This window comes from Lysinibacillus sp. GbtcB16, from assembly GCF_019091145.1.
GTDB lineage: Bacteria > Bacillota > Bacilli > Bacillales_A > Planococcaceae > Lysinibacillus > Lysinibacillus fusiformis.
Map to the genome: position 1 here is coordinate 230,687 of NZ_JAGXJV010000001.1, position 57,671 is coordinate 288,357.

The following is a 57,671-nucleotide window of genomic DNA, read 5'->3' on the forward strand; positions in this document are numbered from 1 at the left end:
ATCACTTGATTCTTTGCCACATGGTGGTTATGTTGTCACTACCATTAATTCAGTCTGTAATGAAAAGCATAAGGACGCCTATATGCCATTTGGAGCGTTGACGGTTATTATTCCAACCATCGGTACAATAATTGCCATTATATTATTTTCAATAGGGATGTAGGAGGAATGTTGTATGCAAGGAAAAACAGTGTTCATTACAGGAGCAGCCCGTGGTATTGGTCTTTCGATGGCACAAGCATTTACCGAGCAAGGAGCCAATGTCGTAATTACGGATAAAAATGAACAGCTTTTAAAAGAGGCTGTTGAAAACAATCCTTCCTTAATGGCTTATTCATGTGATGTGACAGATGAAGAAGCCATACGAGAGGCAATTGAATGGACAATCGATCGCTTTACAACGTTAGATATTTTAATTAATAATGCAGGATTTCAACATGTCTCCCTTATTGAAGACTTTAAGACGGAAATTTTCGAAGACATGCAAAAAGTAATGGTCGTTGCACCATTTATTGCGATGAAATATGTATTACCTCATATGAAGAAAAATCAATTTGGTCGTATTATCAATATGGCCTCCATTAATGGTGTGATTGGATTTGCAGGTAAGGCAGGTTACAATGCGGCAAAGCATGGAGTCATTGGTTTAACGAAGGTAGCTGCGCTGGAAGTAGCAAAGGATGGAATTACGGTAAATGCGATTTGTCCAGGATATGTTGATACCGAACTAGTGCGCCATCAATTTAAAGATTTAGCGAAAACTAGAGGAATTCAAGTAGAAGAAGTACTTGAAGAGGTGCTCTATCCACTTGTACCTCAAAAACGCTTACTGGATGTATCGGAAGTTACAGGGCTTGCATTATATTTGGCGAGTGATTTAGCAAAAGGATTAACGGGTCAAGCTATTCTTTTAGATGGTGGCTATACAGCTCAATAGTGTAGGAGGGAAAAAGATGATTCAAACAAAAACAAGCTTTACCGTTCATTCACCTGGAACGATTGTGTATGGGCGTGATTCCTTTGAAGAGGTGGGCGAGTATGCGAAAAAACTCGGCACTAAAGCACTTATTATTAGTGATCCAATTATGGACAGCTTAGGCTTTGTGAAGCAATGTAGAAGCTTGTTAAACACATATGGAATAGAAGCGGTTCCATACTTAGGGGTAGTAACTGAACCGGATGACACGTATGTAGAGGAAGGGCTACATCTTCTTCAGCAGGAAGGTTGTGATGTTATCATTTCTGTTGGAGGTGGAAGCTGTATTGACACAGCAAAGGCAATTGCAGTGGTGGCTACAAACGGTGGCTACATAGGAGATTATATGAAAATGGCAAAAATGGCAGAGCAAGTGCCAATCCCACATATTGCTATTCCAACGACAGCTGGAACAGGTTCAGAGGCAACAGATGCCACTGTTATTACCAATACAAAGAGTGAAGTCAAAATGATGATTAAGCAGCCTGCCTTTATGCCAACGGTTGCCATTGTTGATCCTATTTTAACGATTACATCACCACCTGCGATTACTGCAGCTACAGGGATTGATGCCTTAAGCCATGCCATTGAAAGTTATTTGTCCCGTTTAGCCCATCCATATTCAAATGTACTTGCTCTTTCTGCCATGGATTTAATCGTCCATAATATTTTGAGAGTTTATGAGCAAGGGGATGATGTAGATGCGAGAGAAGCTATGTCATTAGGTTCCATGCAGGCAGGTCTATCTTTTTCTAATGCCTCGGTTGCATTAGTACATGGAATGTCTCGTCCAATAGGTGCGTTATTCCACGTACCCCATGGTATTTCCAATGCGATGCTTTTACCAGCGGTTTTAGAATTTTCTAAAGAAGCTTGTATAGATCGGTTAGCAGTTTTAGGCGAGTTCTTTCATGAAAAGAATGGAACACTATCACAAGAGGACCTTGCTCAGTTGGCGATTTCCTCCATTAAGGAAATGTGTAAACGAATGAATATTGGAAATTTAAAACAGTGGGGGATAGAGGAAGGAGCGTTTTATAAGGCCATCCCTAAAATGGCTGAAGACGCAATTGCAAGTGGTAGTCCTAGCAATAATCCAAAGATACCAACAAAAGAGGAACTAATGGAGTTATATCATACAGCTTATACTTATGAATTCTAAAAAATTTCCGAGCTATTCATCCATGTGGATAGCTCTTTTATGTTTTTATAGAAAATAAAAAGAGCAATTGGCAGAATTAATATGACAGTTTCGAGAAAATATAGTAAAATTTTAATGAATAACCATTCATTTTTGACAAAGGGGGAAATGGAATGTTGCAGGGGAAGACAATTATAATTACAGGTGGATCAAGTGGGATGGGTCTTTATATGGCGAAGCAATTTGTTGCTGAAGGAGCAAATGTTGTCATCACAGGGCGCAACGAAGAACGTTTAGCAGAGGCAAAAAAGTTTATTGCAGAGGCTGGCTCAACGATTGAAACTTTCCAAATGGATGTACGAGTACCAGAACACGCCGAGGCGATGCTAGCATTTACTGTTGAAAAATTTGGACAGGTTGATGGTCTTGTTAATAATGCGGCTGGTAATTTCATAGTACATGCTGAGGATTTAACACCTAATGGCTGGAAGGCAGTAGTAGATATCGTGTTAAATGGTACGTTCTTCTGTTCTTCAGTTGTAGGTAAATATTGGATTAAAAATAATATTAAGGGCTCTATTTTGAATATGGTTGCTACTTATGCTTGGAATGCAGGAGCTGGGGTGGTCCATTCAGCTGCAGCAAAAGCGGGAGTATTATCATTGACGAGAACATTAGCAGTAGAATGGGGGAAGCAGTATGGTATTCGCGTCAATGCAATAGCACCAGGGCCAATTGAACGAACAGGTGGTGCTGATAAGCTTTGGGAATCTGAAGCAGCTGCTGCGCGTACATTGGATTCTGTTCCACTTGGACGTACGGGTACTCCTGAGGAAATAGCTGATTTAGCTACATTTATGATGTCTAATAAGGCAAGCTATATGAATGGAGAATGTGTGACACTGGATGGTGGTCAGTGGCTCAATCAATATCCATTCTAAAAATGTTTGCATAATGAAGAGCTGGATTGACGCATACTAAGGGCAAAGAAAGGAGTTTTGACAATGGGTATGTGGTTAATACCAGCTCTAATTGCCATCGTAATTATTTCTGTTATTTCGTTTGTATCCACGTTGAAAATTGCAAAGATGACTTCTGAACGGGAGTCTGAAAAGGATACGCCGATTTCAGAAACGGTCGAAGAGTATGCAACGATGCTCAATCCGATCGTATGGGTATACGGAATATTTTTACTTTTTTTAGGGATCATGATTTTTTATTACTGGAGTAAGGTTGGCTATTAGAAATGACTCATCCTCAATCAGTGATGAAATACTGAACTGATTGAGGGTGTACTTAGTTTTTGTTGAATAGCTCAAAAAAATTCGTTATTCCTGAAAAACTCTTCCCGTCCTGATCATGGTCAGACATAGAAAAGTTGTGATATGATGAAAGGGAAGGACTGTTCTGCACAGCCAGAACAGAAAAGGAGAAGAAGTTCATGATTTCAACTAACAGCAAAGACTTATTAGCAATGCCAATTAGTGATTTTATCATTTCCTCTGAAAAAGTTGCGCATGTACAAAGTGGCAATAGTGCTGAGCACGCACTACTTGTACTAACGCGTACAGGATATTCGTCCATACCTGTATTAGATTTGAAATATCGACTTCAAGGTTTACTGAGCATGAAAATGATAACGGAATCGATTCTAGGGCTCGAGCATATTGAGTATGAAAAGCTTCCTGATATTAAAGTTGACTCTATTATGGAAAAAGAGATCGCTGTATTAAAGTTGTCAGATACATTTCAGCGAGCTTTGGATTTAGTCATTAACCACGCATTTTTATGTGTAGTGGACGAAGATGGTACTTTTGCAGGGATATTAACAAGACGTGTTATTTTAAAGCAATTGAAAAAATATATTTATCAAAAAGAGTAGTAGTTTAAGAGGGAGCTCATATGAAAATCATGAGGCCCTCTTTGCTTGTAATTGGAGGTTTACAGATTGATGGCAACAGAGGCAGAGATTTTAAAAATTTTAGCTGAAGAACGCAATATGCGGAAGGCAGCTGAACGTCTATTTCTATCCCAGCCAGCCCTTTCCCAACGTTTACAAACGATTGAAAAGGACTGGGGTGCACAATTATTTATTCGTTCACAAAAAGGTTTAACAGCAACACCTGCTGGTGAACAGGTTATTGCTTATGCAAAGGAAATGCTAGCCAAAAAGGAAGAAATATTTGAAACGATTCAATCCTTAACGACAAAGGTAAATGGAACCTTGAAAATTGCCTGTGCGTCTATTGTTGGTCAAAACTGGTTGCCTAAAATACTGAAGGAATTTGTATCTAAATATCCCGATGCAAAAATATCACTTATGACCGGCTGGAGTTCTGAAATTGTGAAAGCTCTTTATGAGGGCGAGGCACATATTGGAATTGTACGAGGTCAGGTAGATTGGAAAGGGGAAAAGATTCACCTTTTCAGAGACACCCTTTATTTGGTGGATAAAGAGGTGAAGACAATTGAAGATGTGCTGACAACAGATCGTCCTTTTATTCAATATAAAAGTGACTCGAACTATTATCAGGAAATTCAACAATGGTGGCAACAGCACTTTGCCTCCAATCCAAGAAAACAAATTTTAGTCGATCAGATAGAAATTTGTAAACAGATGGCTTTAAATGGGATAGGGTATGCTATACTACCGTCCATTACATTAAATGACCATGATGAAATTCATAAAATACCTTTAACAAACGATGAAAAGGAATTTGGAATTACACGCGATACATGGCTCATAGGCTATGAATCATCTTTTGAATTGCGACAGGTAGAAGCATTTGTAGAAGTAGTGCAAGACCATGCGCGTTGTTTGTTTGACTATACAAAATAAAAAATAAGACAATTCCAGTCTATTAGGGGATTGTCTTTTTCGTTTTAGCTCGGTGATTTCTTAAGAGTTTATGAATATTGATGAAGATATCATAAGAAATGGAACAAAATGCAATTTAAATCGTATAATTATGTAACCATCTACTTACATAAAAAGGGGTTGAGCTTTTGAAAAAGACAAAAATGACGGCACTGACCTTATTAGTTATGCTGATGATGAGCTTTCTGCTGCCTTCCACACAGGCGCAAGCAGCTGCACCATTAGAGGTCAAAGCAACAGCAGGTATTTCAGGGAAAGCTAAATATCAATCAGTTGTGCCATTACAAGTGACAGTGAAAAATAACGGTGCAGATTTTTCTGGAGATATGGCAATAAATTCTTCAAATTCTTATGAAGCAGCATCCGCACTTGTCGTTCCAATTGATATTGCAGCAGGAGAAGAGAAGACATTTACCTTCTATCTAGATGGTTTAGCTGACAATGGATATTCGGACGCAGATTTATTTGCCTTTTATGAAGGGAATATTGAAAAGGGAAAAAAGATTGCCTATAAGGGGACCAAGCGCCTACAATCCAATTTTTTAGATCCTACATCAACATTTGTCTATACATTAACAGAAAAAAGTGATCGACTATCAGCACTTTTACGTTTATCATCATTTGTTCCTCAAAACAATGTGGAAATATTTAACATCAATCAATTAAAGGATTATACATTCCCAGAAGATGAACAAGGACTTGCCATGGCAAACGTCATCGTCGTAGATGAAGTAGCAATAGCCGACTTAGCGCAAAAACAACAAGAGGCATTGCTGAAATGGGTACAAGATGGGGGTACATTACTTTTAGGCGCTTCTGATCAAATAGATGCCACAGCAGGAGTTTTTAAAGATTATTTACCAATGTCATTATCACAAGAAATGACATCTATCTCTGCAGAAACATTAACAAAATTATCGGGCGGTGGTATTTTTACGCAGCCAATTTCGATTCATACAGCTACTAATCATAAAGAAAGTTTACCGGTATTAACGGAGAATAATGTAGTCCTAGCCTCGAAGAAAAAAATTGGCAGTGGTGAAATTATTCAAACAGCCTTTTCTTTGGGGGATCAGCCGCTCGCTTCAATGGATGGCTATGCAGCCCTCCTAGCAAAGATAATTGATATTCAAAGTATTTCACAGCAAGGAATGATGAGTCAGGGACAATCCCCACTCGATCAAATCTCTTATGAGCTTCGTAACATAAATGAATTATTCCCGTCCTTTGAAGTTTCCGTAAGCTATATGCTTATCGTCATTATTCTTTATATTATCATCATTGGTCCAGTTCTTTATTTTGTCCTGAAAAAGATAGACAAGCGGGAGCATGCATGGTGGATTATTCCGGTATTCTCAATCGTTCTTTCGATTGGTCTTTTCATTGTTGGTGCAAAAGACAGAGTTGTTCAGCCACAAGTACAACAATCCGCATTTTATAAGGTCAATGAGGATAGTAGTTTAAATGGATATTATGTTGAATCCATCTTAACGAATCGTAGCGGGGATTTTATCGTGAATACGGATAAAAACACAACAGCTGTTGCGATGAGAAATTATAATAATTTCACGGGTACAGTGGGTGATTTACATGAATCTTCTTATATTAAGGAAAATGCCAACGGTTCAACGTTAACATTACGTGATTTAAATTATTGGTCTGTTCAATCATTTGGAGGGAAAACATCTGCTCAGAATATTGGCAAAATGGATGTTGATATAACGTTGAAAAATGAGAAGCTAACTGGAACAATAAAAAATAATTTTCCATTTGAATTAAAAGACGTCACTTTAATCTCTGGCGTGAAAGAAGTAAAACTGGGTGATATTAAAGCAAACGGCACCTTACAAGTAGACAAGGAAATGAAGACAACAGTACTGCAAAAGCCATCTGTTTTTAATAGTTATAATTATAGTTACCCATCTCAGAAGGATGAGGTAGATCCAATGCGTGTTGAACGAATGAAAACATTAGCATTGCCACTTGTAGAGAATGATAGACAGCCAATACTGACAGCATGGACGGACCAAGCGATTGTAGGGGCTGAACTTGAAACAAGTGCAAATATGTCTCCACTTACAATGCTTGTTCAACCGTTTAAAGGGAAAGTGGAACTATCAGGACCATTTACAATGAAACGTAATAATTTCACGTACTCATTAAACTCACTATCGGCGAGTGGATACTTCGATAAAATTGATGAGGAATTAAATAACTGGTATCTATCTGATGGTTTATACGAATTAACAATGGCAATGCCCGATCAATTTATGGACGCTGTGGAATCACTTAATGAACTAACTATTTCTAATAAGGATGTTAAGCGTATGCAGCTGTCGATATGGAATAATACGACGAATATGTATGAGCCACTTGTGGATACAAAGCAAGTGTTTACAAATAACATTAAAAATTATATTAATCAAGATAGTGAAGTTCGACTAGAAATTAAATATGGCCCAGATCCAACTGGCGAACAAACGAAATTACCTGAAATAGAGCTGAAGGGAGTGGCAAAATAATGATTGAAATTCGTGACTTAACGAAAAGATATGGCTCCTTTACGGCACTGGATCATTTAAATTTGTCCTTAGAAGAAGGCATCGTGTTTGGCTTTGTTGGTGCAAATGGAGCAGGTAAATCAACAACATTTTCTATTTTAGCGACACTATTGTCACCAACATCAGGTGATGCGTTGATAAACGGTAAAAGTGTCGTCAAGGAACCGAAAGAAGTACGCAAGCAAATTGGTTATATGCCTGATTTCTTTGGTGTCTATGATCAGTTAAAAGTAGATGAATATTTAGATTTTTATGGAGCTAGCTATGGTATACAACTGGCAGAACGCCAAGTGCTGATTCCACAGCTATTAGAACTTGTCAATTTAACGAGTAAACGTTATGAATATGTAGATTTATTATCGCGTGGGATGAAGCAACGTTTATGTCTTGCCCGTGCACTTATTCATGATCCTAAAGTATTGATTTTAGATGAACCAGCATCTGGATTAGACCCTCGCGCCCGTGTGGAAATGCGAGATATTTTACGGAATTTAAAGTCTATGGGTAAAACTATTTTAATTTCTTCTCATATTTTGCCGGAGCTAGCTGAAATGTGTGATGAAATTGGCGTCATTGATAATGGCAAATTAATTGCACATGGAAATGTTGCTGCCATTCAGGCACAGCTACAGGGAGAAAAGCGTATTGTAATGAAAGTGACAGATCGTATAAACGAAGTACGTGCATATTTAGAAGAAGATCCCCATATTTCGTCTATTGATGTCCTTGAGCATCGTCTTGAGATAGCCTTTAATTATCGTGGAACAGATGCAGAACAGGTGGCATTACTGAAAAAGGCCATACTTGCCGATTTACCAATTTATGCGTTAAGTGAGGAAGAAAAAGATTTAGAGGATGTCTTTATGGCGATTACGAAGGGAGCGGACAGTCAATGATGGAAAGATTTTATAATCCAGTATTTGTGAAAGAGTTAAAGTTACGATTCCGTTCTTTTAAAAGCTTCTCAGGGTTAATGTTTTACTTAGCAGTACTTTGTATTTTCATTGCAGGCTTTTTATTGCTGACAACTGAATTTACTGGCAAAGGATTTTTTAAACCAGAAACAAGTTTTATGATGTTTGCTGTATTAACGATTTTACAAATGGCATTAGTTCTATTCATTACACCAAGCTTAACAGCAGGAGCTATCAGTAGTGAGCGTGAAAAACAAACCTTAAATATTTTGCTAACAACGACACAAAGCTCTACACAAATTGTCATTGGAAAATTATTATCGTCCGTGTCATTTCTAGTTTTAATGCTCGTAGCAGGATTACCATTATATAGTTTAGTGTTCCTATTTGGTGGAGTTTCACCTTCTCAGCTTATTTCTATATTTTTATTTTATTTAGTTACTGTTGTAGCAATAGGTAGTATTGGCGTCATGTTTTCAACAATTACGAAAAAAACAATAGTTGCCATGATTGCCACATATGGATCTATTATCTTTTTAGGCGGGATTACAGCATTCTTCTTCTTTTTAACAATGGCTTTCCATCAAATGGGTAATGCCGTTGGTGCAAGTACCTCCTTTATGACTTATTTTTGGGCTTCAATTAATCCAGGTGCCCTAATGCTGACGCTGATTTCACCGGATATGGGCAATGCGTTAGCTGAGCTTTCAGGAGTGGAACTACCCGTATGGATTACTTATTTAATTGCTTATGTATTGATTATTGTACTTTGTTTAACGATTGCGATAAAAAAATTACGTGCCAACATGAAAAGTAACCGATGAGGAGGAATTATTATGGAGCGTCGTAAGCAATTACGAAAATATATTCAGCGTGCAAAGTCGAGTTTAACATTTGAAAAAAGCATCCCTATTGCACAATACGGTCTGTTTTTGGCATTGCTTTCGAGTGCTTCTCTCGTTCTTATTTCAAGATTATTTGTCTGGCCCTATTATCGCCAAATTGCGTTGGCTGTCTTTGTTACGCTTCTGATTGCAACGATAGTTTACATCTGGTGGAGACGTGTCAAAGAGAAAGAAGCTTTGCATACATTGGATCATTATTTTTCACATAATGAGTTGGTGACTGCTTTATCATTGAAAGACGATCAGGACCCACTTGTTCAAGCATTATTATTAAAGGCGATACAGAATGTTGAACAGGCTTTCAGAAGCTTTAAGGCTCGGAAGAAAAGTTTGTTTCGACCAAAGGCGTTTATTGGATTATTTGGCACAGCTGTCGTCCTAGCAATCCTTTATATGTTCCCAGCAGCGACTCAAATTGAAGCGATAGAAGTTGAAAAAGAGCAAGCTGTAATCGACGATATGAAGAAGGAAGTTGCGGAGCTGGAGAAAAAAGCACAGACAAAAGAAGTAAAAGAGCAATTGCAAGAGCTTCAAAACACGCTGAAGGAAGCAGAAACAGCTGAAGAGGCATTGCGCGAAGTGGTGAAGAAGCAAAAGGAGCTTGCTCTTAAGGAGCAGCAATTAAAGGATAAGCAAAAGGCAAGTCAAGACGGTGCAACCGACGAAAAAGGCTTATCGAAAGCAGAAGTTGAACAATTGAAGGAACTTGCTCAAATGCAGCAAAATCTCACACAAAATGCAAATGCCACACAAACAGCTATGAGTAAACTTGGGAAACCAGCAAGTAATTCCTTACAAAATGCGATTGCTAGTGCTAATAATGCTAGCACTAACAATCAAAATAATAACCAACAACAAGGTAGTCAGCAGTCATCTGGGAATTCCCAGCCAAGCAATCAGCAAGGGCAGGCAAGCCAATCTGGTCAAAATAATGCTCAAAGTGGTTCCCAACAACAAAATGGTAATAATCAAGGCCAAGGCCAAGGCCAGGGTCAAGGCCAAGGCCAAGGCCAGGGTCAAGGCCAAGGACAGGGCCAAGGCCAAGGACAGGGACAAGGACAGGGCCAAGGACAAGGCGCAGGCAGAGGTCAAGGTGGTCGTGATTTATTGACGACACCGAATCGTCTTGGTGGGTCAAACGAGACATCCGTGGATGGAGGAGCATTGGGAGATGGTTCCCATGTTTCTGAGCAACAGGGGAATGGTCCGATAACAAAGGGTACCATTCGACCGTATGAAGAAGTAATTGGCTCCTATAAAGACAGCTATTTAGAAAGCTCAGAGCGTTTACAATTACCGAAGGATTTACAAAATGTCGTGCAATCTTATTTCACGTCAATTGAGTCGCAGTAGGAGGAAATGAAATGGCATTTACAGAGCAACAGTATGTAGAAATGAGTACAAAATTACAACAAGTAAAAGATGAAATCCATCGCTTTATTGTAGGGCAAGAGGATGCAATTGATTATACTATGTACGCTGTACTAGCAGATGGTCATGCATTATTAGAAGGTTTACCAGGCTTAGGGAAGACGATGTTAATCCGTACAATTTCTGAAGTTCTTGACTTGTCGTTTTCACGAATACAATTTACACCAGATCTTATGCCGGCTGATATAACAGGAACAAGTATGATTGAACGTACTCCAGATGGGAAGCAACAATTTACGTTTCAGCCAGGTCCGATTTTTAGTCAGATGGTGTTAGCGGATGAGATAAATCGTGCTACACCGAAGACTCAAAGTGCTTTGTTAGAAGCAATGGGAGAAAAAACGGTAACGATTTTGGGTGATACAAAAAAAATGACGAGACCATTTTTCGTGTTAGCGACGCAAAATCCTATTGAAATGGAAGGAACATATCCGTTACCAGAAGCACAGATGGACCGTTTCCTTTGTAAAATTCTTGTTTCCTATCCGGAAAAAAATGAACTAATGGAAATTATGAAACGTACGACAGGTGCTCAGGAAATTGGCTTACAAAAACTGATGAACACTGAGGCTCTAATAGAAGCACAGCAAATGGTGAAAGAAGTGCTGGTTGCTGATGAAATGCTTGAATTTGCCACTGATTTAGTGGTGGCAACGCACCCAGAAAGAGCTAATGCTCTGGACGAGGTCAAGCAATATGCCATGTATGGCAGTGGACCTCGTGGTTTGCAAAGTTTAATAAAATTAGCTAAAGCTAGAGCACTGATGAATGGGCGGTTCCATGTATCGGTAGCGGATATTAAATCTGTAGCAAAGCCTGTATTACGTCATCGGATGCTGTTGAACTATGAAGGGGAGGCTTCAGGAAAGACAGCAGATGATGTCATTGATGTTATTTTAGAAAAAGTTCAGCAAGGTGTTAGCAAGTGACAGCTAACTACTTATTGCCCGAAGACTGGTTAGCGAAAATCAGTCGTTTTCAAATAGCGACTGCCTCCAAACTACGCGGGCAGCATAAAGGCTCGCATCGTTCACAGCGCTTTGGGGCTTCCCTCGATTTTTCGGATTTTCGAGAATATCATTTAGGTGATGATGTACGACAAGTGGATTGGAACGTCTTTGCCCGAACGGATAAATACTTTATTAAAAGATTTTTAGATGAACAAGAAATGCGCGTACACATTTTACTTGATACCACAAAATCAATGGGGACAGATGCCAAGTGGATTTTTGCTCGTCAAATAGTGGCATCCCTTGGTTTTATGGTACTTGGTCGAGACGATCGTTTGTCTTTTTCATTTTTACAGGATGATGCGAAGCCACCGTTTCGTCGGAAGGGCGCTATGTATCGCCGAGCATTTTTACAAATAGTGACAGATATAGAGGAAGCGAGTTATTCGAATCCTTTTGCGCAGGGTGCCTTAAAGGCTTTACCAAAAGACAGTACAGTGTTATTTATTGTGACAGATGGACTAGAGTCCATCGAGGAATGGGAGCAACTTTTAAAAAGGCTACCACGCTATGCTGGTGATGTCCGTATTTTACAAATTGTGACGCAAGAAGAGCTATCACCAAACTATTCGGGTGATGTTCGTCTTCTTGATCGTGAAACAGGTAATGAAGTCAATGTGACAATGTCCACTAAAGTTCTAGAAACCTATCACGCAAGACGTTTATTACATGAAGAAGAATTTGAAGCCATTTGTCGTCGTTTCGGCATTCGGAAATTACAATTGAAGGTGGAAGATGGTTTGCAACAGGCAATCTTTCAGCAATTATTAAAAGCACATTGGATTAGGTGAGGTGAGCCGTATTGGGCTTTAGTCAAATCATATTTAGCTGGACGGCCATCATCCCGGTCATTGTCCTACTCTATTATTTCTTTCGAAAAAAATATACAGATCAGACGGTTTCTTCAACACTTTTCTGGTCTGAGATTATGCAGGAAACACGGGTATCTCCTTATTTAAAGCATTTGCAAAAGAATGCCCTACTGTATTTGCAGTTACTAGCATTGCTACTCCTTGTGTTGGCACTCATGAATCCCTATGTGAAAAAATCAACGATTGTTGGTGAGCAAACTATATTTATTGTTGATACTTCTGCGACAATGTTAGCTGGTAAGGGGCAATCTACCTTTGACACACATAAACAGGAAATGCTGACGCTTATAGATGAATTAAATGGGAGACCGGTCACGCTAATTACGACTGGTTCAGCTCCAAAAGCGATTTTACAGCAAGAGACAAATATTAAAGATATCGAAAAAGGTATTAAAGACTTACAAGTAACCTATGAAACGGCAGAAATGGATAAGGCGCTTGATGTGGCTCAAGCATTTGTTGGAGACACACCGACTTCAATCTATGTATTTACAGATACACTCGATAAAAAACAACTACCTATGAACAAGGACTCTGTTAAATGGCTGGTAAGAGGTGCTACGAAGGACTTAACAAATATTGCTATTACTCGATTTGCTGCAACAACAGATGGACAGGCTACAATGGCGCTTGTGCAGCTTCATAATGATACAGACATTGAGCAAAAGGTCACACTAGCATTACTTAATGAAGAGGGTAAAGAGCTGGTAGCTGAGAATATCGCTGTGCCTCCAAAGGAAGAGATAACAAAAACCTTCAAGGAGTTACCTTTAGAAAAATCAATGACAGCAATCATTGATGTACGAGATGATTATGCAGTAGATAATCAACAAACAGTTTTACTACAAACAGCTACTTCAAAAATTGTGGTTGATCAGGGCATGCATCAATTGATTCAAAAAGGGTTTCAATCGGTAAGTACGGGTGTGAAAATCGTTCCGCCTTTACAAGTAGTAGACAATCAGGATGCCACGGTGATCACTAATCAAGCTGAATTGCTGGAAAAGATGGACAAACCTCTTGTGTTATTTGGCCGTGATGATGCCGAAAAAGTAGAGGTAAGTGGCATAGTAAGTACTAAAAGTGATGCTTTATTTGCTTTTAGCGAGCTCAAGGATGTTTATGTTAGCGCCTTGTATCCTGGATTTGCAAATTATCAAACTATCGCTACTGTTGGAGAACAGCCGTTTATACAGCGCTCTCCTAAAGGGGATATCGTCGTCTTAGCAGATATTGCAGATACGGATTGGCCACTACATCCATCATTCCCGTTATTCTTATGGAGTACTGAACAGCAGTTATCAGAATCCATTGATTCACTCGGTATTTTCACACCAAATGAACAAAGAGTAGTAGCTTTAGCGCAGGAAGACTGGAGTGTATATTCACAAGAAGATGAATTTCTTTCATTAGTTACGGATGGTATGCTAACTGCGCCAACAAAACCAGGCATCTATTTTGTGCGTTCTAATAATGAAGAAAAACATTTTATTGTACAATTGCAGGCGCAAGAACGTGTTATTGAACAAGGAACAAGCTATGCATTAGGGGATATTTCTGATAACGGAAAGGCTGAGATTTCGAAGGCTTCTTTTGTCCCTTGGCTAATTCTAATTATTTTAGTTTTACTTGTTTCAGAGTGGGAGGTGCAACGACGTCGTGGATTTACGAATTGATATGCCATTAATATTGTTGCTATTACTTCCATTGCTCATCTATTTTGGTTGGACCTATTGGCGAGAACGACAGCGACTAAAAAAGAGTCATGCTATCGTACTTATGATTCGCATGCTTGCGGTAGGCTGTTTAGTTTTCGCATTGGCAGGGCCGTATCTTTTATTACCTATAAAAGAAGAACAAATCGTGTATCTAATTGACCGCTCAGCTTCCATGAATGGGACTGAGGATGAGATGGTACAGTTTATACAGGATAGTTTACAATCGAAAAAAGACGAACAGCTTGCAGGGCTGTATTCATTCTCATCAACATTACAAACAGAAGCCATTTTGACTAAAACATTAAAGGAAGTACCAAAGTTTACGGAAATAAAGGCTACTGATCAAACGAATATAGAACAAAGCCTGCAACTTGCCACAGGTATTATAGATCCGAAAAAAGCAACACGCTTAGTGCTCTTAACAGACGGCAATGAGACAAAGGGCAATGCTTTAGATTTCGCCACGAAGTTTAAAGGCTCCAATATTAGTGTGGATGTTGTGCCCTTTAGTCAGCCTGTTGTGAATGATGTTTCATTAAAAAGCTTTGTGTCCCCACAAGTTGCCTATGTGGGTGAGCAACAACAACTGGTAACAGAAGTGCATGCAACTTCAGCTGGAAAGGGCGAGCTACTATTATATGAAAATGATGAACTGATTCATCGTGAGGCAGTTGAGCTAGCCGAAGGAACGAATATGTTTACCTATAAACATGCAGCGACTGGTGAAGGGCTGGTGAAATATGAAGCCGTTGTTCAAGTAGGACAAGACGCAATATTTGAAAACAATAAATTAACAAGTGTCACAATGGTACAAAGCGAACCACATTTACTCATTGTGAATGGCTATGAAACAGCTTCACCAATAGCGGAGGCACTCGGTCAGCAATCAATAGCCTATGATGTAAAATCACCTGAAAGCTTACCAAATGAACTCTCCAGTTATTTGCAATATAATGCCATTATTTTCGATAATGTGCCAGGACATTTAGTCGGTGAGGCGAAAATGAGTGTGATAGAGCAAGCGGTCAAAAACTTTGGTGTTGGTTTTGCAATGGTTGGTGGAGAAAATAGCTTTGGTTTAGGTGGTTATTTTAAAACGCCAATTGAAACATTATTACCTGTTGAAATGGAAATTAAGGGGAAAGAACAATTACCTTCATTAGGACTTGTCATTGTATTAGATCGCTCTGGTAGTATGTCAGGATCCAAGCTAGAGCTTGCGAAGGAAGCGGCAGCACGTTCAGTTGAGATGCTACGTGATGAAGATACATTAGGATTTATAGCATTTGATGATCGGCCTTGGGAAATTATAGAGACTGGTCCTCTGAACAATAAAGAAGAGGCAGTGGATACCATTTTATCTGTTACACCGGGAGGCGGGACAGAAATCTATGGTTCACTTGCAAAAGCATATGAAAACCTAGCAGATATAAAACTGCAACGTAAGCATATTATACTTTTAACAGATGGACAATCACAGTCAGGAAATTATGAAGATTTAATTGAACAAGGAAAAGATAGTGGAATAACTTTATCGACAGTGGCTATTGGTCAAGATGCGGATGCTAACTTATTGGAAGCTCTGAGTGAGATGGGAAGCGGACGTTTCTACAATGTTATCGATGAGCAAACTATTCCTTCCATTTTATCTCGTGAAACAGCTATGATTTCCCGTACGTACATTGAGGATAACCCATTCTATCCAATACTTTATAATGCAGGGGGATGGAATACACTATTTGCCAATGGGGTTCCACAAATGAATGCTTATATCGGAACAACCGCAAAGCAGGGTGCTACCGTCGTGGCTGAAAGCGAAAAAGAAGATCCGGTGTTAGCACAATGGCAATACGGTCTTGGCAAAACATTCGCATTCACTTCTGATTCAACAGGAAAGTGGTCAGGCGACTGGGCAAGATGGCAAAACTGGGGCACATTTTGGCAAACGCTTATTTCACAAATGCTCCCAAGTTATAATGATGTTGCCTATGATGTAAGAATAGAATCAGATGGGTCCTTTATGATTACAGATCCTACAAATGAAGCAGCCTTTTTAGATATTGTTGCGGTTAATGAAGCTGGTGAAGAGTTAGACACACAGCTTGAAACTATATCAGCCTCTCAGGTTCGTGCTGTAGTACAAGCTGACCCGGGGTTAATCTTCTTCCGTATCGCTGATGAAAAGGAAACGATTTATCAGGCTGGATTAAGTGTTCCCTATAGTGCTGAGTATGAACTTCTTCCTGCTAATGATAAATTAATAGAAGAATTAACCGAACAAACTGGTGGTGCTGTTTTAAAAGAACCACAAGAAGTGTTCCGTGACTTTACAAAGCGAGGGGCGGATCGTCAAAACATTGCGACATGGCTTCTCCTTGCAGGTATGCTCTTATTCTTTATTGATATTACAATAAGACGCTTTGGCTGGAATTTCCTAACGAAGCCAAAGAAAAAGGGGCAACTTGTAGAAAATCCCCCCGTACAGGCAGAAGATACGAATGTAGCACAATTATTAAAGGGTATGAAAAAACGCCAATAATTTAGTTAGATGAAAGCAGTGTGAATTATTTCGCACTGCTTTTTGTATATATGCATGGAGAGAAATCCTCTAAGTTATATCAACGACGTTCTTTAATAAAGAGAGCGGGAATTAAAATATTTTACTAGCACCGTTTTACGCAAACTGCTAGCTACTACAATACCTAAGATTGCTCCAATTGAACTTGATATTAAAAAGGCAGGCATGAAAAATAAGGCCGCTACGGATGTGCCCATAAGTATCTTTGCATAGGGTACTGCTACAAGTGATGCGAGAAGACCAGTGCCGATCACTTCACCCATACCGGCTAACCACATTTTACAGCTATATTTATAGGCAAGCCCTGCGCATAATGCACCAATAATACTACCAGGAATGGCTAACAGTGAGCCTGTTCCTGTAAGGATACGAATGATAGCCGTCACAAAGGCCACTACAACTGTAGGTAAGGGTCCAAGTATAATGGCTCCTATTACGTTAATAGCGTGCTGTATAGGGTAGGCACGAGCAATCCCAGTTGGAATGGAGATGAACGTAGAGCCTGCAACGGCAATCGCTACTAATAAAGCCATAATTGTTAATTTTCGAATAGACATGATAGGTGCGCTCCTTTTCGTTTTAGCCACTAGGAAAATGAAAAAAGCCGCTTCCTTCAAACGACAGGAAGCGGCCTTGCTTATACACTGAAAATAGCAAGAAGCGCCACTTCCCTCCGCTAGCATGAACTAGATCAGGTTCGAAGGGTCCGTATATAACCATATACGTCTCAGCCTTTAAAAGACTCCCCTAGTGGTAAAAATTTTTCTATTTTTTAGAAGTGTAACATACTTGAATCAATAGTCAATAAGCTTTGATGATTAGTGTGAATCTGGATGCATAAGCTGTGGTGCCTTTTTCAATGTCCAAATCAGGGCAAGGAAGAAGCAGGCTAATAAGATAATGGCACCAAATATATAAGGACTATTCATATTCCAGTCAAATAAGAAACCAGCTAAAGCGGGTCCAATCATATTTCCAAGACTCATATAGGCATTGTTCAAGCCGGCTGCAAATCCTTGCTCTGTTTCAGCAAGTTTTGAGATGAGTGTATTAACAGCTGGACGAATTAACGTTGTTGCCGTTGAGAAAATGGTTGCTACAACTAATATTAGTGCAAAACCTGAAACAAATAATATTAAGAAAATAGCAACGGAGGCAATAAATAAATTGACCAAAACTACTTTCATTTCACCAAAGCGTTTAAAGAGTGGCGTTATGATAAACATCTGTACGATTACCCCAAATGCTCCACCAACAACTAGAATGGTAGCAATATCGCCAGGTGAGTAATTAAATTTTTCTGTCACAAATAGGGATAAGGTTGTTTGGAAGTTAGCAATCCCAAATGAGAATACCATCATAATAATTAACATAACAAAATAAGGCATATGTACAGAGCGAGCCATCTGTTTCACCAGATTATCTTGCTTTTGTCTATTTTGCGCAGTATTTGGCTTTGTAGATGGTAATAAAAAGTACGATAAAATAGACGCTAAAATGGCGGCAGCTCCCGCCATGAAAAATGGAAAATGTAAGCTAACCTTTGCGAGGAAACCACCAATTCCAGGGCCAATCATAAAGCCGAACGACATTGCAGCTCCTAACATACTCATTCCTTTTCCGCGTTCTTCATAAGTTGTCACGTCTGCTACAAAAGCCATAATAGGAGGTGCAACAAATGCAGAGCCAAGGCCACCTAAAAAGCGTGCCAAAAAGAGCATCCAAACATCTGTAGAGAGGCCAAAACCGATTTGTGCAAGTCCTGTTAGTATAAGACCGAAAATAATTAAATTTTTCCGCCCATACAGGTCAGAAAGATTCCCAGCAATTGGAGAAAATACGAATTGAGCCAAGGCGAACGTAGCAATAAGCATGCCTAGAACTTGTCCTGCTGCTCCAAATATTCTTAAATATTCCGGCATTACAGGAATAATAATTCCAATACTCCCCATTGCGATAAACATATTAAACATTAATATATACAAAGCCGCCTTATTGGACTTCTGCTGGGTCATCGAAAAACCCCCTTTATGTAATCAAATATAGTACAGTCTATCATAAAGAATTATAGCTGGCTAATAGTTGAGATTGCTGTAACTGATCCGATCGTTAGAATGGTTTTTCAGAAAAGTTTTTTTCTCAGAAAACTTCACAATGGAATATCATCTAATTGATTAATAAACATGAATAGTTAGGGGGAAGTGAGAGCGTATAGACTTTTGCCTATAAGCAATTTTTGTTGAAATGAAATAGCGTGATAAAAGTGAATAATATTGTTTAGATGAAGCTATGATGAGCAGATGTAATGGCACGTAGAATACATGGTCTTTTCATGGATAAAGAAGTGCAAATGATTGTTAGCAATTTAAACATAGACAAAGGGATTATAGGAGAGGGGGCTGTGAAGATGATCTACCACAGGCTACTAGTAGAATTGCTTTTTGAATATAGTCAAACAACTGAATGCTTACAGAAAAAGAGCGATTTGGTTTCTAGACCAAATCGCTCTTATAAATTATCGAATACTCATTTTAAATTCTAAAAACAGTTCATTATATTTACCTAAGTAATCTGGGCCTAAGTTTTTGTAGACCTCTAATGTATCACGTTGCTCTTCAGAAGGGTAATAGCGTTCATCAGCAACTACTTCTGGGTCCATTAAGTCCATCGCAGCGATATTAGGCGTCGAATAGCCAACATAATCGGCATTTTGAGCACCAGATTCAGCACTTAGCATAAAATTGATAAAGGCATGTGCACCATCAATATTTTTTGAGGTTTTTGGAATAACCATATTATCGAACCATAAATTGGAACCCTCTTCAGGAACAGCAAAGTCCAACTCTTCATTTTCAGACATCATGTCCGCTGCCTGACCAGACCAAGTGAGGGCCACTGTTGCTTCATTATTGATCATTAATGGCGTAATTTCATCCCCAATGATCGCTTTTACGTTTGGCGCAAGTGTAATCAGCTTGTCAGTTGCTTCACGCAGTTCATCGTTATCCAATGAATTCAAGGAGTGTCCAAGACTATTTAAACCCATCCCAATCACTTCGCGGGCACCGTCTACTAAAAATACTTTTCTTTTTAGTGAAGGGTCCCATAAGTCATCCCAGGAGGAGAAATCTAAGTTCCCAACTAGCTTTGGGTTATAAACAATTCCTACTGTTCCCCAGAAATAAGGAACTGAATATTGATTGTTATCATCGAATGGTAAATCTAAAAAGTATGGATCAATATTTTTTAAATTCGGGATTTTCGCTTTGTCTAAAGGAATCAATAAATTATCTTCCTTCATTTTTTCAATCATATACTCAGAAGGGACAGCAATATCGTACGCTGTACCACCTTGCTGTATTTTAGTCATCATAGCTTCATTGGAGTCAAATGTTTCGTAAATGACATGAATACCTGTTTCTTTTTCAAACTCTTTCAATAGATCAGGATCAATATACTCTCCCCAGTTAAAGATGGTTAAAGTGTCTTTTCCACTCTTACCTCCACCAGCACTTAAGGCATCAGCAGCATAAAATAAAAGGGCAGAAACAACAAGTATAGCGATGGTCGCTTGAATTAATGACTTCATTGTTGTCCCTCCGTTCTTTTGCTTGTGCGACTTGTAATGAAGTAATAGCCAACCACAACGATAACTGTTACAAAGAATACTAAACCAGAAATAGCGTTAACTGTTAGAGAAATTCCCGCGCGAGCCATCGAGTAGATTTCTACCGATAATGTACTGAAGCCATTGCCGGTTACGAAAAATGTCACAGCAAAATCATCTAAGGAATACGTAAGAGCTAGGAAGAAACCTGCAAAAATACCTGGCTGAATATATGGTAAAATGACACGCATCATAACATCCTTTTTGGTTGCTCCTAAATCTAATGCTGCATCAATTAGTGATTTATTCATTTCTAACAATTTAGGTAAAACCATTAACACTACAATTGGTACACTAAACGCTACGTGTGCTAATAATACTGAAGCAAAGCCTAATTTAATGCCCACCATTGTAAATAAGATTAAAAAGCTTGCACCAATGATGACATCTGGACTGACAATTAAAACATTGTTTAAGGACAATAATGTATTACGCATTTTTGAATCCTTGACTGTTACAATACCGATTGCTCCTAACGTTCCAATAATAGTAGAAATTAGAGCTGAAAGTAATGCTACGATAACGGTATTAATTAAAATAACAAGTAGCCTTGAATCTTCAAAAACAGCCTTATAATGCTCTAAAGTAAAGGACTCAAAGTTATTCATGGAGCCACCACTATTGAACGAGTAAAAGATTAAATAGAGAATGGGTGCATACAGAACGATAAAAACAATCGTTAAATAGACTTTGGCTGATGCAGAAAGTTTGTTCATCGCACGCGACCTCCTTTATCTTTTTGTCCCGTAATAAGCATAATGATTACCATAAATAAAATTAAGAACACGGCAATGGTTGAACCCATTCCCCAATTTTGTGTCACAAGGAATTGCTGCTCAATCGCTGTACCAAGGGTGATAACACGATTTCCTGCAATTAAGCGAGTAATCATGAAAAGTGATAGAGCAGGGATAAAGACAACCTGAATACCTGATTTAACACCATCCATTGTCAATGGTAAAACAACGCGACGGAATGTTGTAAAAGCAGATGCGCCTAAATCACGAGACGCATAAATAAGTGTTGGATTTAAACGATCTAAAGAGTTAAAGATCGGTAAAATCATAAACGGAATAAAAATATACACGGATACAAAAACAAAGCTAATATCTGTAAAGAGCATTTGCTTTGGGTCAAAGCCAAACACTTCGATAAATGCATTGATCGGCCCGTATAAACCAAAGATACCGATAAAGGCATATGTTTTTAACAATAAATTAATCCATGAAGGAATAATAATAAGCAATAACCAAAGCTGCTTGTGTTTCGTTTTTGTTAAAAAGTAAGCAGTTGGATATGAAATTAATAATGTAAAGAATGTAATTAAAAATGCATACCAGAACGAGCTTAATGTCATTTTTAAGTAAACAGAAGTGAAGAACGCTTTATAATTATCGAGCGTGAAATTGCCATGTAAATCGAGTAGGGAATAATAAACAACGAGTGCAATCGGCGCGATAACAAAAAGGGCAATCCATAAAACATATGGAAATAACGCTGATTTTGATGTCTTAGCTTGCATCTTCGTCGTCTCCGTACGATTCCAATCGTTTATCGAACTCTTCCTCTGTTTCATTTAAGCGCATTACATGAATCGCCTCTGGATCAAAGTCTAAGCCAATTTCTGTCCCTACTTCAGCTTTTTTCAACGAATGGACTAGCCATTCATTGCCATCTTTATCATACGTAGATAGCTCATAATGTACGCCACGGAATAACTGTGTATCTACTTTAACAACAAGTTTCCCCTTCTCAATAGTCGTCATTTCTAAATCCTCAGGGCGTATAACGATATCAATTTTCTCATTTGGTTTCATACCTTGGTCAACACATTCGAAAATCTTACCCGCAAATTCAACCTTGAAATCTTCAATCATGACACCAGGCACTATATTGGATTCACCGATGAAATCTGCTACGAAGCGATTAATAGGTTCATCATAAATATCTACTGGTGTACCAGATTGTTGAATTTGTCCTTCGCTTAAAACAAAAATTTCATCACTCATAGCGAGTGCTTCTTCCTGATCATGAGTAACGAAAACAAAGGTTTTGCCAAGACGTTGCTGTAATTCACGTAATTCGTATTGCATTTCTGTACGTAATTTCAAGTCTAATGCTGATAGTGGTTCATCCAGTAAAATTACTTCAGGGTCGTTAACGATAGCACGTGCAATCGCTACACGCTGACGCTGACCACCAGACATTTCGGAGATTTCACGATTGCTATAGCCTGCTAAATTGACAAATTTTAAAGCCTCCGCAACACGTTCTTTAATTTCCTTTTCAGGTAACTTCTTAATACGTAGTCCGAATGCGACATTTTCAAATACATTTAAATGTGGGAACAGCGCATAATCTTGAAAAACAGTATTCACCTGACGTTCATTGGCAGGAACAGAATTTATTTTTTTATCATGGAAAAACACATCTCCTGTTGTAGGTTCTGTGAAACCAGCAATAATTCGTAAAATGGTTGTTTTCCCACAACCAGATGGGCCAAGGAGAGTATAAAATTTGCCCTTTTCAAGCTCCAAGTTAATATTCTTTAAGACAACTGTTCCGTCACTATAAGACTTGGATACATTTTCAAAACGGATAATGGAATTCATTGTCATTGATGCGCCTCCTTAAGCTATAAATATGAATCCGTTGCAACGAGTAAAATTTTCGTTTCAGCAGCATGTGCATTAAAAATTTGATGATGGTCTGTCGCGTCAAAATAAAGAGCATTGCCTTCACTAGCGATATATTGTTCATTCCCTAAAACGAGACGAATACGCCCTTTCACTACATAAATAAATGTTTCCGAGAGTGAAGGCTCAAATTGCTTGAATTCGCCATTGGCTTCAAATGTTAAGAAAATAGGCTCCATTTCTTTTTCGTTGGATGTAGGGATGAGCCATTGAATTTCGTATTTTTTTTCTTCATCCGTAAAGATGGACTGATCTTCCTCTGTATAAACAACCTTTTGTTCAGGTGATTCATCATCAAAAAATTCCTTTGGTGTTGACCCTAACACTTCTAATATAGAAAAAAGTGTTTCAATAGAAGGTGAATTCAAATCACGTTCTAATTGGGAAATATAGCCCTTACTTAAATCTGTACGTTCTCCAAGTTCCTCTTGGGTAAGACCTTTTTTTAAACGAAGCGCTTTAATTTTTGCTCCTATTTGCATCTTTTCCCTCCTAGAAGAAGTTTAGCAATGATAAACTTTTGAAATATGAAGTTTACTTTAACGAAACTTTTAGTTTACTAAAACCATTACAATTATACATAATAAATAAAAATTTGCAATCGTTTTTTATGAAAAAAATCGCTGTAAAATGTTAAAAAAAGAGTCATAAAAGTAGTGGAGAAAAAATTTGTATAAAGGAGAATATAGTTGTCAAAAATAGCTAATAAATAGGATGTAGCAGAAATTCCAATTTTGGATTTGACGATTTTTTGTCGACTCACTACATTCGGGTAATGGGGCGGAGCTTACTTGTTTGAAAAACTACGTTTACTCTGCTATCGTAGAAGACGAGTTCGCTTGTGCGAATGGAATAGAATATATAAACTACATATTTATTCGGAGGGATTTATTATGGCAGAACGCATGGTAGGTAAACAAGCACCTGACTTTACAATGGAAGCAGTACTTTCAGACAAATCATTTGGTAAAGTATCATTAGAAGATATTAAAGCACAAGATAAATGGACAGTACTTTTCTTCTATCCAATGGACTTCACATTTGTATGTCCAACAGAAATCACTGCAATGAGCGATCGTTATGACGAGTTCGAAGACTTAGATGCAGAAGTAATCGGTGTTTCTACTGATACAATCCACACTCACTTAGCATGGATTAATACAGACCGCACTCAAAATGGTCTTGGTGAATTAAAATATCCATTAGCTGCGGATACAAACCACCAAGTTTCTAAAGATTACGGTGTGTTAATTGAAGAAGAAGGTATCGCGCTACGTGGTTTATTCATCATTAATCCAGAAGGTGAATTAAAATACCAAACAGTATTCGATAATAACATCGGCCGTGATGTTGATGAAACGTTACGTGTACTTCAAGCATTACAAACTGGCGGTCTTTGCCCAGCAAACTGGCGTCCAGGTCAAGCAACTCTATAATAAAATAGAGTTGCGTCATGATGTAACAAATAAAGAGTCCCCACGACATGCTTGTGGGGACTTTTAAGTAAGTGGCGAGTGCTAATTTACTTTATCTTAGATGGCAATATATTTTGGGAGGAGTTTTACCCAACATTTAATGCATCTAAAGAACAACGATTTAATAGAGGAGGATTTTTCATGAAACTTCGTGAACAAATGCCAGAACTTGTCGGCGCAACAACTTGGTTAAATGGTGAAGTAACAAAAGCAGAACTAGTAGGCAAAAAACCAACATTAATCCATTTCTGGTCAGTGAGCTGTCATTTATGTAAAGAAGCTATGCCAGATGTTAATAATTTCCGTGATCAATTTAAAGATGAGCTAAATGTTGTAGCAGTACATATGCCACGTTCTGAAGCAGATACTGATTTAGAGACGATTAAGGCAGTAGCGGCTGAGCATGACATTGCGCAACCAATCTTTGTTGATAGCGAAATGAAGTTAACAGATGCTTTTGAAAACCAATATGTACCTGCTTATTTTGTGTTCGATAAAGATGGTCAGCTGCGTCATATGCAAGCTGGTGGTAGCGGTATGAAAATGTTAGAAAAACGTGTAAATCGCGTACTAGACGAAATGCGTAACGCTGAATAATTAGAGTAAGTGATGACGGGGACTTAGGTCCTCGTCTTTTTTATGTTTGCAGCGTTGTCCAACAATGACGAATAGCGTCTTGTTTTGACAATACATATCGCTAAGAATACGCTACAATGATGGTATAGTAGTTTTCGGAGGGATTTTTTATGATGAAAAAAGAGTTTGCGGTCATTGGGCTTGGACGTTTTGGGGGAAGTATTGTTCGTGAATTAATGAGTCAGGGTGCTCAAGTGATGGCAATCGACCATTCTTCAGAGCGTGTAGACGAATTTGCTTCTATTGCTACACAAGCCGTCATTGCAGATTCAACAGATGAATCGGTTCTAAATTCATTAGGTATTCGTAATTTTGAACATGTGATTGTAGCAATTGGGGAAGATATTCAAGCGAGTATTTTAACAACCATCATTTTAAAAGAAATTGGTGTTGAGCAAATTACAGTAAAGGCTCAAAATGATTACCATGAGAAGGTATTGCGGAAAATTGGTGCCGACTTTGTAGTCCATCCTGAAAGAGATATGGGTATTCGTATTGCCAATAATATGCTATCGAATACAGTACTAGATTATTTAGAGCTTTCAGATGAACACTCTATTATGGAATTAAAGGCGAATGATGCTATTGCTGGATATTCGATTATGGATTTAGATATTCGAGCTAAATATGGAATTAACATCGTAGGGATTAAGCGTGGTGCTGATATTATCGTATCACCTCAAGCAAGTGATAAGATTTTATTGGGAGATATTATGCTTGTAATTGGTGCTGATGTTGATATAAATCGTTTCGTAAAAAAGGCATTAAATGGGTAATTGGCAATGACAAAACGAAGATGGAGACTAATTATATTTGCAGCTATTTTACTGATCGGAATTTTTGTAATGCAATCTCGTGAAAAAAATGAGAAGGAAGCGATTTCTTTTATTTTAGATGAAGCTACAAATATTGATTCAATCGAATTATTCCAAGGGGAACAAACGGTATTTCGAGGGTCTGACGGCGAGGCGAAGAACTTTATTGAAAAATACCCTTTAAGTCATGTAAAGAAGCTTTCTAAAAAAGAACGAGCAATTTTTGAAGAAGAGCCCGCCTATCATATTGTTTATAAAATAAAGGACAAACCGATTTATGAAGTGGACATTTTAAAGGTAGCAATTAGCTCTGAGCTAAGCGAAGAATTGCAACAAATGGTTTTTCCAATCGGTGACGATCAATATATGATTTATTGGGCTCAAGAGAAAAAAGTTTTAGAACAATCAACCAATACTCAACGTTTACTTGAGCAATATCAACATTAATGAAGGTAGTGACACAGCACGTATGGCTGGTCACTATTTTTTAGTTTATAGGAAAGTAATATTTGGAAAAAATGTTTGATTTCAGTATGGCAGTTCGATTAAACTTTGACATAAAGAGGGGGTAAATACATGAAGTTTATGTCTAATCGATGTGTGATCGAACGTATACAACCAGAACATTACATGGATATTCAAGGGCTCTACACAAATGAAAGCGTCAGAGAGTATCTTGGAGGAATTCCACAAAAAAATTATATCGAAGCTTCCTTTAGAGGTATGCTAGAGGCACCATTTCCTAATACATATTTTTATATCTCATTAAAGAAAACGGGGGAATTTATAGGCCTTGTATCCATCGATGAGTATCATGAGCATGAGATGTATGAACTTTCCTATCAATTTTTACCGGAGTATTGGGGGCGGGGGTTAGCATTTGAAGTTCTAACGCAAGTGGTTAAGGAGGGTTTGGCGTATTTAAATATCTCCTCTATCGTGGCAGAGACACAAACAGCTAATCGTGCATCTTGTCGACTACTCGAAAAGCTAGGGATGAAAAAAGTACAGGTACTTGAAAGATTTGGTCGGGAGCAAGCGGTCTATGAATTAAAAAATACGAGTGCTGTCACTAGACAAATCGTTGCCATATCAGGCGGAGGATTTTCTCAGCAAATCCCTTCATTTATTGACCATTATATTTTGAGTCTAATTAAGACAACTGAACGCATCAAAATTTGTTTTATTCCAACAGCAAGTAATGATGCACAGGGGTACATCGATAAATTTTATTCAGCTTTTACACATTGTGACGCTACTCATATTTTGCAAGAGGACATGAATGACATACAAATTCGAGAAAAAATATTGGCACAGGATATTATTTATGTAGGCGGAGGAAATACCAAGCTTCTTTTAGATAAATGGCATGCCTATCAATTCGGGGAGCTATTGAAGGAAGCTTATAAAAGCGGTGTTATTTTAGCTGGCATGAGTGCTGGGGCAATGTGTTGGTTTGATAAATGCTTTAGTGAAAATCAACACAATCATTATGAGGAATACAACGGGCTAGGGATATTATCAGGAACTTTTTGTCCACATTATGATGATCCTGAACGAAGCATGTTATTTAATAGCTGGCTAAAAAATAATGCAACATTGCAGGCATATACGCTGAATGATGCAGAGACGCTTCATTTTAACAATGAAAAATTAGTTGCTAAAATCCAATGCTAGTAAAAGGGAATAAAATTATGGTCAGGTCAAACATGCTAAAGCTTTAAAAAAAGAGATTGGGGGTTTTAGATAAACTTTTCTAATGGATAAAGACAAAAAATAGGAAGTGAGGTACTTTACATGCGAATACGAGAAGCAACAAGAAATGATAGTGTTCAAATTATAGCAGTTATGACAAATGCGGAGGCATCCAATCTGATGTTATTTGGTCCTGGCGAGCGAAAAATGGAGCCCGAGACATTTGCAAATTATTTAGAAAAGCTTTATCATAGCCGTCATTCAGCATTATTCGTAGCAGAAATAGATGATAAGGTGGTGGCTTATTTAATTGCACAAGGGAATGAAGCAACAAGAATTGCTCATCGTGCTTATCTTGTCATTGGCATCCATAGTCATTATAGAGGCAGAAAAATTGGAACAGCCTTATTTAATCATGTAGAACAATGGGCTAAAGATAATAATATCCATCGTCTCGAGTTAACGGTTATGGAAAATAATGAGGCTGGAGTTGCTTTATATAAGAAAATGGGCTTTGAAATAGAGGGAACGAAACGGGATTCCTTGTATGTAGATGGACAATACATCAATGAATATTACATGTCAAAACTTGTATAAGAAAAGGAGTAAAAGATGACGACTATCGGTATTTTTTCACCCTCCTCTCCAGCGACGGTTTCTGCGTCGAAACGTTTTGAGCGTGCAAAAGCATTTCTAGAAGAGAAGAATTTTCATATTGTAGAAGGTTCCCTTACTGGCAAATCTGATTATTATCGATCAGGCTCACCACAAAAACGAGCAGAGGAATTAAATGAATTACTCCGCAATCCTAGTGTGGATATTATTATGTCTACGATTGGAGGTACCAATTCCAATAGTATGCTGCCTTATATAGATTATGAGGCTTTTCAACGAAACCCTAAAATCATTATAGGTTACTCTGATGCATCAGCCATTCTACTGGCACTTTATGCGAAGACTGGTATTTCAACATTTTATGGTCCAGCGCTCGTGCCATCCTTTGGCGAGTTTGAGCCATTAGTCAACGATACATACAAATTTTTTGAGGAGTATTTCTTGCAGCCTCAAACACTCCCGTATGAAATACAGAAACCTCCTTATTGGTCAGATGAGCCAGTCAATTGGCTGGAGAAAACGGTAGAGAAAAAGGTAATCAAGAATGAATGGAAAACCGTTCGAGAGGGAGTTATAGAGGGAAGGCTAATGGGGGGGAATGTAAATGCCATGTATGGTTTTATTGGGACACCCTATTTCCCTGCCATTGCTGAAGGTGACATTTTATTAATGGAAGATTGTATGAAAAATGCAGCGATCGTGGAAAAGAATTTTGCGATGCTCAAATTGCACGGAATTTTTGACAAAATAAGTGGAATAATTTTGGGTAAGCATGAATGCTACGATGATCTAGGAACCGGACGCAAGCCATCTGATATTTTACTAGAACAATTGGACGGTATACACATACCTATTTTGGCGGAAGTGGATATTTGTCACACACAGCCTATGCATCCGATAGCAATCGGTAAACGAGTGAGGCTAGATGCTACAGCTAAAAAGATATACTGTATCGAACAATGGTTATAAGTACGAAGCCTTGCTAATGTGGCAAGGCTTTATTTATGATGGGTTCCTTGCATCATCATCAGTTATAGCGTACATTTTGACATTTTTATATTGTCCTTTAATGAACATACTTTTGCGTAACAGCCCTTCAAACTGCATTCCGGACTTCTCCATCACTTTTTGAGAACCAATGTTTTCTTCCAAGCATCTCGCTTGAATACGTACGAGTTTCAATTCTTTAAATCCAAAGTCAATCAGCTTTTTTGTGGCCTCCGTTGTTAATCCTTTATTCCAATAATCTTCTGAAAGAACATAACCGATTTCCCCCAATTTATGTGTGTGATCAATCGTTACAAAGTCGATTGTGCCAATTAGAGTCCCAGAATATTCAATACCCCAAAGTAGATGATTGCCTTGTTCATACCCACTTAATATGAGCATCAAAAAAGCTTTAGTATCCTCTATACTTGTATGGGCATGCCATGTAACATAACGGGCTACGTTTTCTTGAGAGGTATAAACGAACATAGCCTCTATATCCTGCTGGGTAATAGGTCTTAAAAGTAGCCTTTCCGTTTTCAAAATGGGTATAGTATAGTGCATATGTTTTCCTCCTTTAACATTAGTGTATACAAAAAAGCTGACCTCAGAATGAATGGGGTCAACTTTTTCTAACAGGCAGATGAGGGAATATTTATCATCCGTGGACACATCCTCTAGGCAAAATTTCTCTTTACGGATAGCGCTTATCGGTTGCAGAGGAGTCCTTTGTTTTCGTTTTATGCTGTTCATCTTTGACTTTTTCATTTAGTTCTTCGACAGGTATAGGATCAACGGTTTTCATATCCTCATGTTTATCAAAAATACTTTCCTTCCCTGTATCCAACACATCGGGATTGTTTGTATAGCGCGTTTTTGATTGTTTTTTATTAGACATTTATGATCACCTCTTACTATACACTTTCACCATTTTACTAGAGTTTAAACATAATTGTTTTTCATAGTCTACCCATGGATAAAAAACATAATAAAGGCAGTGAAACAGCCATGGCTGTCATCACTACCCTTTTTCTTAGGATACTATAGTGGCCTTCCCTTGAAGAGCACGTTCTTCCATCGTTACATCAAATTCTTTTTCGGATTTTGATACTACAACACATGCTACACCATTACCAATTAAATTGGTAACAGCACGGGCCTCAGACATAAAACGATCGACACCAATTAATAGTGCTATTCCCTCCACTGGTATCATTGGGAAGGCAGCTAACGTTGCTGCTAATGTAATAAATCCTGACCCGGTTACACCCGCTGCGCCTTTAGAAGTAATCATTAAAATTCCGAGTAGTGTAATGATTTGAATCCAAGTTAGGTCCATTCCGTATGCTTGTGCAATAAATAAGGCAGCCATTGATAGATAAATAGAAGTCCCATCTAGATTGAAGGAGTACCCAGTAGGAACGACTAAACCTACAACCTGCTTCGAGCAACCATAATTCTCAAGTTTTCGCATCATAGATGGTAGAGCTGATTCAGAAGAGGACGTCCCAATTACTAAGAAAATCTCATCTTTAATGTAAGCAATAAATTTAAAGATATTAAATCCAAAGAACTTTGCAATGCCGCCTAAAATAAAGACAACAAATAAAAACATCGTAATATATACGGCAGCCATTAATAGACCTAGGTTACCTAAAGATTTTAATCCAAAATTCCCAATTGTATAGGCCATTGCACCAAAAGCTCCGATTGGTGATATTTTCATAACCATACTGACAATCTTGAAGAAAATTTCTGCTACTTGCTCAAAGAATGTGATGACTGGTTTTGCAGGTGCACCGATTGAGGCAGCTGCTAAGCCAAATAAAATAGCAGAAAATAGAACGGGTAATAGTTGACCAGTTGCCAATGCGCCAACTACATTTTCGGGAATAATACTAGAGATAAATGCACCTAAGCCCTGCTCAGACTCAGCTGCAGCAGTTGTATATTTCGAAATATCAGCATCAGATGCACCTGATGTATCTAAACCTGTACCAGGACTTACAATTAAAGCAACAGCAATGCCGATTGCTAAGGCAATTGTAGAGACGATTTCGAAGTAAAGTAATGCTTTACCTCCGATTTTCCCGACCTTTTTCATATCTCCCATACTGCCAATTCCAATAACGACTGTTAGGAAGATAATTGGAGCAATTAACATTTTAATTAATTTAATGAATAGATCTGCTAAGATTTTTAAACTAGCACCGAACTCGGGGAAAATGGCTCCGACAATAATCCCAAGGATGATTGCCACTATAACCTGAACAGTCAAATTTTTCAGTAACTTCATTTTTTGCTACCTCTTTTCTAAATTTTCTCTTTGATATCGCTTTCACTAGAATTATCATAGCGAATACTTCTTGAAAAAAGAGATTTAGAAAATAAGAAACATAACGTTCATAAAGTACATTTCCGTATATCCACATATAAATATAGTAATATCAATAAAAATCTCTGTTATGGTACGCTATAGTTAATATATTATTGTTATAATACAAAAACATGAAGTAATAATAAAGTTCGTTATAAATAATTAAATTATAATATTGTTCATTAAATTCAATATTTTCTGCTACTTATATAGACTAAAGTATTGTCAAAAGAATTTTTTGCAGATAATCTTAAAACCATATCATAAAAAGTGTGCCACTACTAATGAGAATGCGAATTTGAAAGGAAGGAACTATTGAATGATGAAAATGCCTGTGAACGGCAAAATACTGTTAGTGACATTTTTAATCATTGCACTCTCTTTTTTACTAGGTGGTATTTTTGTACTCGGTAACTTATTATCTGAACAGGAAAAAGATTATGGTCAGCGGGCAATGCTTGTAGCACGAACCGTATCGAATGTACCAGAGTTAAGTGTTCATTTGAACAATGACAATATAAAAGAATCCGCGAAAAATATTAATAAAATAGTAGATGGCATTAGGGTGATTAATAAGGCAGAGTATATTGTTGTGATGAATATGGAACGTATTAAATTATCACATCCAGTTAGTAAGGAATTAGGAGAGCGCAGTGAGTCGCAGGATTTAAATGCAGCATTTAGTGAGCATTATTATGTATCGAAGGCACGTGGAGAATCGGGTGTTATGATACGCGCTTTTGTGCCCATTATAAATGACAAAAGGGAACAAGTAGGGATTGTAGTAGTAGGCTATTCATTACCAACTTTGCTAGAAATGCTACAAAGCTATGAGCGAGAAATTATGATCACCATTGTTATCTCACTGATTTTCAGTATTTTTGGTGCATATACACTTGGACGGCATATAAAAAAACAAATGTTTGGTCTTGAACCTCATGAAATTGCAAAAATGTATGTGGAAAGAACAGAAACGTTTAATGCGATGCATGAAGGGATCATAGCCGTTGATAAGGAAATGAATATAACGATTTTTAATGAGAAAGCGGCTGTTATTTTAGGCGTTACTAGGAAGATAGAGGACTGTATTGGACAAAAAATTTATAATGTTTTGCCCGATACCCGTTTGCCTGAAATTGTTGAAACGGCAACACCTGTTTATAATCAAGAGCTCTACATTAATCATCATAGTATCTTAAGTAATCGTGTTCCCATTATTGTAAATGGCGAGTTAGTCGGTGCAGTTGCTATGTTTAAGGATTTAACAACTGTGAAAAAGCTTGCGGAGGAAGTAACAGGTGTAAAGGCCTTTGTTCAAGCATTACGTGTGCAAACCCATGAGCATAAAAATAAAATTCATACAATTGCTGGGCTATTACAATTGGGACATACAAAGCAAGCCCTTGAATATGTTACAGTCACTACTGAAAATGAAGCATCATTGACGAAATTTTTAAACGAACGCTTTCATAATGAAAATATTTCAGGTTTGCTATTAAGTAAAGTAAGCTATGGAAAAGAGCTTGGTATCGAGGTTGAGATTGATCGAAAAAGCCATTTTAAACGCTTTCCTCCTCTAGTAGATCACCATGATTTTGTTGTGTTACTCGGCAATTTAATCGAAAATGCTTTTGAGGCTTTAAATGTCCTTTCGAAGGAAGATAAGTATGTAGCCATCTCTGTAGATGAGCATGATGGCGTCTTAGCGATAGCAGTTTCCGATAATGGAATTGGTATGTCCAAAGAGGTACAGGATCGTATGTTTGAGAATGGATTTTCGTCAAAGGCTAATGAAAATCGGGGCATTGGCTTGCATTTAGTCTATGAAATTGTAAGAAAAGGCAATGGAGATATTGAAGTAGTGAGTGAATTTATGAAAGGAACAAGTTTCTTAATTTTATTTGAGTTAGGAGAAGTATAGATGGATGTAATAAATGTCTTATTAATTGAAGATGATCCTATGGTACGTGAAGTGAACAGGCAATTTATTGAGCAAATCCAAGGTTTTTCATTAGTTGGTTATGCTAGTAATGGTATAGAGGGAATTCAAAAAATTAAACAATTAACCCCTGAGCTTGTCTTTATGGACATTTTTATGCCAGAGCAAGATGGCATTATTACGTTAGGGAAAATCAGAGAGGAGCATCTTCCTGTCGATGTGATCGCGGTAACTGCCGCGAACGATATGCCCACTGTGCAACGTATTTTACACTTAGGTGTATATGATTATATTATGAAGCCTTTTACATTTGAGCGAATTGAGCAAACTTTAAAAAATTATCAAAGCTACAGGAAAAAAATAAGCGGTATGCAGGATTTAACCCAACATGATGTAGATCATCTCATGCAGCAACGTCTTCCGGAGCAAGTTGTCGTTACAACGACAGGAGCGGAAGCAATGATGATAGCGGAGCTACCAAAAGGGTTTAATCGAGCTACTTTAGATAAGGTACTTGCCTATATTCAAACAAGTGGAGGGGCAGTATCTGCCGAGGAGGTATCTACTTATATAGGTACAGCACGTGTTACAGCTAGACGCTATCTTGATTTTTTAGAAAAGCAAAATCTATTAAAAGTAGATATCCAATATGGAAGTGTAGGACGTCCTATTCATCGTTATTATATTTAATCATTAGTTTTCTAGATTTATAGGTGGAAAAGTAATTCCCTTTACATGTATTTGACTCTAAATAGCCCATATAGTCATTTTTATTTCTCTACTATATAGAGGGATGAAAATGGCCTTTTTTGATGTTGGCAATTTAGGAGCGAAACATTGAGCAATAGTTTATGCACTAGTATGAATAGTAGTATCTTTCTTTGACAATACATATAGCAAAGAATACGTTACAATATGGAAATGGTCCGTTACCTTAAAAAGTAAAATGGTTTAGGTAATAGCAAATTTTTAAGTTAGCTTATGGGAAGTAGGTAAGGCATATGTTTAACGTTCGAAAAGAGGCACTGTTGAAATTTTTGAAAATTTTATGCCCAGTAATACTTTTGGCGATAGCTATTTATGAAATTCAACAAACAGTGAGTGGTATAGATGTTCATTTACTACAAAAAGAAGTGAATGAACTGCAGCTATGGGAGCTTTTATTAATTTTTCTGATCACCTTTATCGCAATCACGCCAATGATATTTTACGATGTTATTTTAGTAAATATATTAGGTATTAAAATCAATAAACGTAATTTGCTTAATCATTCATTTATTGTCAATACCTTTTCAAATCTAATTGGCTTTGGCGGGTTAGTAGGTATATTCTTACGTGATTACTTTTACTCAAAATATAAAGAAGATAAAGAAGGCATGATAAAAAGTATTGCTTCGGTAACACTGTTTTATTTAACTGGAATTTCTTTGTTAACGTGGTTTATGTATATATTCTTTTGGGATTTTCCATTGCTCAAAGAAGAACGATGGTTATCGATTGCTGTTATACTTGTCAGCCTATATGTACTAGCTTTTTGGGCGACGTATCTGATTCGCTATAAAAAGGAAAGTTCTTTAAAACCAAAAATATCACTTCAATTAATGATCACTTCAGTAGCAGAGTGGCTAGCTGTATTTTTTGTGATCTGGGCTTTAACGCTCATTTTGAAGATTCCAATTGGTTTATCAGCTTTAATTCCCATATTTTTAATTGCTTCTAGTGCAGGAATAGTCAGTATGATACCTGGAGGAGTTGGCTCCTTTGATCTCGTTTTTTTATGGGGAACACAAAGTATAGGAATTGCTGATGAAAAGGTGCTGTTTCTATTAATTTTGTACCGTGTCGGCTATTTTGTTCTACCATTTTTAGTTTCCGTACTCTTATTTATTAAAGAATATTGGATGCGTTGGAATGAATCTTGGGATGACTTGCCTACTGTTATTTTCCAGAAACTAAGCCATACGCTATTAACCATATTGGTGTTTATAGCTGGCATTATTTTATTGCTATCTGCAGCTTTGCCAGGGGTACTAAGTCGTCTGAAAATTGCTCAGGAGTTTTTATCCTCTCCCATTATGAATGTATCCCATCAATTGACCGTGGCAGCTGGCTTTATACTGTTAGGATTATGTAGGGGAATCAAATACAAAGTAAAAAGGGCATACCAGCTCGCCATTGTGGTGCTAAGTAGTTCGGCGCTATTTTCAATTTTTAAAGGTTTTGATTATGAGGAAGCCATTTTTTTACTCATTGTCGCAGTGCTATTAATGGTGTCCAAAAAGCAGTTTTATCGAGAAAGTTATGTTTTGACATGGGGGATTGTCATCATAGATCTTGCTGTAGTAACTATTATTACAACGATGTATGTGGTAATTGGCTATGTCAATTTACCCTCGGCTAAAATTCATTTTCCTAGTGCCCTACAAGACTATATGATAACCGATTATCAGGACCTCTTTAATAGTGCGATTATCGGCATTCTGATTGCCATTGTTATTTTTTATATAGGCTATTTTATACGTACGCCTAAGAAAATGGTAAAGCTTTTATCTAAAGAGCAGGAGGAAGCTATTAAAGATCATTTGAAGTCCTATGAAGGAACGGAGTATTCACATTTGATTTTTTTGCATGATAAATTTGTACATTGGAATGAAAAAGGAACTGTTTTATTCTCTTATCAAATTTATGCAGATAAGATTATCGTTCTTGGAGATCCGGTTGGTAATGAATCTGATTTTTTATATGCTATCCAGGAATTTTTGGAATTGGCTGATCGTCATGGCTATACACCTGTCTTTTATGAAATTAACAATAAAATTTTCTCTACATTACACGAGTATGGATATAGTTTCTTTAAGCTTGGCGAGGAAGCCTTTGTAGATTTAGAGAAATTTACGTTCACGGGTAAAGAAATGAAGGGCAGTCGAGCGATAAGAAATAAGTTTGAACGGGAAAATTATATAGTGGAAATAATGAGTCCTCCTTATTCTCAGGAAGTCATGAAGGAATTGAAAGAGGTCTCAATAAAATGGTTGCAGGGAAGGGCAGAGAAAGGTTTTTCACTTGGTTTTTTTGATGAACACTATTTAAGCACTTCCAATATTGCTGTTTTACGTGGAAAGCAAGGAACGTTCGGTTTTGCTAGTATTATGCCTATGTATGATCAAGGCGAAAAGGTGTCAGTAGATCTCATGCGTTTTAAGCCAGGATCACCATCTGGAACAATGGATTTTATTTTCCTATCATTATTTGAATGGGCAAAATCGGAAGGCTATCGTGTCTTTAATATGGGGATGTCGCCTTTATCCAATGTCGGACAGTCTAGATATTCCTTTTTAAGTGAAAAAATAGCTGCACAAATCTTTCTACACGGACAGCATTTTTATCATTTTAAAGGATTAAAAAACTTCAAGTTAAAATATGCAGATTTTTGGGTACCCAAATATGTAGCCTATCGGAAAAAATCTTCATTACCTTTCACGATGGCACAAATCACATTGTTAATCGGGCAAAAGAGGAAAAAGAAGTAAATCATGTAGACTTTATCATTTTTTTAGCGCGTATAGGTATCATTCACGTATTGAAGCAAGAGGTAAAGCATGGCTTTCAACTGTAGACAAACTCAATAATTTTTGAGTTTTCCTACAGTCTTTTTTCTTTTACAATAAAATAAAGTAACACCTTCGATTTCCACTACGGGCGGACGCTTTCCGCGGGCGGGGTCGAGCTGCTTCCCTCGCTGCGCTCAGTCCAGGATCTCGACTTTCCCGCTTTTCCCGCAGGAGTCGCCGCCCTCCGTTCCAATCAACTTCTACATAATAACTCCATATTCAGGAAAAGCATGGTATGCGATGGAAAACCTTAAGAGGTCCTAAAAAATTGTCCATGCAGGCGATGCTTACATTTGGGTGCCATAAAATAGCAACTATGCTCGAAGAATATATTGAAAATGGCAATTATTTATCAAATATTGAAAAAAAAAGAAGAAAAAATGACAAAAGCCGTCGAGACTGAACTTCTCGATGACTTTTGTCAACAGTCTGAGCCCTGCATAAAGCAGGGCTTTTTAGCGTCTAAAAAAAGCTAAGTTTTAATTATTTTTTATCAACAGCAATCATCTTTTATACGAAGTCTTCACTTTTTTTCTAGCGTTTCAACATCCATAGGCTCAGCAATAGGTCTGCCAGCTTTTAATAAGACTTTACTGCCCAAAAGGAAAAACCCTTGGATAAATAAGAGGATTCCTGTACCGATAAGTAGCCACTCGATAGCAATAATATCTGCAATTGGACCGAAGATTAGCATACCTAAAGGCATCATAGAGGTAGATATCATACTGAGAATGCCAAATACTCTTCCCATATAATCACTATCCACTTTTTCTTGTAATAACACCGTTGCGGGTGTGTTAAAGATTGGCATAGCTATTCCAGTAACGGTCATGATCATAAGATACAGCCAAAAAACCGGTATGACTCCTAGAGCCAATGTACAAAGACCAAATAATAAGGCAGATAATGTCATCGTATGCACTTTATTTTTAAAGCCACCCCATGTTGCGATTGCAATCCCACCAATTAACATCCCAATGGCAAAGGCCATCTCGATGGCAGTCAAACGCCAGACATCATTACCAAAGCTACGGGTAACTTGTAAAGGTGTTAAAAAGGCAGCAGGTGCAGCGAGCAGCATGAAAAAGGCAAAGAATAAGAACAAATGTTTTAAGAAAGCATGCTCTTTAATGTAGATGAAGCCTTGTTTCATATCACTAAAATAGCCTGTTGTTTGTGGCTGATTAGCTTTTGCATGTGCAGGAATGTGCAGAAATATTAAGAAGATAGCGATGGCAATAGCAGCCGTCGTAACATCAATAAAGAAAATAGACTCGATTGAAGCCATCGTTAATAATGCTCCACTTGCCATAGGTGCAAGAATCATGATAAAAGCTTGAATACTACTATTTACACCATTAACTTTCATTAAATGCTCTTCAGGCACAAATTGCGGTAAAATAGCGCCTACAGCTGGTGTTTGAATACCTGCACCAACTGCGCGTACTGCTGATATAACAAATAGTAGCCAGAGCTCATCATAGCCGATTAAAAATAAAATAGCTAAAATGAGCGTGGATAAGGCGATCAGGCCATCTGCCAAGATAATAAGCCATTTTCGGTTATAGCGATCTGCCCAGACACCAGCAATAGGTGCTAAGAAGAAGGTTGGTAAAAAGCCACAAATAATCGAAATGGTCATCATGCTACCTGATTGCGTTGTAAGCGTGATATACCATGTAATGGCATATTGCACAAGAGCAGAGCCAAAAAGTGAAATCGTTTGACTACTTAAAAAAAGTATTGTGTTACGTTTCCAATGTTCCAAATTCGTCATCCCTTTCTAACAGTAGTGCCTGTGTGGAAAGTAAAAAGACAACAAAAAAGAGGGGAGTAGAAGTCCCCTCTTTTCCAGTATTCCTAAAACAGACTAGACCTAATTCCATTTTCCTTGCACAGCAGGCAAAGTGTACGCATATTTAATTAGTAATGTGAAATCGTAGTCTAATTGAAGCTGTCATTTGGAATACCCTCCGTTCTATATAAGCTGTGTTGATTGTAGCATACAGTTCATGATCGGGTAAAGAAAGAATCAAACAAAAATTAGGTTGAATTTTAAAATAAGGAAATTGTAACAATGATTATATAAACCTGGAATAATCATGTATATATAGGTCATCTATTTTTTGAGGGGATTATAATTATACATATTTTTGGGGTATCAAGTTCATTTATTAAACGAGATTCCGGAAAAGAATTAATTTGTTTCATGCTTCTTGTAAATCAATGCGAGTAATTAAGATTACATGACTTGAAACATCGAGTGAAGAAGTTGCTTCGGGGACGTGCATATAGCGAGAACTTATCATATACTAAAATAGAAAAATAGCAAATGGAGGAAATATGAGAAAGAAAAATTTTAAATGGAAATTTATTGCTTTAGTCGCTATGATTTTAGTGTTATGCCTTTCAGCAATCCCTGCTAATACAGTGAAGGCAAGCACGACACAGCCAAAAAGAGAAATGCGGGCTGTCTGGATTTCAACGGTTCTTAATCTTGATATGAAGGCAGGTATGACGAAGGAGCAGTACACGGCTTGGGCACGCCAAACTTTGGATCAATTAAAAGCCAACAAATTCAATACTGTTATTTATCAAGTAAGGCCAACAAATGATGCAATGTATGCGTCTGAGCAAGCTCCATGGTCGTCCTACATAACAGGGAAAAAGCAAGGTACAAATCCCGGTTACGATCCTCTTGAGATAATAGTAGAGGAGTCACATAAACGAGGGATGGAATTGCATGCTTGGATGAATCCTTATCGTGTCACAATGTCTGGACAAAAGCTAACTGACCTTGCTGCCGATAACGTAGCTAGAACACATCCAAACTGGGTTGTTAAATATGGCAAACAATATTACTTAAATCCTGGCTTACCTGAGGTGCAAGACTATTTAGTTGAAATAGTAAGTGAGCTAGTAGCCAATTATGATGTTGATGCCGTTCATATGGATGATTATTTTTATCCATACAAAATCGCTAATGAGGTTTTCCCGGATCAAGCAGCTTACAAAAAATATGGTGCTTCCTTTAAAAAAGTGGAGGATTGGCGAAGAGATAATGTGAACAAGCTTGTAGAAAATCTTTATACAGCCATAAAAGAAACAAAGCCATATGTACAATTTGGTATTTCACCATTTGGAGTATGGCGTAATAAATCATTGGATAACACAGGAAGTGACACACGAGCTGGTGTCAATAATTACGATGATTTGTATGCAGACGTCAGAACGTGGATTCAAAATGGCACGATTGATTATATTACCCCACAAATTTATTGGTCCAGAACATTGTCTGTTGCGAAATATGGGACATTGCTAAATTGGTGGAGCCACGAAGTACAAACATATGCTAAAACGCACCCTGTTCATCTATACATGGGACTAGCTGATTACAAAGTTGGTAATGACAGTGATGCTGCATGGAATAATAAAATGGAATTGCCAAGTCAAATACTAGAAAATCGTTCAGAAAAGGTAGCAGCCGATGGGCAAATGCATTTCTCGTTAAGAAGCTTTCAAACTAATAAATTAGGCTATGCAACAATTGTTAGTCAACAATTATATAATTATACGGCATTGACACCAGAAACCACTTGGAACGATAATACAGTGCCGAACAAGCCGACTTATGTAGAAGTGACAAAGGAAGCGGCAGGTCGTAAGATTGAAATTATTGACGATAATGAAACACAGCCACGTAAGTATGTTATTTATCGTTTTAAAGGGAATAAAGAAGGTTCTTACTATGACCCTCAAAATATAGTGGATGTTGTTTATAATAAGGATGGCATCACTCAATTTGTGGACAAGTCAGCTCTTGCTAAGCAAAGCTATACATACGGCATTACGGCTGTATCTGCTACAGGTGTAGAAAGCAAGGAAGCTTTTGTAGTGAAAGAAGTTCAATAAATAATAAAACAGCTACTCAAGCGATTGAACCGCATGAGTAGCTGTTTTTTTTATTAGTTTTCTTCCGTATCTTTACGATTTTTCTTTAACATTTTTGAAAGCATTTCATACACAATTGGTACAACAACTAATGTTAATAGAGTGGAAGATAATAAACCACCAATTACAGTAATGGCTAAGTCTTTTGATATTAATCCACTACCACCAGAACCAAGTGCCATAGGAACCATCGCACCGATTGTTGCAATGGCTGTCATAAGAATCGGGCGTAAACGTGTAGCACCGGCTTCTAGGATAGCTTCACGCATGGCTAGACCATCATGTTCCATATGAATAATACGGTCAACTAATACGATGGCGTTGGTCACGACGATACCGATTAACATCAGTAGACCCATCATAACAGAAACTGAAATCGTTTGACCGGTTACGAATAAACCAACAAATGCACCGATTACGGCAAATGGAAGTGAGAAGAGAATAGCGAACGGAGCTAAACCTTCACCGAACGTAACAACTAAAATGAAGTATACAATCGCTATTGCCGCTAGCATAGCAACACCCAGCTTTGTGAATGTTTCTTGCATATCTGCTGCAACACCAGCAACACCTGTTGTTACACCTTTTGGTAAATCTAATTTATCAATTTTCTTATCGGCAGCAGAAGTTGCTTTTGAAATATCATCGCCGATAATCGTACCGGATACAGTTGCGAAGTATTCACCTTTTGAACGAGATAATGAGTTAAGAGTCGTACCTTCTTCAAGATCTACTAGCTCACCAATAGTCATCGTTGTGCCTAATGCTGTTTTAATCTCAGTTGCTAAAACATCATCAAGCGAAGTCGCGGCTGCTTTAGCATCACGCTGAACAATGACATCTATATCTTTTCCATCATTTTTCACCGTTGTTAAAACTTCTTGTGATGTATTGGCATTTAAAGCCATCACGATTTGAGCAGTTGTTAAACCGTATTGAAGGACATTTTTCTGTTCTACTTTTAGTACATTTTCTACATATGGATCTTCATTATCAGATTTAATATCTTCTAGTCCATCCACATCTTTTAAAGCACCTTCAACTTGATTGACAGCATCTCGTAGTTTATCTAAGTCATCACTGTATAGTGTGTAGCTTACTTCGTTTGAAGACATAGACATTGAAGAGAAATTCTGAGATTTCCATTCTCCTGATTGACCGATATTAAATACATAGTCTTCCACTTCTTCACGTGCTTTAGGGAAGTCTTTCATATCTGGATCAAAGATTAGGTACATTAAAGCACCGCCAGCGCCTCCGCCCATCATCATTGCTGATGGATCTACATTGTTCGCATCTGTAATGGAAACTTGTAAAATATCAACGTCTTTACGTTTCATTAATTCTTTTTCTACTTTTTCAACATTAGCCGCAGTTTCATCTGCAAGCTCACCAGTAGAAGGGGTATATGTTAGGTACATAACTTTTTCTTCCTGTGATCCCATAAAGCTAAACCCAATTAAAGGAGTTAACGCTAGTGAACCTACAAGTAAGAAAATCGCAATTAGAGATGTAATAATTTTATGATTTAAAGCTTTTTCTAACACACCTTTGTACCATGTTGCTAGTTTACCAACTTCTTTATGCTGGCTTTCTTTTTTCTCACCGTATAATTTTTTACGGAATAAGAAATGAGATAATGCAGGTACAATTGTAATTGCTACTAATAACGATGCACCTAATGCAAACGTCATTGTCAGTGCAAATGGCATGAATAATTCACCAACCATACCACCTACAAATATAAGTGGAGCAAATACAGCCACTGTCACTAATGTTGACGAAAGAATCGGTTTAAACATTTCAATTGTTGCTTCACGGATTAATGCTCGACCTGTTAATTTTTCTTGTTTTAAATGGATACGTCGATAAATATTTTCAACAACTACAATCGAGTCATCAATAACACGTCCGATGGCAACGGTAATCGCACCAAGGGTCATAATATTTAATGTAATATCCATCCAGTTTAGCAGTAGTAATGCCATGAAAACTGAAACTGGGATTGAAACAATCGAAATAATTGTTGATTTGAAATCTCGTAAGAATAACAAGATGATTAATACAGCAATTGCGCCACCAAATACTGCCTTTTCAATCATAGTAAAGACAGAATCTTCAATTGGGGCACCTTGGTCAAGAGAGATATCTACGTTTAGGCCATCTAAACGTTTTTCTTCATCTTTCATAAGATCTTTAACGGCATTAACAACAGTTACAGTGTTAGCATCTTGACCCTTAACGATTTGAATTGCAATAGCATCTTGACCGTTTGTGCGGGACACAGATTGTACTTTACCTTCTACTTCAATCTTTGCAATATCACCTAGACGAACGAATGGTGAAGGATTTGTTGCTGAAGGTGTGACTGGAATTAATAAATCTTTTAGTTCATCTACGGATTGTACTTTACCGTCTACGGAAACTGCTTGTTCGCCAACAGCAAATTGATATAATCCAAGTGACAATGACATATCGCTTGCTTGAATCATTTGCTTGACTGATTCCTCTGTTAAACTTAATGCGGCCATTTTTTCTTCATCATATTTAAATGATACCTGTTCAATATGCTGACCTGTAATGGTTGCAGAGGCAACACCATCAATTTTTTCAATTTTAGGAAGTAAAACATCTTCTACTGTAGACGTAAGATCGACAATATCTTCCTTAGAACTACTTACGGATAGAGCTACTACTGGCATCATATTCATGCTGATGGCCATAATAGTTGGCTCCTGGGCACCTTCCGGTAATTTTAAATTATCTAAAGCTGCTTCTAACTGACGCTTTTTTTCATCCATATCAATGCCATAGTCGTATTCAACTTGCACTTGTGCTACGTTGGAAGAGGATGTTGAGTAAACTGCCTTCACATCTTCTAAACTTTCTATAGATTTCTCGAATGGGATGGAAAGATCATTCATGACTTGTTCAGGCGTTGCACCAGGATATACGCCCATGACAATTAAGTATGGGATTGAGATATCAGGTATAGATTCCATTTTCATTCTTGTACCGGAATAAATACCAGAGACAGTGATGATAATTGTTAATAACCAAACTGCCAATTTGTTTTTCAATACGAAATTAACTAAACCTTTCACCTTCACACCTACCCTTTATTGACTAACTAAATTCAATTATTTATACTAATGACTAATCGGTCATTTGTCAACGAAATGCATTAGGAGAGAGTTAAAAATATGTTAAAAAAGCAATTAATTATGGAGAAAGCATTAGAGTTGTTTTCTGAACAAGGTTTTGAGGCTACATCTGTACAGCAAATAACAGAACGTTGTGGGATTTCTAAGGGTGCATTTTACTTATCCTTCAAAACAAAAGATGAGCTTGTTATCTCTATGGTTGACTACTATTTACAACACTTCATTACAGATGTTGACCGCGTAGTCAGAGGGACGTATAACAAAGAAACGATGTTGGTTGAATTTTATAAAAGTATCTTCAAGGCATTCAAAGAACACTCTGCGTCTGCTAGAGTATTTTTTAACGAAAAGGTTTTTCTAACAAAAAAAGAGCTTTTTTATAAAATAACAGCGTATGAAGCAGAGATGTCTAAATCTATCATTTATATGCTGGAGCAACTGTATCAGGATAAATTACAAAATACAAAATACGATGTCATGTATTGTATAAAAGGTTTTATGAAGAGCTATGCGGAACTGTTTATCTTTTCAGATATGCCTCTTGATTTAGAACAACTTGCGAAATCTTTAGCAGAGAAAACAGATATTATTGCACGTCATACGACGATACCATTTATTACAGAGGAACTTGTTACTTTTATTGCGAAGCCTTGCGAACCAGACATTTCAAAGGAAATGTTACTGCAATTAATTGAACATAATATTGATAATATAGAGGATTCTATAGAAAAAGAATCATTGGAGCTGTTAAAACTCGAAATAGAAAAGCCAACATACAGTAAAGCCATCGTAAAGGGGCTAATAGAAAATTTACGACTTAATCCGGCGTATCATTGGATTGCTTATGTATGTGCAAAGTACTTAAATATTTAAATGGTAGGATAGAATTGTTCACTTTAAGGGGTGAACAATTCTATTTTTTATTTTTTTTTCGAATGCATGGAAGGTGTTATTAAATGGTGCATTGATTGCCACGCCTCTAAAGCACTACTAAAAGGGTCTTGAATCCATAATAATCGTTCGAGAAAATCCTTCACTTCAATCGGTAAATTCAATTCTTGCTGCCAAGCATCCTCTTTCTTTTTACTTGGTTTAAAATCTGAATAAAGTAAGAACAATAGAAAATGGCCAACGAAATATAGATCACTAATATGATTTTCAGCTCGCTTCGGGTTTTGTATGGAAGAAAGATCAACTGCCTTTTGTAATGTCGTTGCGAGACCAAAATCAATAATGTGTAATTGTTGATCAACTAATAAGATATTAGGTATACGCAAATCCCGATGGACAATACCATGATAGTGTAGTAGGATAATTTGTTCTAAAAGCTGTTTTGTTATTTCAAGTGACTGAGCGACCGTAAATTTAATACCTTCTTGAAAAATAAGCTGTTCAAAGGTTTGACCGTCTATATAGTCCATTATAAAATAGGGCACATTTTGAATAGTTCCAGTCGAATGGACTTTAGGTAAATTCGGCAATGATAATTGTTGTAGAATTTGAATTTCCTGCCTGAATTTATGTATCGTTTTTTGGTGATGACGATGCTTAGGACGCAGGCATTTTAAGACGAACGGACCTTTTGATGAGCAATTTTCAATTAAGTACGCACGACCATAAGAGCCAAAGCCAAGAAATTTTTTAAACGTGAAATCTGGATGCTCGGCTATGAAAAGCTCTACGGCATGATCAAAGTTTTTTTCTGAAAGTCGTTTCCACCACATTAGCTACTGAAAAAACTTAAAGAGCTAAAAAAACTACGTGAGCTTTTGCGAGAACTACGTTTATAATGCTTATGCCCATAATAATTATGGCGTTTAGAATATTTGCGACGACTGCTTGATGAAGAATAATGACGTTTGGATTTACCATTGAGTAGGGAATGAAGAATTTTATCTAGCATAAAAACGCTCCTTTTTGATGTTGTTATTACTATATACGCAAAAATAAAAAAAGAGGTTTCAAAAAAAGATGAAAAATAAGTAAATTTACAATTCACCTTTTTGTTGTCCAACAAAAAGAAAGAAGCTATGTACATAGTACATAGCTTCTTTCCATGAGGCTAAACCTCCATAATGATCGGTAGAATCATTGGACGACGTTTTGTTTTTTCAAATAGGTAAGGACCTAAAACGTCTGTAATTTCGTTTTTAAGCTCTGTCCATTGAGGAGTTTTGCTTTGAATAGTTTCATTCAGATGACGATTAAGCATTTTTTGAGCTTCATTGATCATCGTACCTGACTCGCGCATGTAGACAAAGCCACGAGAAATGATATCAGGACCTGAAACAATTTTTTGATTTTCCATATCGACACTTACGACTACGATAACTAAGCCTTCTTCAGAAAGAATGCGACGATCACGTAATACAATATTGCCGATATCTCCAATACCATTACCATCGATATAAACATCACCAGAAGGGATACGACCAGCCACATGTGCCTCATTGGCACTTAATGCTAATACATCGCCATTTTCCATAACAAATGTATTTTCAAGTGGTACATCGCAATCTTCCGCTAAGTGTGTATGCATTTTTAACATACGGTATTCACCATGGATAGGCATAAAGAATTTAGGTTTCATTAAACGTAGCATCAATTTTTGTTCTTCTTGTGACCCGTGACCAGAAGTATGGATATTGTTTAATGCACCATGAATAACTTCTGCACCTGCACGGAACAATAAATTGATGATTTTATTGACACTCACAGTATTACCTGGAACCGGTGAAGAAGAGAAAATAACTGTATCACCAGGTTGTATTTGGATTTGACGATGAGTCCCATTGGCAATACGTGATAATGCAGCCATTGGTTCACCCTGTGAGCCTGTACATAAAATCATTACTTCATTTGCTGGAAGTCGATTAATGCTTTGAGCATCAATAAATGTATCTTTTGGAGCATTAATATAACCAAGCTCACGCCCAATTGTAATCGCATTATCCATTGAGCGACCGAAGACAGCAATTTTTCTTCCATATTTTATTGCTGCGTCTGTTGCTTGTTGTAAACGGTGAATATTTGACGCAAATGTAGCAAAAATAATTCGGCTATCCACTTTACGGAAAATTTCATCGATACTTTTGCCGACTGTACGCTCTGACATTGTAAAATTAGGCTTTTCAGCGTTTGTACTATCTGATAGTAAGCAAAGTACGCCATCTCGTCCAATTTCGGCCATCTTTGTTAGGTTGGCCGGTTCGCCAACAGGTGTAAAGTCGAATTTAAAGTCACCTGTGTGAACGATATTACCAGGTGGTGTTTTAACAACAATTCCATAAGCATCAGGGATACTATGAGTTGTTCTAAAGAAGCTAACAGATGTTTTTCTAAATTTAATGACATCATCTTCTTTAATTTCGATGAGTTTAGTTGTACGTAGCAAGCCATGTTCTTCTAATTTATTACGTAATAAGCCAAGTGCGAGCTTACCACCATAGACTGGGACATTCACTTGACGTAAAAGGTAAGGAATACCGCCAATATGATCCTCATGTCCATGTGTAATAAATAGTCCCTTGATTTTATCGACGTTACGTACTAAATACGTATAGTCAGGAATAACATAGTCAATGCCGAGTAAGTCATCTTCTGGAAATTTAATGCCAGCGTCAATTAAAATAATTTCATCTTGAAATTGAACGCCATAAGTATTTTTGCCGATTTCGCCCAGTCCGCCGAGCGCGAAAACAGCTGCTTGGTCATTTTTAACAAACTTCATGTTTGTTAAATTTCCTCCAAGATGAAGTTCGGGCTTGCTTGCTCGTACTCTAAGTAGTTACCTTCAAGCAGCTGAACGAACTCGATATTGTAGTTACGGTCTTTTAACTTTTGACGTACTTCTCGTTCTGAAGCAGCTTCAAGGTATAGACTTTTAGTGTTTTCGCGAACTGGAATCTCATTTGCTTTTTCTTGATAATAAACTTTGTAAATCATAGTTTGCTCTCCTTTAATTGCGTACAATTTTATTGCACCTTTGACTACTACCACACACGTGCTACAAGAAAACAACGAATTTCTTATAAGAAGAAATGTACGTTTGTAGTCCTTGTATCTCAATACGTCGGTTGTGCACTATGTTATAAAATGAATAGGAAGTAGTGAGACAGTGGTTGCGTATAGCCAAATAAATGCATTTCCTTTATATTATCACGCAGTTCCTCTAAAATAAAGAAAAGCCCTTCAAATAATGAAGGGCAAATGTTAGGCAATTGATTTTTTTCCGAGTACGCCGCGAAGTTGCTTCAACAATTTTCGTTTTAGTTTCTTCAGCATGGCACATCACTCCTTAGGATCATTATAATAAAAATTATTGTCTATGTAAAGTCATTCACCTTGATGGGTAATATTTATAGAAAGGGATTATAAAATGAATAAAATTTTGTTTTTTGATGTTGATGGCACTCTCTATAACAGCGAAAAAAAATTACCTGAATCTGCAAAAAATGCTCTTTTGGAAGCACGCCGTAATGGCTATGAATTGGCGATTGCTACAGGTCGGGCACCTTTTATGATTGAATCATTACTAGAAGAACTTGATATTAATACGTATGTGACTTTCAATGGGCAATATGTTGTTTACAAGGGTGAGGTTGTCTACACGAATGGTATTGAAAAAGAAGAATTAGCTAAAATTATTGCTTTTGGTGACGCACGTAATGAACCAGTAGTATTTTTAGATGACAAACGGATGATTGCATCTGTTAGTGATCATATGATGGTAGCAGAAAGCTTGGATACACTTAGATATCCTTATCCAGAATTGGATTCATCCTATTATATGCAGAACGATGTATATCAAACACTTATATTTATGGAAGAAAAAGATGAACCTTTATATTGTGAAATGTTTCCGAATGTCCAATTTGTCCGTTGGCATCCGTATTCTTGCGATATTTTGCCAAAGGGCGGCTCGAAGGCAGTGGGAATAGAAAAAGTATTGGATAAAATGGGAATCACACTAAAGGATGCAATTGCTTTTGGAGATGGCATTAATGATATAGAAATGCTGCAAGCGGTTGGGACAGGTGTTGCAATGGGAAATGGTCATGAACGAGTGAAGGCTATTGCACATCATATTGCCGATCATGTAGACGAAGATGGTCTCGCTAAAATAATGCGCAAGCTTGCCATCATATAATAAAGAAACAACTAGTTGTCAATTATAGCAACTAGTTGTTTTTTTGCTAAATTACTGGTGTTCTTCAGAAGTATTCACTAGCTTTATTTCAATACCTTTATCTGAAAAATGTTGAATCGTTTTTTTAGACAGTGCGTTGTCTGTAATAATGACATCTACTTCTTCAAGGGGGCATACTTGTATGGCTACATCCTTATTAAATTTTGAGGAATCAGTAGCAACATAGACCGTTTGAGAGATGGATATAATTTTTTTTCTAGTAATAGCTTCTTCTAGATTAAAATCAGAAATCCCCTTTTTAAGAGATACCCCACTAGCGCAAATAAAAGCCTTATTAATATTTAGGTGTTCGAAGTGGAAGAGAAATTCATTCGATGTCACCGATTTTTCGGAGTGACGCACTTTTCCACCGAGCAGGATAACTTCAATATTAGAGCCGATTAGATCGAAAGCTACCGGCAATGAGTTTGTCACGACTGTTAATTTTTCCTTGTCCAATAAAAATGGTGTCATTTGATATGTAGTTGTTCCACTATCGATAAAAATACATTCTCCATCTTGAACAAGAGAAGCACTTGCTTTGGCGATGGCAATTTTTTCTGTTAGCTGTTCATGTAATCGTTGATCGATTAGTCCCTCTACAGGTTCAATATATTTAATTCCCCCATAAAACTTCTCAATTTTCTTGTCTTGCATTAGCTGTTGAATATCGCGACGTATTGTTTCCATTGATACATTAAATTCTTTTGTTAGTGTTACCAATTTTACAACCTTATGCTGTCTTACAAATTGCAATATTTGCTGTTGTCTTTCTATCATATACATTTCATCACCTCTATTAGATATTTACTCAAAGTATGCACAACTTTGTCAACAATTGGTCGGAATTTACTCAACGTTTACACAAAAGCGCATTTTCCTTTACAAATGGTCACTATACTAACAGTAAGAACTGAGAGAGGTGACCAATTTGTTAGAACTAAAAAATATCTCAAAAAGCTATAAAAATAAGCAAGTTTTAGTAGATATCAATGTAACCATCCAATCGGGTGAAATTATATCTTTATTAGGGCCGAGTGGTTGCGGTAAAACTACTTTACTTAATATCATCTTAGGGCTTGCAGAGCAAACGGGTGGTCAGCTGATCTACAATGGGCAAGATATATCGAAGCAATCCATGCAAGAAAGAGGATTCAATATTGTTTTTCAGGATTTTGCGTTATTCCCTCATTTAAATGCCTACGACAACATTGTATATGGATTGAAAAATAAAAATAGTCAAATGTCCAAAGAAGAGGTACAGGAATATATCGATTTTTTAGAACTGACTCCTCATCTGCATAAAAGGATTCACGAATTATCAGGCGGCCAAAAGCAACGTGTATCTATTGCTAGAACGCTTGTTATGCAACCCAAAATACTTTTGCTAGATGAGCCGTTAAGTGCACTTGATGGAGTCATTAAGGAATCTATCAAGGAACGTATTAAATCAATTGCTCGTGAATTTAATTTGACGACGATTATTGTGACACATGATCCAGAAGAAGCGCTAACCTTATCGGATAAAGTTTTAATCATAAATGAAGGAACGGTTGCTCAATTCGGTACACCACATGAAATCGTAGAGGCACCGAAAAATTCATTTATTGAGGACTTTATTTTAAGACAGCTTCATATTAAGCGCCACAACATCTATCAATTGTTTGGAGAAACATATGCTTAAAACGAATAAAATGATGAAATTAATCTTTCTACCAATTCTATTATTTCTCCTATTCTTTTTAGTTGTGCCATTGATTTATATGTTTTGGCAGTCTTTGAAAGTAGGAAATGAGATTTCTATTCAACATTATATAGATGCTTTAAAAAATATAGAAATTCGTGATGCTTTCTTCAATAGCTTTAAAGTTTCTTTTGTGGCATCGGTCATTACGACTATCTTAGCTTTTTTCTTGGCCTACGCTGTTCATTTTACAACGATGCATCGCCATACAAAAAAGCTAGTACAGATAGGTATTACGTTGCCTATGCTATTGCCAACTATCACCTATGGCTTCGTGTTGATTTATACATTTGGTAATCAAGGAATCCTAACAAGATTAGCAGGGCAACCACTTTTCACGATTTATGGATATAACGGACTGGTGATAGGCTACATCTTATACACATTGCCAGTCGCTTTTATTCTCATGCAAAACTCTATGCAGTATATCGATAAACGATTTTTGCTAGTGTCTATGTTAATGCATGATCGTCCACTCCGTCGTTTTTATCATACGGTATTCCGTCCGATGCTTGGGACGATTGGTGGTGCGTTTATTTTAACATTTATTTTAAGTTTTACAGATTTCGGAATTCCTGCATCAGTAGGCGGCAATTATAGGGTGATTGCCACTGAACTTTATCAAGCTATGCTAGGTTCTATCGTGCATTTTGAGCGTGGGGCAGTTATTTCAGTGTTAATGCTTGTCCCAGCTATACTGGGCGTCGTCATGCTAACGATATTAGAACGCTTTAATTTTCATTATAAACAGGCGGGGAGAAGTGAACTTGTTAAACATCGTCTTCGTGACACGCTGTTTACGCTCTATTCATTTGCCTCTGTTGCAGTCGTATTTATCATTTTTTCAACTATGTTTATCGTTCCATTTACGAAGGGTTATCCCTATGATTTCAGCTTTACATTTGAACATGTTCAAAATGTAATAGCGGAGAAAGATTTAACAAAGGTTTATGTGAATTCACTTATAGTAGCGGTTTTAACAGCTGTTTTAGGTGTAAGCATCACATTTATGTCTGCCCTTCTTAATGCGAGGACGCCATTGAAAGGAAGAAAAAGCTTAGATCTTGCCTCAATGATCACTAACACAGTTCCGGGAATGGTGCTTGGTCTATCGTATTTGTTTTTCTTTAATGGAAGTTCATTAAAGGGTACATTTCTCATCATTATCGCTTGTAATATTGTGCATTTCTTTACAACTCCTTATTTAATGGCTAAAAATTCTTTGCAAAAGATGGACCCAACCTGGGAAGTGACAGCGGAGCTATTAAAGGATTCTTGGTTAAAAACAGTCATACGTGTCATCTTGCCGAATATTAGACCGACCATTTTTCAAATGTTTAGCTACTATTTTTTAAATGCAATGGTCACGGTCAGTGGTGTTATTTTCCTTGTTAGCACAAAAACTATGCTTGTATCGACAAGAATAAAAGAGCTTCAGCATTTCGCAAAATATACCGATATTTTCGTACTATCAATATTCATTTTATGTACAAACCTTATTGTGAAATTAGGTTGTGATTATATAACAGCACATAAAGAAAAAGTGGAGGAGATTTCAAAATGAAAAAATCAACGGTGATGATGTTAGGGACAGTTAGTGCAGCAGCGATAGTTTTAACTGCATGTGGAGGGGTAGAAGCAGGTTCGAAGGATGAAGTAATTATTTATTCTAATGCAGATGATGAGGCAATTGAAGTAATGGAATCGACATTAGATGAAAAAGGCTATAAAGGAAAATATTTAATTCAATCGTTCGGTACTTCGGAATTGGGTGGAAAAATGATGGCTGAAGGTACAGATATTGAAGCGGATATCGTAACGATGGCTTCTTATTTTATAGAAAGCGCACAAACTTCGAAATCCATGTTTGCGGATATTTCTTCGGATTTAAAACCTCTTGATGGCGGTGTTACATATGCATTGCCGATTTTAGGAAATGTAGGATCCATTTTTATAAATACGGATGATGTTTTGCAACAAAAGGGCTTACCAGTCCCAAAAACGATAAAAGCTTTGACAGACCCCGCCTTCAAGGATTTAGTCTCATTCCCGAATATAATGGACTCCTCAACCGGTTGGCTATTAGTCCAAGCCATTATTAAAGAATATGGTGAGCAAGAGGGGCAAAGGGTTTTGGCAGATTTAATTAACAATGCTGGACCTCATATTGAAAGCTCTGGGTCAGGACCAATAAAAAAAGTGAAAACAGGTGAAGTAGCAGCTGGATTTGGTTTACGTATTCAAGCTATTGATGCCAAGGAAGAAGGGTTACCAATAGAATATATTGACCCAACAGAGGGGAACTTTACGCTAACGGAATCTGTAGCTGTTGTAGATAAAGAGGGAGATGAAACATTAGCCAAAGAAATGGCAAAGGTAATTGCAACAGAGGCTCGAAATGGTTTTTTAGAGCAATATCCAGTAGCACTTTATGAAGGAGAGCAGGTACAGGCAGAGCATGTCCCGGAGCATCTAAAAAAGTGGGATACAACATTGACAGTAGATTTATTAGAAAAACACCAAGCTTTCTTTAAAGAAGCGCAAAAATAAGGAGCTATAGAAAATGAGCAACTATAAATTATTAACACCAGGACCATTAACAACTACTAAGACAGTCAAACAGGAAATGTTAAAAGATCGCTGTACATGGGATGATGACTATAAAAATGTGACACAAGTGATTCGCAAGCAACTCCTAAATTTAGCGCAAGTCGATGAGTCTGATTATACAGCAGTACTAATGCAAGGCAGTGGCAGTTTTGTTGTAGAGTCGGTGCTGACAACAGTTGTTGGTGAAGATGATAAATTGCTAATTATAACGAATGGCGCTTATGGTGAAAGAATTGCAGAAATGGCTCAAGTGTTGAGGTTGGCGCATGTCGTCTATAGTGTCCCTTATGATGAACAGCCATCATCATTAGAAGTTCAAGCTTTACTTGAAAAAGATGCAAGTATCACACATGTGGCGGTTGTACACTGTGAAACGACTACTGGTATATTAAATCCAATTGAAGAAATTGGAGAAGTTGTCTACTCTTTCAACAAAACATTTATCGTAGATGCTATGAGTAGCTTTGGTGGGGTACCAATGGATTTATCCAACTCACATATTGATTTTTGTATTAGTAGTGCAAATAAATGCATTCAAGGTGTTCCTGGCTTTGGGTTCGTCATTGCTAAGACAAAGGCGTTAGAAAAATGCAAAGGACAAGCACGCAGTGTAGCACTTGATTTATATAGTCAATGGGAAGTAATGAAAAAGGATGGAAAGTGGCGCTTTACTTCGCCGACACATGTAGTAGCGGCCTTTGCAAAGGCGTTAGAAGAGCTAGTGGAAGAAGGAGGAGTTAACGCACGTTACCAACGTTATGCAGATAATAATCAATTACTGCGTTCTCGTTTATCAGTACTAGGGTTCGATGCCTTTATTTCTGAAGAGCTACAATCACCAATTATTACAACTTATTTGTTCCCACATAAAGAGTTTTCTTTTGAACATTTTTATCAGGAGATGAAAAAGGCAGGATTTGTCATCTATCCTGGTAAGCTGACAGATGTAGATACATTCCGAATTGGTAATATTGGTGATATATATGAAGAGGATATGCAGGCCTTATGTGAAGTCATTGAAAATTATATGGTGGTGAAAAATAATGAGAATTGAAACAGTAATTTTGGATTGGGCAGGTACAGCAGTTGATTTTGGTTGCTTTGCCCCAGTAAATGTCTTTTTAACGATTTTTGAAGATGCTGGTGTAACAGTAACCCTTGAAGAAGCTCGTAAACCAATGGGCATGCTGAAGATTGATCATATTCGTACGATGCTTGAAATGCCAAGGATTAATGAAGAATGGAAACGAGTTCATCATCAGCATTTTTCAGAGGAAGATGTACATGTTCTATACAATCAATTTGAATCGAAGTTAATGGAGTCTTTGGCGACCTACACAGATCCTATTCAACATGTGATAGCGACCGTACAGCACTTAAGAGAAGCGGGTATTCGATTTGGTTCTACCACAGGCTACACTGATTCTATGATGGAAGTCGTAACAAAACATGCTGCTATGAAGGGCTATCAACCAGATTTTTTAGTGACTCCGACACAGGTGAGTGATAAGGGGCGGCCATATCCGTATATGATTTTTAGAAATATGGAGGCATTAGGATCGAAATCAACCAAACAAGTTGTAAAGGTTGGCGATACAACCTCAGATATAAAAGAAGCCTTGAATGCTGGTGTATGGGCTGTTGGTGTTATTATTGGAAGTTCAGAAATGGGACTAGCTGAAGAAGAGTTCTTAGCTTTAACGGCTGAAGAACAACAACAAGCCATTGAAAAAACAAAACGTATTTTTGAGAAGACTGGTGCACACTATACCATTGAAACGATGAAAGACCTACCTATATTAATTAATAAGATAAATGAAGAGCTTGCAAATGAAATGAACGAATAAAAATTGAGAACATAGAAAAAACAAACCTCTGCGTAAATGCTGAGGTTTGTTTTGTTGATGCGCTTTTAGTCACGCTCATATGGGATGGACTCCGGGATATCAGCAAATGGATTTTTTTCATTAATACGGTCATAAAACATGACACCGTTCAAATGATCTAATTCATGCTGAAACGCGATGGCAGACAAGCCTTTAAGGCGCATTTTCTTTTCTTCCCCATCTATTGTTTTAAATTTTACTGTAATGCGTGCATGACGTGGGACGTATCCAGGAACATTACGATCAACGGAAAGACAACCTTCTCCAGCAGAAAGGTATGTGTTTTCAACTGAATGGCTGACAATTTTGGGGTTTATGGCTACGAAGCTTAATTGTTCACCAGCATCATCTTGCAAATGAAGTGCAAACATACGCTGTAGACTATTTACTTGATTGGCAGCTAAGCCGATGCCGCTGCGTAAATTATATTTTTCTGCCATTTCAGGATCTTGGCTGTTAATTAAGTACTGAAGCATATCTTCAGCAAGTTGTCTTGTTTCATCAGATAAAGGGAATTTAACTTCCTCTGCTTTCGTGCGTAAAGTCGGATGACCTTCGCGGATAATATCATCCATTAAAATCATATAGTAATCTTCCTTTCATCTTTGTAGTGCTCTATTTATAAGTATACATCACGTCTAAAAACAATCACATGAAAAAAGACCTTATTTGAATATACTCAAAAAATTTTTCGAATGCTATTAGATTTTCTAGAATGGGGTATTCTACTATTGGAAAACCTGTTGGAAAACTTAAGAATTACAAGGCGTAAATATGGTGTTCTAATACAGATTTTTGATATTGGTAATACAGTATAGGACAGAGATAATTAAATGTTATTTTAGAAAAAATCTTTGTTTATAGCCGTAATATATGATTGACCGACAGTATTTTATTCAGTATACTGAGTGTCAAGAATAAGTTGTACTAGTCAAAAAGGTGATTTATTTTAATACAGCTGAAAGGGAGATGTGACAAATGAGCAAGAAAAACAATAATATTTTTGATGCTAAACAAACGCTAACTGAAATCGAAGATAAGTTTGAAATGTTTCAAATTTTGAATGAAGAAGGCGAAATTATAAATAATGAGGCAGATCCTAAATTATCGGATGAAGAATTAGTTGAACTAATGACACGTATGGTTTATACACGTATTTTAGACCAACGTTCAATCTCACTGAACCGTCAAGGCCGTTTAGGTTTCTATGCACCAACGGCAGGTCAGGAAGCTTCTCAGCTTGCTTCACACTTTGCATTAGAACAAGAGGATTGGATTTTACCAGGGTATCGTGATGTTCCACAAATCGTGTGGCATGGCTTACCTTTAGATAAAGCGTTTTTATTCTCTCGTGGACATTTTATGGGGAATCAAGTACCTGAGGGTGTAAATGTTCTAGCACCACAAATTATTATCGGTGCTCAATATATCCAAGCAGCAGGTGTTGCACTAGGTATTCAAAAGCGTGGGAAAAAAGCTGTTGCAGTAACCTATACAGGTGATGGTGGTTCATCACAAGGGGACTTCTATGAAGGTATTAACTTTGCCGGTGCATTTAAATCTCCAGCGATCTTCATTGTACAAAATAACCAATATGCAATTTCTACACCGCGTGAACTACAAACTGCTGC

Annotated in this window: 51 protein-coding genes, 1 pseudogene and 1 riboswitch (2 of these 53 running past the window's edge); of the genes and pseudogenes, 35 read left to right on the forward strand and 17 right to left on the reverse strand. The window is 37.4% G+C overall.

Features of this window, described 5'->3' with window-relative positions; genetic code table 11:
• The 15 genes from KVT27_RS01150 to KVT27_RS01220 form a co-directional block, all read left to right on the forward strand.
• Window positions 1-163, forward strand: partial view of a GntP family permease gene (locus KVT27_RS01150; protein WP_217580515.1) — the 3' portion only. It extends 1,154 nt beyond the left edge of the window; 163 of the gene's 1,317 nt are visible here — the last part of the coding sequence; its start codon lies off the left edge, out of view; it ends in the stop codon at window positions 161-163.
• A 12-nt stretch (window positions 164-175) separates the two neighbouring features.
• Window positions 176-937: a 3-hydroxybutyrate dehydrogenase gene (locus tag KVT27_RS01155; protein ID WP_150908081.1), complete on the forward strand. Its 762-nt coding sequence runs from the start codon at window positions 176-178 to the stop codon at window positions 935-937.
• A 16-nt stretch (window positions 938-953) separates the two neighbouring features.
• Window positions 954-2,138, forward strand: a complete 1,185-nt coding sequence (locus KVT27_RS01160) for an iron-containing alcohol dehydrogenase (protein WP_208704660.1) — start codon at window positions 954-956, stop codon at window positions 2,136-2,138.
• Window positions 2,139-2,290: 152 nt separating this feature from the next.
• On the forward strand, window positions 2,291-3,058 hold the full coding sequence (gene fadH, locus KVT27_RS01165) for a 2,4-dienoyl-CoA reductase (RefSeq protein WP_150908079.1): 768 nt from the start codon (window positions 2,291-2,293) through the stop codon (window positions 3,056-3,058).
• A 63-nt stretch (window positions 3,059-3,121) separates the two neighbouring features.
• Window positions 3,122-3,361 (forward strand): hypothetical protein, encoded by a 240-nt coding sequence (locus tag KVT27_RS01170; RefSeq protein WP_036123559.1) that lies wholly within the window; start codon window positions 3,122-3,124, stop codon window positions 3,359-3,361.
• Window positions 3,362-3,558: 197 nt separating this feature from the next.
• Window positions 3,559-3,999 (forward strand): cyclic-di-AMP-binding protein CbpB, encoded by a 441-nt coding sequence (gene cbpB, locus KVT27_RS01175; protein ID WP_008174114.1) that lies wholly within the window; start codon window positions 3,559-3,561, stop codon window positions 3,997-3,999.
• 69 nt (window positions 4,000-4,068) lie between these two features.
• Entirely contained in the window at window positions 4,069-4,956 is an 888-nt protein-coding gene (locus KVT27_RS01180) for a transcriptional regulator CcpC (RefSeq protein ID WP_008174113.1), read from the forward strand.
• Window positions 4,957-5,123: 167 nt separating this feature from the next.
• Window positions 5,124-7,517, forward strand: a complete 2,394-nt coding sequence (locus tag KVT27_RS01185; protein ID WP_036123562.1) for a hypothetical protein — start codon at window positions 5,124-5,126, stop codon at window positions 7,515-7,517.
• Window positions 7,517-8,452: an ABC transporter ATP-binding protein gene (locus KVT27_RS01190; RefSeq protein ID WP_036123563.1), complete on the forward strand. Its 936-nt coding sequence runs from the start codon at window positions 7,517-7,519 to the stop codon at window positions 8,450-8,452. The genes KVT27_RS01185 and KVT27_RS01190 overlap by 1 nt, the downstream gene beginning before the upstream one ends.
• Window positions 8,449-9,294: an ABC transporter permease gene (locus KVT27_RS01195; protein ID WP_036147274.1), complete on the forward strand. Its 846-nt coding sequence runs from the start codon at window positions 8,449-8,451 to the stop codon at window positions 9,292-9,294. The genes KVT27_RS01190 and KVT27_RS01195 overlap by 4 nt, the downstream gene beginning before the upstream one ends.
• Before the next feature lie 12 nt (window positions 9,295-9,306).
• Window positions 9,307-10,728: a hypothetical protein gene (locus tag KVT27_RS01200; RefSeq protein WP_217580517.1), complete on the forward strand. Its 1,422-nt coding sequence runs from the start codon at window positions 9,307-9,309 to the stop codon at window positions 10,726-10,728.
• A gap of 11 nt (window positions 10,729-10,739) precedes the next feature.
• A complete protein-coding gene (locus tag KVT27_RS01205; protein ID WP_036226201.1) occupies window positions 10,740-11,735 on the forward strand; it encodes an AAA family ATPase in 996 nt (331 codons plus the stop codon).
• Window positions 11,732-12,607, forward strand: coding sequence for a DUF58 domain-containing protein (locus tag KVT27_RS01210; protein WP_036147280.1), 876 nt, complete (start codon window positions 11,732-11,734; stop codon window positions 12,605-12,607). The genes KVT27_RS01205 and KVT27_RS01210 overlap by 4 nt, the downstream gene beginning before the upstream one ends.
• A gap of 11 nt (window positions 12,608-12,618) precedes the next feature.
• On the forward strand, window positions 12,619-14,364 hold the full coding sequence (locus tag KVT27_RS01215) for a vWA domain-containing protein (RefSeq protein ID WP_217580519.1): 1,746 nt from the start codon (window positions 12,619-12,621) through the stop codon (window positions 14,362-14,364).
• Window positions 14,348-16,945, forward strand: a complete 2,598-nt coding sequence (locus tag KVT27_RS01220; RefSeq protein ID WP_217580521.1) for a VWA domain-containing protein — start codon at window positions 14,348-14,350, stop codon at window positions 16,943-16,945. The genes KVT27_RS01215 and KVT27_RS01220 overlap by 17 nt, the downstream gene beginning before the upstream one ends.
• Before the next feature lie 92 nt (window positions 16,946-17,037).
• Here KVT27_RS01220 and thiW read toward each other — a convergent pair whose 3' ends face one another.
• The 7 genes from thiW to KVT27_RS01255 form a co-directional block, all read right to left on the reverse strand.
• Window positions 17,038-17,541: an energy coupling factor transporter S component ThiW gene (gene thiW, locus KVT27_RS01225; protein ID WP_036147285.1), complete on the reverse strand. Its 504-nt coding sequence runs from the start codon at window positions 17,539-17,541 to the stop codon at window positions 17,038-17,040.
• Between the two features lie 94 nt (window positions 17,542-17,635).
• A riboswitch (TPP riboswitch) is annotated at window positions 17,636-17,743 on the reverse strand.
• A 59-nt stretch (window positions 17,744-17,802) separates the two neighbouring features.
• Complete coding sequence (locus KVT27_RS01230; protein WP_036147287.1) at window positions 17,803-18,999, reverse strand: MFS transporter; 1,197 nt, start codon at window positions 18,997-18,999, stop codon at window positions 17,803-17,805.
• 500 nt (window positions 19,000-19,499) lie between these two features.
• Window positions 19,500-20,573 (reverse strand): ABC transporter substrate-binding protein, encoded by a 1,074-nt coding sequence (locus KVT27_RS01235; RefSeq protein WP_036123588.1) that lies wholly within the window; start codon window positions 20,571-20,573, stop codon window positions 19,500-19,502.
• Window positions 20,570-21,367 carry an ABC transporter permease gene (locus KVT27_RS01240; RefSeq protein WP_036123590.1) on the reverse strand — a complete coding sequence of 266 codons (798 nt, stop codon included), beginning with the start codon at window positions 21,365-21,367 and terminating at the stop codon, window positions 20,570-20,572. Before KVT27_RS01240 ends, KVT27_RS01235 begins: the two co-directional genes overlap by 4 nt.
• Complete coding sequence (locus KVT27_RS01245) at window positions 21,364-22,173, reverse strand: ABC transporter permease (RefSeq protein WP_025113756.1); 810 nt, start codon at window positions 22,171-22,173, stop codon at window positions 21,364-21,366. The genes KVT27_RS01240 and KVT27_RS01245 overlap by 4 nt, the downstream gene beginning before the upstream one ends.
• Entirely contained in the window at window positions 22,163-23,269 is a 1,107-nt protein-coding gene (locus KVT27_RS01250; RefSeq protein WP_208704648.1) for an ABC transporter ATP-binding protein, read from the reverse strand. Before KVT27_RS01250 ends, KVT27_RS01245 begins: the two co-directional genes overlap by 11 nt.
• Before the next feature lie 17 nt (window positions 23,270-23,286).
• Window positions 23,287-23,829 carry a helix-turn-helix domain-containing protein gene (locus KVT27_RS01255; RefSeq protein ID WP_012293063.1) on the reverse strand — a complete coding sequence of 181 codons (543 nt, stop codon included), beginning with the start codon at window positions 23,827-23,829 and terminating at the stop codon, window positions 23,287-23,289.
• A gap of 411 nt (window positions 23,830-24,240) precedes the next feature.
• Between KVT27_RS01255 and KVT27_RS01260 the strand changes: the two genes are divergently transcribed.
• The 7 genes from KVT27_RS01260 (at window position 24,241) to KVT27_RS01290 (ending at window position 29,552) form a co-directional block, all read left to right on the forward strand.
• Complete coding sequence (locus KVT27_RS01260; protein WP_008174083.1) at window positions 24,241-24,783, forward strand: peroxiredoxin; 543 nt, start codon at window positions 24,241-24,243, stop codon at window positions 24,781-24,783.
• A 180-nt stretch (window positions 24,784-24,963) separates the two neighbouring features.
• Window positions 24,964-25,419, forward strand: a complete 456-nt coding sequence (locus tag KVT27_RS01265) for a TlpA family protein disulfide reductase (protein WP_036147289.1) — start codon at window positions 24,964-24,966, stop codon at window positions 25,417-25,419.
• Window positions 25,420-25,571: 152 nt separating this feature from the next.
• Window positions 25,572-26,234 carry a potassium channel family protein gene (locus tag KVT27_RS01270; RefSeq protein WP_004224679.1) on the forward strand — a complete coding sequence of 221 codons (663 nt, stop codon included), beginning with the start codon at window positions 25,572-25,574 and terminating at the stop codon, window positions 26,232-26,234.
• Between the two features lie 6 nt (window positions 26,235-26,240).
• The gene (locus tag KVT27_RS01275; RefSeq protein WP_036226219.1) at window positions 26,241-26,720 is read left to right on the forward strand and encodes a hypothetical protein; all 480 of its coding nucleotides are present in this window, start codon (window positions 26,241-26,243) and stop codon (window positions 26,718-26,720) included.
• 129 nt (window positions 26,721-26,849) lie between these two features.
• Complete coding sequence (locus KVT27_RS01280; RefSeq protein WP_208704646.1) at window positions 26,850-27,950, forward strand: GNAT family N-acetyltransferase; 1,101 nt, start codon at window positions 26,850-26,852, stop codon at window positions 27,948-27,950.
• Between the two features lie 120 nt (window positions 27,951-28,070).
• On the forward strand, window positions 28,071-28,565 hold the full coding sequence (locus KVT27_RS01285; RefSeq protein ID WP_036123604.1) for a GNAT family N-acetyltransferase: 495 nt from the start codon (window positions 28,071-28,073) through the stop codon (window positions 28,563-28,565).
• Window positions 28,566-28,580: 15 nt separating this feature from the next.
• Window positions 28,581-29,552 (forward strand): S66 family peptidase, encoded by a 972-nt coding sequence (locus tag KVT27_RS01290; RefSeq protein ID WP_036147297.1) that lies wholly within the window; start codon window positions 28,581-28,583, stop codon window positions 29,550-29,552.
• A 33-nt stretch (window positions 29,553-29,585) separates the two neighbouring features.
• Here KVT27_RS01290 and KVT27_RS01295 read toward each other — a convergent pair whose 3' ends face one another.
• From KVT27_RS01295 to KVT27_RS01305, 3 genes are all read right to left on the reverse strand, one after another.
• A complete protein-coding gene (locus KVT27_RS01295) occupies window positions 29,586-30,134 on the reverse strand; it encodes a GNAT family N-acetyltransferase (protein WP_217580522.1) in 549 nt (182 codons plus the stop codon).
• Window positions 30,135-30,264: 130 nt separating this feature from the next.
• A complete protein-coding gene (locus KVT27_RS01300; protein WP_150908071.1) occupies window positions 30,265-30,468 on the reverse strand; it encodes a hypothetical protein in 204 nt (67 codons plus the stop codon).
• A 135-nt stretch (window positions 30,469-30,603) separates the two neighbouring features.
• Window positions 30,604-31,866: a dicarboxylate/amino acid:cation symporter gene (locus tag KVT27_RS01305; RefSeq protein WP_036123616.1), complete on the reverse strand. Its 1,263-nt coding sequence runs from the start codon at window positions 31,864-31,866 to the stop codon at window positions 30,604-30,606.
• A 400-nt stretch (window positions 31,867-32,266) separates the two neighbouring features.
• On the opposite strand from KVT27_RS01305, the gene KVT27_RS01310 reads away from it, so the two are divergent.
• The 4 genes and pseudogenes from KVT27_RS01310 to KVT27_RS01325 all read left to right on the forward strand — a co-directional run.
• Window positions 32,267-33,868, forward strand: a complete 1,602-nt coding sequence (locus KVT27_RS01310) for an ATP-binding protein (RefSeq protein WP_217580524.1) — start codon at window positions 32,267-32,269, stop codon at window positions 33,866-33,868.
• Window positions 33,869-34,576: a response regulator gene (locus KVT27_RS01315; protein ID WP_036123621.1), complete on the forward strand. Its 708-nt coding sequence runs from the start codon at window positions 33,869-33,871 to the stop codon at window positions 34,574-34,576.
• A gap of 311 nt (window positions 34,577-34,887) precedes the next feature.
• On the forward strand, window positions 34,888-37,416 hold the full coding sequence (gene mprF, locus KVT27_RS01320; protein WP_217580526.1) for a bifunctional lysylphosphatidylglycerol flippase/synthetase MprF: 2,529 nt from the start codon (window positions 34,888-34,890) through the stop codon (window positions 37,414-37,416).
• Window positions 37,417-37,717: 301 nt separating this feature from the next.
• Window positions 37,718-37,900 (forward strand): annotated as a pseudogene (locus KVT27_RS01325) (IS5/IS1182 family transposase); the annotation flags it as partial.
• Between the two features lie 120 nt (window positions 37,901-38,020).
• Here the strand turns inward: KVT27_RS01325 and KVT27_RS01330 are convergent.
• Window positions 38,021-39,274, reverse strand: a complete 1,254-nt coding sequence (locus KVT27_RS01330) for an MFS transporter (RefSeq protein WP_036123627.1) — start codon at window positions 39,272-39,274, stop codon at window positions 38,021-38,023.
• Between the two features lie 566 nt (window positions 39,275-39,840).
• Here KVT27_RS01330 and KVT27_RS01335 point away from each other — a divergent pair.
• Window positions 39,841-41,409 (forward strand): glycoside hydrolase family 10-like protein, encoded by a 1,569-nt coding sequence (locus KVT27_RS01335; protein ID WP_217580530.1) that lies wholly within the window; start codon window positions 39,841-39,843, stop codon window positions 41,407-41,409.
• A gap of 53 nt (window positions 41,410-41,462) precedes the next feature.
• Here KVT27_RS01335 and KVT27_RS01340 read toward each other — a convergent pair whose 3' ends face one another.
• Window positions 41,463-44,552 carry an efflux RND transporter permease subunit gene (locus KVT27_RS01340; protein WP_150908066.1) on the reverse strand — a complete coding sequence of 1,030 codons (3,090 nt, stop codon included), beginning with the start codon at window positions 44,550-44,552 and terminating at the stop codon, window positions 41,463-41,465.
• Between the two features lie 99 nt (window positions 44,553-44,651).
• Between KVT27_RS01340 and KVT27_RS01345 the strand changes: the two genes are divergently transcribed.
• Window positions 44,652-45,485 (forward strand): TetR/AcrR family transcriptional regulator, encoded by an 834-nt coding sequence (locus KVT27_RS01345; protein WP_036123638.1) that lies wholly within the window; start codon window positions 44,652-44,654, stop codon window positions 45,483-45,485.
• A 47-nt stretch (window positions 45,486-45,532) separates the two neighbouring features.
• On the opposite strand, the gene KVT27_RS01350 is transcribed toward KVT27_RS01345, so the two are convergent.
• From KVT27_RS01350 to KVT27_RS01360, 3 genes are all read right to left on the reverse strand, one after another.
• Window positions 45,533-46,336, reverse strand: a complete 804-nt coding sequence (locus tag KVT27_RS01350) for a serine/threonine protein kinase (protein ID WP_036123641.1) — start codon at window positions 46,334-46,336, stop codon at window positions 45,533-45,535.
• 338 nt (window positions 46,337-46,674) lie between these two features.
• Window positions 46,675-48,342 carry a ribonuclease J1 gene (gene rnjA, locus KVT27_RS01355; RefSeq protein WP_036123644.1) on the reverse strand — a complete coding sequence of 556 codons (1,668 nt, stop codon included), beginning with the start codon at window positions 48,340-48,342 and terminating at the stop codon, window positions 46,675-46,677.
• A 5-nt stretch (window positions 48,343-48,347) separates the two neighbouring features.
• The gene (locus KVT27_RS01360) at window positions 48,348-48,557 is read right to left on the reverse strand and encodes a DNA-dependent RNA polymerase subunit epsilon (protein ID WP_008174035.1); all 210 of its coding nucleotides are present in this window, start codon (window positions 48,555-48,557) and stop codon (window positions 48,348-48,350) included.
• A gap of 433 nt (window positions 48,558-48,990) precedes the next feature.
• Between KVT27_RS01360 and KVT27_RS01365 the strand changes: the two genes are divergently transcribed.
• The gene (locus KVT27_RS01365) at window positions 48,991-49,761 is read left to right on the forward strand and encodes a Cof-type HAD-IIB family hydrolase (protein ID WP_036123646.1); all 771 of its coding nucleotides are present in this window, start codon (window positions 48,991-48,993) and stop codon (window positions 49,759-49,761) included.
• A 51-nt stretch (window positions 49,762-49,812) separates the two neighbouring features.
• Here KVT27_RS01365 and KVT27_RS01370 read toward each other — a convergent pair whose 3' ends face one another.
• Window positions 49,813-50,580, reverse strand: coding sequence for a DeoR/GlpR family DNA-binding transcription regulator (locus tag KVT27_RS01370; RefSeq protein ID WP_051998244.1), 768 nt, complete (start codon window positions 50,578-50,580; stop codon window positions 49,813-49,815).
• Between the two features lie 151 nt (window positions 50,581-50,731).
• Between KVT27_RS01370 and KVT27_RS01375 the strand changes: the two genes are divergently transcribed.
• Genes KVT27_RS01375 through phnX form a run of 5 tightly spaced genes read left to right on the forward strand, consistent with a single transcriptional unit; the run spans window position 50,732 to window position 56,001 of the window.
• Window positions 50,732-51,484: an ABC transporter ATP-binding protein gene (locus KVT27_RS01375; RefSeq protein WP_036123652.1), complete on the forward strand. Its 753-nt coding sequence runs from the start codon at window positions 50,732-50,734 to the stop codon at window positions 51,482-51,484.
• Window positions 51,477-53,108, forward strand: coding sequence for an ABC transporter permease subunit (locus tag KVT27_RS01380; protein WP_036147322.1), 1,632 nt, complete (start codon window positions 51,477-51,479; stop codon window positions 53,106-53,108). The genes KVT27_RS01375 and KVT27_RS01380 overlap by 8 nt, the downstream gene beginning before the upstream one ends.
• Window positions 53,105-54,094 carry an extracellular solute-binding protein gene (locus tag KVT27_RS01385; protein ID WP_217580532.1) on the forward strand — a complete coding sequence of 330 codons (990 nt, stop codon included), beginning with the start codon at window positions 53,105-53,107 and terminating at the stop codon, window positions 54,092-54,094. Before KVT27_RS01380 ends, KVT27_RS01385 begins: the two co-directional genes overlap by 4 nt.
• Window positions 54,095-54,107: 13 nt before the next feature.
• Window positions 54,108-55,208 (forward strand): 2-aminoethylphosphonate--pyruvate transaminase, encoded by a 1,101-nt coding sequence (phnW, locus tag KVT27_RS01390; RefSeq protein ID WP_217580534.1) that lies wholly within the window; start codon window positions 54,108-54,110, stop codon window positions 55,206-55,208.
• Window positions 55,198-56,001 carry a phosphonoacetaldehyde hydrolase gene (phnX, locus tag KVT27_RS01395; RefSeq protein ID WP_080709371.1) on the forward strand — a complete coding sequence of 268 codons (804 nt, stop codon included), beginning with the start codon at window positions 55,198-55,200 and terminating at the stop codon, window positions 55,999-56,001. Before phnW ends, phnX begins: the two co-directional genes overlap by 11 nt.
• A gap of 65 nt (window positions 56,002-56,066) precedes the next feature.
• On the opposite strand, the gene def is transcribed toward phnX, so the two are convergent.
• The gene (def, locus tag KVT27_RS01400; RefSeq protein WP_036123661.1) at window positions 56,067-56,624 is read right to left on the reverse strand and encodes a peptide deformylase; all 558 of its coding nucleotides are present in this window, start codon (window positions 56,622-56,624) and stop codon (window positions 56,067-56,069) included.
• 394 nt (window positions 56,625-57,018) lie between these two features.
• Here def and pdhA point away from each other — a divergent pair, with 394 nt between their 5' ends.
• Window positions 57,019-57,671, forward strand: partial view of a pyruvate dehydrogenase (acetyl-transferring) E1 component subunit alpha gene (pdhA, locus tag KVT27_RS01405; protein WP_036123664.1) — the 5' portion only. It continues 463 nt past the right edge of the window; the window shows 653 of its 1,116 coding nt (coding positions 1-653); its start codon is at window positions 57,019-57,021; the stop codon falls past the right edge of the window.

Coding starts and splice junctions, on each gene's coding strand:
- KVT27_RS01155 (WP_150908081.1), top strand. CDS start 176: ATGCAAGGAAAAACAGTGTTCATTACAGGAGCAGCCCGTGGTATTGGT.
- KVT27_RS01160 (WP_208704660.1), top strand. CDS start 954: ATGATTCAAACAAAAACAAGCTTTACCGTTCATTCACCTGGAACGATT.
- fadH (WP_150908079.1), top strand. CDS start 2,291: ATGTTGCAGGGGAAGACAATTATAATTACAGGTGGATCAAGTGGGATG.
- KVT27_RS01170 (WP_036123559.1), top strand. CDS start 3,122: ATGGGTATGTGGTTAATACCAGCTCTAATTGCCATCGTAATTATTTCT.
- cbpB (WP_008174114.1), top strand. CDS start 3,559: ATGATTTCAACTAACAGCAAAGACTTATTAGCAATGCCAATTAGTGAT.
- KVT27_RS01180 (WP_008174113.1), top strand. CDS start 4,069: ATGGCAACAGAGGCAGAGATTTTAAAAATTTTAGCTGAAGAACGCAAT.
- KVT27_RS01190 (WP_036123563.1), top strand. CDS start 7,517: ATGATTGAAATTCGTGACTTAACGAAAAGATATGGCTCCTTTACGGCA.
- KVT27_RS01195 (WP_036147274.1), top strand. CDS start 8,449: ATGATGGAAAGATTTTATAATCCAGTATTTGTGAAAGAGTTAAAGTTA.
- KVT27_RS01200 (WP_217580517.1), top strand. CDS start 9,307: ATGGAGCGTCGTAAGCAATTACGAAAATATATTCAGCGTGCAAAGTCG.
- KVT27_RS01205 (WP_036226201.1), top strand. CDS start 10,740: ATGGCATTTACAGAGCAACAGTATGTAGAAATGAGTACAAAATTACAA.
- thiW (WP_036147285.1), bottom strand. CDS start 17,541: ATGTCTATTCGAAAATTAACAATTATGGCTTTATTAGTAGCGATTGCC.
- KVT27_RS01230 (WP_036147287.1), bottom strand. CDS start 18,999: ATGACCCAGCAGAAGTCCAATAAGGCGGCTTTGTATATATTAATGTTT.
- KVT27_RS01235 (WP_036123588.1), bottom strand. CDS start 20,573: ATGAAGTCATTAATTCAAGCGACCATCGCTATACTTGTTGTTTCTGCC.
- KVT27_RS01240 (WP_036123590.1), bottom strand. CDS start 21,367: ATGAACAAACTTTCTGCATCAGCCAAAGTCTATTTAACGATTGTTTTT.
- KVT27_RS01245 (WP_025113756.1), bottom strand. CDS start 22,173: ATGCAAGCTAAGACATCAAAATCAGCGTTATTTCCATATGTTTTATGG.
- KVT27_RS01250 (WP_208704648.1), bottom strand. CDS start 23,269: ATGACAATGAATTCCATTATCCGTTTTGAAAATGTATCCAAGTCTTAT.
- KVT27_RS01255 (WP_012293063.1), bottom strand. CDS start 23,829: ATGCAAATAGGAGCAAAAATTAAAGCGCTTCGTTTAAAAAAAGGTCTT.
- KVT27_RS01260 (WP_008174083.1), top strand. CDS start 24,241: ATGGCAGAACGCATGGTAGGTAAACAAGCACCTGACTTTACAATGGAA.
- KVT27_RS01265 (WP_036147289.1), top strand. CDS start 24,964: ATGAAACTTCGTGAACAAATGCCAGAACTTGTCGGCGCAACAACTTGG.
- KVT27_RS01270 (WP_004224679.1), top strand. CDS start 25,572: ATGAAAAAAGAGTTTGCGGTCATTGGGCTTGGACGTTTTGGGGGAAGT.
- KVT27_RS01275 (WP_036226219.1), top strand. CDS start 26,241: ATGACAAAACGAAGATGGAGACTAATTATATTTGCAGCTATTTTACTG.
- KVT27_RS01280 (WP_208704646.1), top strand. CDS start 26,850: ATGAAGTTTATGTCTAATCGATGTGTGATCGAACGTATACAACCAGAA.
- KVT27_RS01285 (WP_036123604.1), top strand. CDS start 28,071: ATGCGAATACGAGAAGCAACAAGAAATGATAGTGTTCAAATTATAGCA.
- KVT27_RS01290 (WP_036147297.1), top strand. CDS start 28,581: ATGACGACTATCGGTATTTTTTCACCCTCCTCTCCAGCGACGGTTTCT.
- KVT27_RS01295 (WP_217580522.1), bottom strand. CDS start 30,134: ATGCACTATACTATACCCATTTTGAAAACGGAAAGGCTACTTTTAAGA.
- KVT27_RS01300 (WP_150908071.1), bottom strand. CDS start 30,468: ATGTCTAATAAAAAACAATCAAAAACGCGCTATACAAACAATCCCGAT.
- KVT27_RS01305 (WP_036123616.1), bottom strand. CDS start 31,866: ATGAAGTTACTGAAAAATTTGACTGTTCAGGTTATAGTGGCAATCATC.
- KVT27_RS01310 (WP_217580524.1), top strand. CDS start 32,267: ATGATGAAAATGCCTGTGAACGGCAAAATACTGTTAGTGACATTTTTA.
- KVT27_RS01315 (WP_036123621.1), top strand. CDS start 33,869: ATGGATGTAATAAATGTCTTATTAATTGAAGATGATCCTATGGTACGT.
- mprF (WP_217580526.1), top strand. CDS start 34,888: ATGTTTAACGTTCGAAAAGAGGCACTGTTGAAATTTTTGAAAATTTTA.
- KVT27_RS01330 (WP_036123627.1), bottom strand. CDS start 39,274: ATGACGAATTTGGAACATTGGAAACGTAACACAATACTTTTTTTAAGT.
- KVT27_RS01335 (WP_217580530.1), top strand. CDS start 39,841: ATGAGAAAGAAAAATTTTAAATGGAAATTTATTGCTTTAGTCGCTATG.
- KVT27_RS01345 (WP_036123638.1), top strand. CDS start 44,652: ATGTTAAAAAAGCAATTAATTATGGAGAAAGCATTAGAGTTGTTTTCT.
- KVT27_RS01350 (WP_036123641.1), bottom strand. CDS start 46,336: ATGTGGTGGAAACGACTTTCAGAAAAAAACTTTGATCATGCCGTAGAG.
- rnjA (WP_036123644.1), bottom strand. CDS start 48,342: ATGAAGTTTGTTAAAAATGACCAAGCAGCTGTTTTCGCGCTCGGCGGA.
- KVT27_RS01360 (WP_008174035.1), bottom strand. CDS start 48,557: ATGATTTACAAAGTTTATTATCAAGAAAAAGCAAATGAGATTCCAGTT.
- KVT27_RS01365 (WP_036123646.1), top strand. CDS start 48,991: ATGAATAAAATTTTGTTTTTTGATGTTGATGGCACTCTCTATAACAGC.
- KVT27_RS01370 (WP_051998244.1), bottom strand. CDS start 50,580: ATGATAGAAAGACAACAGCAAATATTGCAATTTGTAAGACAGCATAAG.
- KVT27_RS01380 (WP_036147322.1), top strand. CDS start 51,477: ATGCTTAAAACGAATAAAATGATGAAATTAATCTTTCTACCAATTCTA.
- KVT27_RS01385 (WP_217580532.1), top strand. CDS start 53,105: ATGAAAAAATCAACGGTGATGATGTTAGGGACAGTTAGTGCAGCAGCG.
- phnW (WP_217580534.1), top strand. CDS start 54,108: ATGAGCAACTATAAATTATTAACACCAGGACCATTAACAACTACTAAG.
- phnX (WP_080709371.1), top strand. CDS start 55,198: ATGAGAATTGAAACAGTAATTTTGGATTGGGCAGGTACAGCAGTTGAT.
- def (WP_036123661.1), bottom strand. CDS start 56,624: ATGATTTTAATGGATGATATTATCCGCGAAGGTCATCCGACTTTACGC.